General features: G+C 59.8%; 41 protein-coding genes and 2 tRNA genes (1 of these 43 running past the window's edge). 8 read left to right on the top strand and 35 right to left on the bottom strand.

The features are described 5' to 3' along the window. The 4 genes from DWX25_RS03955 to kdpA form a co-directional block, all read right to left on the bottom strand. On the bottom strand, positions 1-1,496 hold the 5' portion of the coding sequence (locus DWX25_RS03955; protein ID WP_117798992.1) for an NAD(P)/FAD-dependent oxidoreductase. It extends 454 nt beyond the left edge of the window; only the first 1,496 of its 1,950 coding nucleotides appear in the window; its start codon is at positions 1,494-1,496; the stop codon falls past the left edge of the window. A 248-nt stretch (positions 1,497-1,744) separates the two neighbouring features. Further along, the gene (kdpC, locus tag DWX25_RS03950; RefSeq protein ID WP_117763597.1) at positions 1,745-2,335 is read right to left on the bottom strand and encodes a potassium-transporting ATPase subunit KdpC; all 591 of its coding nucleotides are present in this window, start codon (positions 2,333-2,335) and stop codon (positions 1,745-1,747) included. 12 nt (positions 2,336-2,347) lie between these two features. Then, positions 2,348-4,408 (bottom strand): potassium-transporting ATPase subunit KdpB, encoded by a 2,061-nt coding sequence (gene kdpB / locus DWX25_RS03945; protein ID WP_117798993.1) that lies wholly within the window; start codon positions 4,406-4,408, stop codon positions 2,348-2,350. Between the two features lie 15 nt (positions 4,409-4,423). Further along, on the bottom strand, positions 4,424-6,247 hold the full coding sequence (kdpA, locus tag DWX25_RS03940; RefSeq protein ID WP_117763595.1) for a potassium-transporting ATPase subunit KdpA: 1,824 nt from the start codon (positions 6,245-6,247) through the stop codon (positions 4,424-4,426). 333 nt (positions 6,248-6,580) lie between these two features. On the opposite strand from kdpA, the gene DWX25_RS03935 reads away from it, so the two are divergent. Both DWX25_RS03935 and DWX25_RS03930 read left to right on the top strand, forming a co-directional pair. After that, on the top strand, positions 6,581-9,316 hold the full coding sequence (locus DWX25_RS03935; RefSeq protein WP_117734670.1) for a sensor histidine kinase KdpD: 2,736 nt from the start codon (positions 6,581-6,583) through the stop codon (positions 9,314-9,316). Beyond that, a complete protein-coding gene (locus DWX25_RS03930; RefSeq protein WP_117583373.1) occupies positions 9,309-10,013 on the top strand; it encodes a response regulator in 705 nt (234 codons plus the stop codon). Before DWX25_RS03935 ends, DWX25_RS03930 begins: the two co-directional genes overlap by 8 nt. Before the next feature lie 298 nt (positions 10,014-10,311). Here DWX25_RS03930 and DWX25_RS03925 read toward each other — a convergent pair whose 3' ends face one another. The 8 genes from DWX25_RS03925 to DWX25_RS03890 all read right to left on the bottom strand — a co-directional run bounded on the left by DWX25_RS03925 (position 10,312) and on the right by DWX25_RS03890 (position 19,643). Further along, positions 10,312-10,512: a hypothetical protein gene (locus DWX25_RS03925; protein WP_117637971.1), complete on the bottom strand. Its 201-nt coding sequence runs from the start codon at positions 10,510-10,512 to the stop codon at positions 10,312-10,314. Positions 10,513-10,717: 205 nt separating this feature from the next. Then, positions 10,718-13,048: a ferrous iron transporter B gene (locus DWX25_RS03920; RefSeq protein WP_117798994.1), complete on the bottom strand. Its 2,331-nt coding sequence runs from the start codon at positions 13,046-13,048 to the stop codon at positions 10,718-10,720. A 123-nt stretch (positions 13,049-13,171) separates the two neighbouring features. Continuing rightward, positions 13,172-13,393, bottom strand: coding sequence for a FeoA family protein (locus DWX25_RS03915; RefSeq protein WP_006234774.1), 222 nt, complete (start codon positions 13,391-13,393; stop codon positions 13,172-13,174). A 39-nt stretch (positions 13,394-13,432) separates the two neighbouring features. Next, positions 13,433-13,675: a FeoA family protein gene (locus tag DWX25_RS03910; RefSeq protein ID WP_040358815.1), complete on the bottom strand. Its 243-nt coding sequence runs from the start codon at positions 13,673-13,675 to the stop codon at positions 13,433-13,435. A 213-nt stretch (positions 13,676-13,888) separates the two neighbouring features. After that, positions 13,889-14,137, bottom strand: coding sequence for an HPr family phosphocarrier protein (locus tag DWX25_RS03905; RefSeq protein WP_035136856.1), 249 nt, complete (start codon positions 14,135-14,137; stop codon positions 13,889-13,891). Between the two features lie 421 nt (positions 14,138-14,558). Further along, positions 14,559-16,022, bottom strand: coding sequence for an amino acid permease (locus tag DWX25_RS03900; RefSeq protein ID WP_117743185.1), 1,464 nt, complete (start codon positions 16,020-16,022; stop codon positions 14,559-14,561). A 153-nt stretch (positions 16,023-16,175) separates the two neighbouring features. Beyond that, on the bottom strand, positions 16,176-16,631 hold the full coding sequence (locus DWX25_RS03895; protein ID WP_117743184.1) for a hypothetical protein: 456 nt from the start codon (positions 16,629-16,631) through the stop codon (positions 16,176-16,178). Between the two features lie 3 nt (positions 16,632-16,634). Further along, positions 16,635-19,643, bottom strand: coding sequence for a glycoside hydrolase family 2 TIM barrel-domain containing protein (locus DWX25_RS03890; protein WP_117763593.1), 3,009 nt, complete (start codon positions 19,641-19,643; stop codon positions 16,635-16,637). 375 nt (positions 19,644-20,018) lie between these two features. On the opposite strand from DWX25_RS03890, the gene DWX25_RS03885 reads away from it, so the two are divergent. Beyond that, the gene (locus tag DWX25_RS03885; RefSeq protein ID WP_117743182.1) at positions 20,019-21,035 is read left to right on the top strand and encodes a LacI family DNA-binding transcriptional regulator; all 1,017 of its coding nucleotides are present in this window, start codon (positions 20,019-20,021) and stop codon (positions 21,033-21,035) included. Positions 21,036-21,154: 119 nt separating this feature from the next. Here DWX25_RS03885 and aspS read toward each other — a convergent pair whose 3' ends face one another. Next, positions 21,155-22,942 (bottom strand): aspartate--tRNA ligase, encoded by a 1,788-nt coding sequence (aspS, locus tag DWX25_RS03880; RefSeq protein WP_117798995.1) that lies wholly within the window; start codon positions 22,940-22,942, stop codon positions 21,155-21,157. Between the two features lie 256 nt (positions 22,943-23,198). Here aspS and serB point away from each other — a divergent pair, with 256 nt between their 5' ends. The 4 genes from serB to DWX25_RS03860 all read left to right on the top strand — a co-directional run bounded on the left by serB (position 23,199) and on the right by DWX25_RS03860 (position 26,197). After that, positions 23,199-23,834 (top strand): phosphoserine phosphatase SerB, encoded by a 636-nt coding sequence (serB, locus tag DWX25_RS03875; protein ID WP_117763591.1) that lies wholly within the window; start codon positions 23,199-23,201, stop codon positions 23,832-23,834. A 116-nt stretch (positions 23,835-23,950) separates the two neighbouring features. Then, positions 23,951-24,733 (top strand): nickel pincer cofactor biosynthesis protein LarB, encoded by a 783-nt coding sequence (larB, locus tag DWX25_RS03870; RefSeq protein WP_117734675.1) that lies wholly within the window; start codon positions 23,951-23,953, stop codon positions 24,731-24,733. Between the two features lie 10 nt (positions 24,734-24,743). Continuing rightward, positions 24,744-25,655 (top strand): LarC family nickel insertion protein, encoded by a 912-nt coding sequence (locus tag DWX25_RS03865; RefSeq protein ID WP_117734676.1) that lies wholly within the window; start codon positions 24,744-24,746, stop codon positions 25,653-25,655. A 2-nt stretch (positions 25,656-25,657) separates the two neighbouring features. Next, a complete protein-coding gene (locus DWX25_RS03860; protein ID WP_117798996.1) occupies positions 25,658-26,197 on the top strand; it encodes a TetR/AcrR family transcriptional regulator in 540 nt (179 codons plus the stop codon). A 307-nt stretch (positions 26,198-26,504) separates the two neighbouring features. Here DWX25_RS03860 and larD read toward each other — a convergent pair whose 3' ends face one another. From larD to DWX25_RS03765, 19 genes are all read right to left on the bottom strand, one after another. Further along, complete coding sequence (gene larD / locus DWX25_RS03855; RefSeq protein WP_117765423.1) at positions 26,505-27,236, bottom strand: D/L-lactic acid transporter LarD; 732 nt, start codon at positions 27,234-27,236, stop codon at positions 26,505-26,507. A 49-nt stretch (positions 27,237-27,285) separates the two neighbouring features. After that, positions 27,286-28,563 (bottom strand): nickel-dependent lactate racemase, encoded by a 1,278-nt coding sequence (gene larA / locus DWX25_RS03850; RefSeq protein ID WP_117734679.1) that lies wholly within the window; start codon positions 28,561-28,563, stop codon positions 27,286-27,288. Positions 28,564-29,137: 574 nt separating this feature from the next. Further along, complete coding sequence (locus DWX25_RS03845) at positions 29,138-31,951, bottom strand: phosphoenolpyruvate carboxylase (protein ID WP_369832054.1); 2,814 nt, start codon at positions 31,949-31,951, stop codon at positions 29,138-29,140. Between the two features lie 257 nt (positions 31,952-32,208). Further along, positions 32,209-33,522, bottom strand: coding sequence for a histidine--tRNA ligase (gene hisS / locus DWX25_RS03840; RefSeq protein WP_117798998.1), 1,314 nt, complete (start codon positions 33,520-33,522; stop codon positions 32,209-32,211). A 304-nt stretch (positions 33,523-33,826) separates the two neighbouring features. Next, on the bottom strand, positions 33,827-34,276 hold the full coding sequence (locus tag DWX25_RS03835) for a hypothetical protein (RefSeq protein ID WP_199412314.1): 450 nt from the start codon (positions 34,274-34,276) through the stop codon (positions 33,827-33,829). A 121-nt stretch (positions 34,277-34,397) separates the two neighbouring features. Next, complete coding sequence (locus DWX25_RS03830; protein WP_117799378.1) at positions 34,398-35,696, bottom strand: M20 family metallopeptidase; 1,299 nt, start codon at positions 35,694-35,696, stop codon at positions 34,398-34,400. A 118-nt stretch (positions 35,697-35,814) separates the two neighbouring features. Further along, entirely contained in the window at positions 35,815-36,798 is a 984-nt protein-coding gene (locus DWX25_RS03825; protein ID WP_117734685.1) for a DMT family transporter, read from the bottom strand. Between the two features lie 339 nt (positions 36,799-37,137). After that, positions 37,138-39,327 (bottom strand): YhgE/Pip domain-containing protein, encoded by a 2,190-nt coding sequence (locus DWX25_RS03820; protein ID WP_117799380.1) that lies wholly within the window; start codon positions 39,325-39,327, stop codon positions 37,138-37,140. After that, positions 39,328-42,102 carry a YhgE/Pip domain-containing protein gene (locus DWX25_RS03815; RefSeq protein WP_233514230.1) on the bottom strand — a complete coding sequence of 925 codons (2,775 nt, stop codon included), beginning with the start codon at positions 42,100-42,102 and terminating at the stop codon, positions 39,328-39,330. A 443-nt stretch (positions 42,103-42,545) separates the two neighbouring features. Continuing rightward, a complete protein-coding gene (gene htpG / locus DWX25_RS03810; RefSeq protein ID WP_117734688.1) occupies positions 42,546-44,570 on the bottom strand; it encodes a molecular chaperone HtpG in 2,025 nt (674 codons plus the stop codon). Positions 44,571-44,772: 202 nt separating this feature from the next. Beyond that, positions 44,773-45,276, bottom strand: coding sequence for a GNAT family N-acetyltransferase (locus DWX25_RS03805; protein ID WP_117734689.1), 504 nt, complete (start codon positions 45,274-45,276; stop codon positions 44,773-44,775). Between the two features lie 40 nt (positions 45,277-45,316). Beyond that, positions 45,317-45,967, bottom strand: a complete 651-nt coding sequence (locus DWX25_RS03800; protein WP_022094060.1) for a tyrosine-protein phosphatase — start codon at positions 45,965-45,967, stop codon at positions 45,317-45,319. A 17-nt stretch (positions 45,968-45,984) separates the two neighbouring features. Beyond that, a complete protein-coding gene (locus tag DWX25_RS03795) occupies positions 45,985-46,722 on the bottom strand; it encodes a CpsD/CapB family tyrosine-protein kinase (RefSeq protein ID WP_035136836.1) in 738 nt (245 codons plus the stop codon). Positions 46,723-46,724: 2 nt separating this feature from the next. Further along, a complete protein-coding gene (locus DWX25_RS03790; RefSeq protein WP_117734691.1) occupies positions 46,725-47,381 on the bottom strand; it encodes a YveK family protein in 657 nt (218 codons plus the stop codon). Between the two features lie 195 nt (positions 47,382-47,576). Further along, on the bottom strand, positions 47,577-49,001 hold the full coding sequence (locus DWX25_RS03785; protein ID WP_117799384.1) for a cell wall metabolism sensor histidine kinase WalK: 1,425 nt from the start codon (positions 48,999-49,001) through the stop codon (positions 47,577-47,579). 3 nt (positions 49,002-49,004) lie between these two features. Continuing rightward, positions 49,005-49,733, bottom strand: a complete 729-nt coding sequence (locus DWX25_RS03780) for a response regulator transcription factor (RefSeq protein ID WP_089572665.1) — start codon at positions 49,731-49,733, stop codon at positions 49,005-49,007. A 64-nt stretch (positions 49,734-49,797) separates the two neighbouring features. After that, positions 49,798-50,673, bottom strand: coding sequence for a phosphate ABC transporter ATP-binding protein PstB (gene pstB, locus DWX25_RS03775; protein ID WP_117734741.1), 876 nt, complete (start codon positions 50,671-50,673; stop codon positions 49,798-49,800). A 103-nt stretch (positions 50,674-50,776) separates the two neighbouring features. Further along, positions 50,777-52,015, bottom strand: coding sequence for a sensor histidine kinase KdpD (locus tag DWX25_RS03770; protein ID WP_117799386.1), 1,239 nt, complete (start codon positions 52,013-52,015; stop codon positions 50,777-50,779). Positions 52,016-52,040: 25 nt separating this feature from the next. Continuing rightward, complete coding sequence (locus DWX25_RS03765) at positions 52,041-52,736, bottom strand: response regulator transcription factor (RefSeq protein WP_117743173.1); 696 nt, start codon at positions 52,734-52,736, stop codon at positions 52,041-52,043. Positions 52,737-52,933: 197 nt separating this feature from the next. Here DWX25_RS03765 and DWX25_RS03760 point away from each other — a divergent pair, with 197 nt between their 5' ends. Further along, entirely contained in the window at positions 52,934-54,274 is a 1,341-nt protein-coding gene (locus tag DWX25_RS03760; RefSeq protein WP_117763578.1) for a D-alanyl-D-alanine carboxypeptidase family protein, read from the top strand. 132 nt (positions 54,275-54,406) lie between these two features. Here DWX25_RS03760 and DWX25_RS03755 read toward each other — a convergent pair. The 3 genes from DWX25_RS03755 to DWX25_RS03745 form a co-directional block, all read right to left on the bottom strand. After that, a tRNA-Ser gene (locus DWX25_RS03755) sits at positions 54,407-54,497 on the bottom strand. A 92-nt stretch (positions 54,498-54,589) separates the two neighbouring features. Further along, positions 54,590-57,031 (bottom strand): lipopolysaccharide assembly protein LapB, encoded by a 2,442-nt coding sequence (locus DWX25_RS03750; protein WP_117799388.1) that lies wholly within the window; start codon positions 57,029-57,031, stop codon positions 54,590-54,592. A gap of 352 nt (positions 57,032-57,383) precedes the next feature. Next, positions 57,384-57,460: transfer RNA gene (locus DWX25_RS03745), tRNA-Arg, on the bottom strand. Positions 57,461-57,671: the final 211 nt, after the last annotated feature.

Here is a 57,671-nt window from a genome sequence, read left to right as displayed (position 1 = left end):
CCGCCCAGCAGGTCGTCAGCCGTCATAACCTGCTTAAAGCCCTGCATAAAGGCCGGAGCGATGGGCTCGGCGCCATAAGCCAGGACAACCTCGTAGCCCGCGTAATCGCGCTGAATGTCCTCGGCCGAAAGCTCGGTACCAAAGACGCACGTGACGCCGGCCTCGGCCAGGCGACGGTACTGATACTTGATCACGCGGGTGAGTTCCTGCTTTGCCGGCGGAACGGCTGCGATGCGCATTTCGCCGCCCGGCTCATCCTGCTTGTCCACGAGCACCACGTTGTGGCCGCGCTTGGCGGCAATGTAGGCCGCCTCCATACCCGCGGGGCCGGCGCCCACGACGAGCACGTTCTTGGCCTCGGCGGCAGGCTCGTAGCCGGCCTCGTCGCGCTCCACGTCCGGGTTGACGGTGCAGGAGATGCGCTTGCCGAACATGATGCCGTTCAGGCAGCGCAGGCAGCCGATGCAGGGACGAATCTCGTCGGCGTTGCCGGCAGCCGCCTTGTTGCAGAACTCGGCATCGCACAGATTGGCGCGGCCCATCATGCAGATGTCGGCAGCGCCGTCCTCGATCAGCTCCTCGGCAATCCATGCCTCGTTGATGCGGCCCACGGTGGCAACGGGAATGTTCACATGCTTTTTGATCTCGCGCGAGCAAGCGGCGTGCGAAGCCTGCTGCGTGCCAGCGGCGGGAATTGCAGAGCCGCGCTTGATGGTGGTACCGCCCGACACGTGAATCATGTCGACGCCGGCCTTCTCCAGGCGCCGCGAGACGTAGATCATGTCGTTGAGGGTCAGGCCGCCATCGGTGTACTCGTCGCCCGAGATACGGACGTCGATGATGAAGTCCTTGCCGCAACGCTCGCGAATCTCGGCGATGACCTCGAGCAAGAAGCGCATGCGGGCGTCGAGCGAGCCACCGTACTCGTCGGTACGCTTGTTATAGAGCGGGGTCAAAAAGCCGCCGAGCATGCCATGGGCGTGCGCCGCATGGACCTCGACGCCATCAACGCCGGCCTTCTGCATACGCACGGCGGCGTCGCCGAACTGATGCGTGAGCTCGTGGATCTCATCGACCGTGATGGGGCGCGGCGCCTCGCGGGCATAGGAGGGGCCCACAAAGGACGGAGCAATCAGGCGCGGCGTGCCCGGAATGTTAAAGGCCATGTAGGCGGGGTGGAAGAGCTGCGGCATGATCTTGCAGCCGTACTCGTGGACGGCCGCGGCGAGCTTTTCCCAGCCGGGGATAAACGAGTCGTCGTAGCAGCACATGTCACCCGGCAGATAGGTATAGGTGGGCTCGACCGTCACGACCTCGGTGATGATCAGGCCCACGCCGCCCTTGGCGCGGGCACGGTAGTGGTCGACCAGGTCTTCGGTCACGTAGCCATGGTCGGCCAGGTTGGTGGACACCGGCGGCATAAAGACGCGGTTCTTAACCTCGGTCGTACCGACCTTGATCGGGCTGAAGAGCATCGGGTAGGCGGAGGACTCCATACAGGGTTCCTTTCGTTTGAGCCGCTCGGCGGCGGTTGCTGATGTACCTATCGTATCAGCAACCGCCGTATCTGCACTCGCTCGCACTCCTCACCTTCAATCCCGACCCTCACAAAAAAGTTGCGGTGGAATACGGAGTAGATAAGGCCTTTGGCAGCAAAAACAGTCCGTATTCCACCGCAACTGATGGGCGGGGTGGAATTGAGGGCTCAGATAGTCAGTCATGCCCTCATCCGCCACCCCCTCACCTACAGCGCGCCGTCCAGCATAAGATTCACCTTGAGCACGTTGACCGTGGGCTCGCCGAACATGCCGAGGAAACGGCCCTTGGTGCACGCGGCGATGATGTCGCGCACCTCGTCCTCACTTTTGCCCGTGGCCTTGGCAAGGCGCGGAACCTGGTACTCGGCGGCATCCGGAGAGATCTCCGGGTCGAGGCCGGACCCCGAACACGTCACCAGATCGACGGGCACAGCGTCCATATCGGCATCGGGGTTGGCGGCGCGGATCTTCTTCACGCGCGCATCTATCAGCTGCCGATACTCCTCACTCGCCGGGGACAGGTTGGACGGGGCACCATACGCCATGAGCTCGCCGTCTTCGCCTTCGACAATTGATACGTTCTGGATACGACCCCACATGTGGGCTTCGTCATCGAAGTTCTGGCCGATGAGCTCGGAACCCACAACCTTGCCGTCGACCGTAATGAGCGATCCGTTCGCCTGGTACGGAAACGCAAGCTGCGCGACGCCGGTCACCACGAGCGTGTATCCCAGGCCGCAGACGATGGTAAACAGCGCGAACACGCCAAGTGCGCGCGATGCGATACCTTTGAACATACAAACCTCCGTCTACATCATGCCAATGCCGAACAAGGCCAGCAGTATGTCGATAATTTTGATGAATACGAACGGCGCCACGATACCGCCCAGACCCCACACCAGCAGGTTGTGGGTCAGCAGCTGGCCGGACGAAAGCTCGCGGTACTTCACGCCTTTCAGGGCGGCAGGAATCAGCGCGACGATGACCAACGCGTTGTAGATAATGGCGGACAGCACGGCAGACAACGGGCTGGTGAGCCCCAGGATGTTGAGGGCGTCCAACCCGGGGTAGATCGGCGAGAACAGCGCCGGGATGATGGCGAAATACTTGGCGACGTCGTTGGCGACCGAGAAGGTCGTGAGCGAGCCGCGGGTCATGAGCAGTTGCTTGCCGATACGCACGACCTCGATGAGCTTGGTGGGGCTGGAGTCGAGGTCGACCATGTTGCCGGCCTCCTTGGCGGCCTGAGTGCCGGTGTTCATGGCCACGGCGACGTCCGCCTGGGCGAGCGCCGGCGCATCGTTGGTGCCATCGCCGGTCATGGCGACCAGGTGGCCCTCACGCTGGAACTCGCGGATCTTCTCGAGCTTGCCTTCAGGGGTGGCCTCGGCCAGGAAGTCGTCCACGCCCGCCTCGGCGGCGATGGCGGCCGCCGTGAGCGGGTTATCGCCCGTCACCATGATGGTCTTGATACCCATGCGGCGCAGGTCGGCGAACTTCTCCTTCACGCCGGACTTGATGATGTCCTTAAGGTAGACGACACCCAGCACACGTCGGTCCTTTGCCACGACCAACGGGGTGCCGCCCACCTTCGCAATGCGTTCGACGGCCTCGTCGCACTCCTTCGAGAACACTCCTCCGGCAGCCTCCACATAAGCGCGAACGGAATCGGCCGCACCCTTGCGAATCTCGCTGCCGGCGTAGTTCACACCGGACATGCGGGTCGCCGCGGTGAAGGGGATGAACTCCATGCCCTTATCCTCGAGCGTGCGGCCGCGCAGCCCAAACTGCTCCTTGGCGAGCACGACGATGGAGCGGCCCTCGGGGGTCTCATCCGCCAGAGAGGACAGCTGCGCGGCATCGGCGAGTTCTGCCGGATCGACACCGTCGACCGGAATGAACTCAGCGGCCTGTCGGTTGCCCAAGGTGATGGTACCGGTCTTATCGAGCATGAGGATGTCGACGTCGCCGGCGGCCTCGATGGCGCGGCCGGACATGGTCAGCACGTTGGCCTCGTTCAGTCGGCTCATGCCGGCGATGCCAATGGCGGACAGCAGCGCACCAATGGTGGTGGGCGCCAGACAGACGAGCAAGGCAACGAGCGTGGTCACAGCGGTGGGGTTCGCCATACCGTTGAGCCCTGCAGAGAAACTCGAGTAGCAGTACAGTGCGAGCGTCACGAGGATGAAGATGACGGACAGAGCAACCAGAAAGATCTCGAGCGCGACCTCGTTGGGGGTCTTCTTGCGGGCGGCGCCCTCGACCATGGCGATCATCTTATCCAGGAAGCTCTGGCCAGGCTCGCTGGTGATTTTCACCACAATCCAATCGGAAAGCACGGTAGTGCCGCCAGTGACGGCAGAACGGTCGCCGCCAGCCTCGCGAACCACGGGTGCAGACTCGCCGGTGATGGCCGACTCATCAACCGAGGCGGCACCCTCGATGACATCGCCGTCTCCCGGAATCTGCTCGCCGGCGCGCACGACCACCAGATCCCCGCGTGAGAGCTCGGTACCGGGAACGACCGTGAAGCGGTCCTTATCCTCGACGGACTCGATGCGATGGGCCTCGACGTCCTTTTTCGCCGCGCGCAGGGAGTCTGCCTGCGCCTTACCGCGGCCCTCGGCAAGTGCCTCGGCAAAATTTGAAAAGAGGTCGGTCAGCCAGAGAATGACGGCAATGGCGATCACATAGTACGTGGGGACGCCGGCGTCCTGTACCCCAAAAATAGAGGCGATGGCCAGAATGGAGGTCATGGCGGCCGAAAGCCACACCAGGAACATAACCGGGTTTTGGACCTGGACACGGGGGTCAAGCTTGGCAAATGAATCGCGCACCGCGCGGCTCATCATGTCTTTTTGCATAACCATAAATCTGCGACTCCTTTACGCAACCATCTGGAAGAATTCGGCAACGGGACCAAGCGCCAACGCCGGGAAGAAGCTCAGGGCGCCAATCAGCAGAACGACGAATACCAGCAGAAACACGAACATGGCATTGGTGGTGGAAAGCGTGCCGGCGCTCTCGGCGACCTTGCCCTTCCCGGCCAGCGAGCCCGCAATGGCGAGCGTGCCCACAATCGGCAGGAACCGCGCGAACAGCATCTCGATACCCAGCAGCACATTGATCCACGGGGTGTTGCAGTTCATGCCTGCAAACGCCGAGCCGTTGTTGCCGCCGCATGAGGTGAAGGCATACAGCACCTCGGAGAAGCCATGCGCCCCGCCGTTGTTGAGTTGGTCGACAAGACCGGGCACCATGCAGGCGATAGCGGAGCTCACCAGAATGGCGAACGGAGTGGCGAGACACAGAACCACCGCCCAGCGCATCTCGGTCGGCTCGATCTTCTTGCCCAGGAACTCGGGCGTGCGGCCGACCATAAGGCCGGCGATAAACACCGTGAGGATGGCGAAGCCGATCATGCCGTACAGGCCGCAGCCCACGCCGCCGAACACCACCTCGCCCAGCGCTATCTGGAGCATCTGGACAAACCCGCCGAGCGGGGTGTAGGAGTCGTGCATGGAGTTGACCGAGCCGTTGGAAGCAGCCGTCGTGAAAGCGGACCAGGTGGAAGAGGAGGCGATGCCAAAGCGGCTCTCCTTGCCCTCCATGTTGCCGCCGGCCTGGCCGTCGGTCATCTCGATATTGACCGCTCCGCCATCGGCCAGCTGCGGGGTGCCCGCATGTTCGTTGACGGCGATGATGCCGGTGAAGATCACCAGCAGGATGAACATGGCGGCAAAGATAGCCTTGCCCTGCTTGGTGTTCTTGACGCCGATACCGAAGGTGAAGCAGCAGGCGGCCGGGATCAGCAGCAGGATGGTCATCTCGATGATGTTGGTGAAGGCACTGGGGTTCTCATACGGATGGGCGGAGTTCACGCCGAAGAAGCCGCCGCCGTTGGTGCCGGACTGCTTGATGGCGACCTGAGGAGCCGCGGGACCCTGGGGCAGGAACTGCTCGGTGACCACGCGCGCGCCCTCGACAACCTTGCCGTCGACCTTGACCGTGTCGCCCTCGATCTGGGCGCCGTCGATGACGCTCCAGCCGCCGTCTGCATTAGGCTGGACAGCGACGGGCTCTACGAGCTCAGCCTTCTGAGCCGGCTGGAAGTTGGAGATGACGCCACCGGCAGCCAGGCAGATGCCGAACACGAGGTTCAGCGGGATGAGCACATACAGGACGGTGCGGGTGAGGTCGACCCAGAAGGAACCCAGACCCTGCTCCTTGACCTGACGGAAGCCGCGGATCAGCGCGAACATGACCGCGATACCGGTGCCAGCGGAAACGAAGTTCTGCACGGTGAGGCCCATGAACTGCACAAAGTAGGACAGGGTGGTCTCACCGGAATAGGATTGCCAATTGGTGTTGGTTATGAAGGAAGCGGCCGTATTGAACGACAGATCCCACGGCACACCCGGCAGGTGCTGGGGATTGCCTGGCAAGAAGGACTGAAGCGCCTGGAGTGCCACAAGAGCCACGAGGCCGATCCCCGAAAAGACCAGCACGCTCGCCAGATAGCGCCTACACCCCATCTGCTCTGCCGCGTCGATGCGAAGCAGACGATAGACGCCACGCTCCACAGGAGCAATCACAGGCGACAGGAACGTATGCTCACCATCCATGATATGGGCCATGAATCGACCGAGCGGAACGGCCAGGACGACGAGCACGGCAAAGTACAAGATGTACTGAATCGCAGCGTCCATAGTTTACGAATCACTCCTCATCAGAATGTAGATGTCATAGATAAAGAGTCCAATGCAGACGACTCCGATAATGGGAATGAGGATGTCCATTACCGCCCCTTTCACGCGCGGTCCGATGTCTCGGACGCCTGCTCTCGCAAGCGTCTGGGGACAGTAAACGCTTCTAGGGATTAAAGAGGCGTGAGGGCTGGGGCTCACGACCTTAAGATGCCGTAAAGATGCAGGTAGAAAGCACTATTGCGGCTGCAGTGCGCCTATACTCGACCTCGCGAGCATACAGTGGCGCCCTCGCCGCGTATGCACGCATGGACAACGCTTCAGAAAGGCTACGCTATGCAGCGCGACGCATCGGACACTCGCGTCAATCCAGACCTCATCCTAAAGGCAATTGAGAAAGACGAGGTCGCCGATGACGCTCGAACCAGCCGGGGACACCTCAAGATTTTCTTTGGCTACGCTGCTGGCGCAGGCAAAACCTATGCGATGCTTCAAGCCGCCCACGCCGCCAAGCGGCGAGGTGTCGACGTCGTCGCGGGATACATCGAGCCGCACGAACGTCCGGCAACTGCCCATCTTGCACAAGGGCTTGAGAACGTGCCCTGTAAACTCATCGAGCACAACGGCATTGCGCTCAGCGAGTTCGACCTAGATGCGGCTATCGAACGCGCCCCTCAGCTCATCCTTGTCGACGAGCTCGCCCATACGGATGCACCGGGGTCTCGCCACGACAAACGCTATCAAGACGTCGAGGAACTTCTACATGCGGGCATCGACGTCTATACGACCGTGAACGTTCAGCATATCGAGAGCCTAAACGACATGGTTGCATCCATCACCGGCGTTGTCGTGAGCGAACGAATCCCCGACCGTATCTTCGATGATGCCGACCAGGTCGAGCTCGTCGACATAGAGCCCGAAGATCTACTTGAGCGCCTTCGCGCCGGCCTCGTCTACCGTCCCGCACAAGCCGACCGAGCGCAACAGCATTTTTTTACCGTCGAGAACCTCACCGCACTCCGAGAAATCGCGCTGCGCCGCTGCGCCGATCGCACCGGCTACCTCACAGACGCCGCACGCGTACTGGGAAACCGTGACTACTACACCAGGGAGCGTATCTTAGTCTGTGTCTCCCCGGCGCCGACCAATCCCCGCATCGTCCGTGCCGCCGCACGCATGGCGAAAGCGTTTCGCAGCGAGCTCGTCGCCCTGTTCGTAGAGAGCCCGCGCGCGCAGGCCATGAGCGATAATGAGCGCGCCAAGCTTGCAGCCAATATCGCCCTGGCCGAACAGCTCGGAGCACATATGGAAACCGTCTATGGCGACGACATCGCGTTTCAGATCTCCGAGTTCGCGCGCCTGTCGGGTATTTCGAAGATCGTCATGGGGCGCACGGGCGAGCGTAGCAGCGTCCGTCAGGCCCTCTTCGGCCGCAAATCTCTCGTAGAACAGCTCATAACATTCGCCCCGAACCTCGACATTTACATCATTCCAGACCAGTCGACTCCGCCCTCCCGGCCCGAAGAACGCCGCCGTGCGCTCGCCCTGCAGCCGCCCAGCAGCCGTGACGTGCTTCGCACGCTGGCCCTCTCTCTTGTCGCCACGGCGATCGGCACGGCTTTCCGCCATCTGGGTTTTGCCGATTCCAGCATCATATCCCTCTATATCCTCACGGCCCTGCTGACCGCCGTCACCACGACGGGGCGCATCTGCACGATCGTATCGAGCGTGCTCTCTGTAGTGCTTTACAACTTCTGCTTCGTCACGCCTCTGTTTTCGCTCGCCAGCTACGACCGAAGCTATCTGGTCACGTTCGGCATCATGTTCGCTACCGCTATGGTCGCCGGCGAGTTAACTGCGCGCATCGCCGACAACGCCCGGACCTCCGCCGAGAACGCATTCAAAACGCGCGTACTCCTCGAAACGAACCAGCTCTTGCAGCAAGCCCATAGCGCGGAGGAGTGCGCCCGCGTCGCCATGAACCAACTCATCAAACTGCTAAAACTCGACGTGGTCTTCTACACCGCCGAACACGGCACGCTCGGCAAGACGCTCTATGAGTCCGCTGGCACCGAAAACCGATCCGCGTCGCTGCTCACCGACTACGAGCGCGCCGTTGCAACCTGGACCTACACCAACAACAAGCGCGCGGGCGCAAGCACGCGGACCCTGCCTGAGGCGCGCTGTCTCTACCTCGCGGTTCGCACCGGCGACAAGGTATTCGGTGTCATCGGCATCGCCCTGGAGGGGCGCGAGATCGAAGCCTTCGAGCATTCGATCGTCCTATCTATCGTAGGTGAATGCGCCTTGGCGCTCGAAAGCGACCGAGCAGCGCAGGAGCGCGAAGAAGCTGCGGTCTTGGCGAAAAACGAGCAGCTGCGCGCCAACCTTTTGCGCTCCATCGGCCACGATTTGAGGACACCCCTCACGGCTATATCCGGATCTGCGGCAATCCTTCGGAAGAGCGACGAGAAGCTCAGCCTCGAACAACGCTGCGATCTTGCCGATGCCATCTACGACGACTCCCTCTGGCTTATCGATACCGTGGAGAACCTCCTCGCCATCACACGCGTCGAGGACGGCACCATTCGCCTCAACTTCACGTCCGAGCTCATCGACGAGGTCATCGAGGCCGCCCTCAGCCATGTCGCCCAAGCATCGCATGGACGTACCGTCACCATCGAGCACACTGACGACATCCTGCTGGTACGCATCGACGTCCATCTCATCATGCAGGTGCTTACGAATCTCATCATGAACGCCTTCAAATACACGCCCGAGGACTCGACTGTCACCATCAGCGCACGTCGCGAGGGCGCGTTCGTCGTGGTGGACGTCGCAGACGATGGGCCGGGTGTGGCAGACTGCGACAAGCCTCATATCTTTGAGCGCTTCTTCACCTCAAGCAATACGCAGCCCGTGGATTCGCGTCGAAGCATCGGCCTTGGGCTGTCGCTTTGCCGCTCCATCGTGGAGGCGCATGGCGGCGTCATCGAAGCTCGCGACAACCACCCCCATGGGGCCGTCTTCCGTTTTACCCTGCCCGCCGAGGAGATCGAGATTCATGAATAATGCCGCTAAGCCACGCATCCTCCTGGTCGAAGATGACCTGACCGTTCAAAACCTCGTTTCGACCGCGCTTGACCTCCACGGCTACGTCGTGAGCAAAGTTTGCAACGGCCAGGCCGCCATCATGGATGCGGTGTCGCACGGCCCCAGCCTCATCATGCTCGACCTCGGCCTTCCCGACATTGACGGTATCGAGGTCATCACGAAGATCCGAAGCTGGTCGGCAGTCCCCATTATCGTCATTTCGGCGCGCACCGAAGATTCCGACAAGATTGCAGCACTTGACGCAGGGGCAGACGACTACCTCACCAAGCCCTTTTCTGTGGATGAGTTGCTCGCGCGCGTCCGTGCGAATTTGAGGCGCTCCTCGATGGCGTCGAGCGAGTCGACAGAAGCGAGCACGTTCGACAACGGTCCGCTGCATATCGACTACGCCGCGGGATACGCGACGAAAGACGGACGCGAGCTCTCGCTCACCCCAACCGAGTACAAATTGCTTGTCCTTCTGGCGAAAAACGTCGACAAGGTGCTCACCCACACCTTCATCACCCGCGAGATATGGGGCACGAGCTGGGACAGCGATCTGGCGAGCCTGCGCGTGTTCATGCGCACCCTGCGCAAGAAGATCGAGGCAGACCCCTCTCACCCCAAGATGATTCAGACGCACATGGGTGTCGGGTACCGCATGCAGCGTCTCTAGCCCACCCCACAAAAAGTTGCGGTGGAATACGGAGTAGATAAGGCCTTTGACAGCAAAAACAGTCCGTATTCCACCGCAACTGATGGGCGGGATGGAGTTAGAGGCCTAGGTAGCTGGTCATGCCTTCGACGGCGAGCTTGGCGCCCGCTACGGCATGGACCACGGTGAGCGGACCGTTGACCACATAGTTAGCGATACCCCAAAATCACTCTTTAACTCACCGCGCTCGCCCCCATATGTGCAAAGCGCCCTGCGAACGGATACTCGCGAGGCGCCTGGATGCCTGGATGTCCGGGCCTTATTTGATCCCGCGGCCCAAGTCTTCGGCAATTTTGTCTACGCCCTTAAGTGCGGCGCAGGTCTTTTTGTTGGAGCAATGTCCCGTGCAAACGCCACCTTGAGCGCAGTCGGCGCAGGTGCCCTTGCGATAAATGCGCACGCACACGGCGACAAACGCAATGGCGATAACGGCCAGCACAACAATATCGATAGGTGCCATAGAAAGCCTCCTCTAGTTAACCACCACTTACTTTACCCCATTCTCCACCTGCCAAAAAGGGACAGGTTTATTTTGGTCGGTTTTATCTGCGGAAACGTCACATCTTAACTTCTGGAGCAAAGCAATCTGTCCCCCATTGCACCAAAAAGCCCGAGTGTCGCTGGGACACCCGGGCTCGTGAAAAGGGGCTAATCCTTATTCGGACTTAGGCGGAAACCGTGGCAGAAGCGGTGTTGGTCTCGTCCTCGTCGGTCCATGCATGCTTGGGCATGGGACGGAAGATCTGGAAGAGCATCGCAGCCAGCAGCACGATGGCCACAACCGTCCAGATACCAAACTGCCCAAGAACAAGCAGGTTATAGAACTGGTTGATGAACAGGCCGATGACCCAAGCAAAGGCACACTCGTAGCCGATGGCAATCGCGGTCCACTTACCGGAGTTCATCTGGTTACGGATGGTGCCGATAGCGGCAAAGCACGGAGCGCACAGCAGGTTGAAGGCACCAAAGGCGACGCAAGCGCCCATGGTCGGGAACATAGCCGCAAACGCGGTCCACAGGCTCGGGTCGGTCTCGCCGGCGTCGGCAACGGACAGCAGCGAGCCGGCGGTGGCGACAACGTTCTCCTTGGCGACGAGGCCAGAGACGGTCAGTGCGGTGGCCTGCCAGGTGCTAAAGCCGAGCGGGGCGAAGATCCAAGCGACCAGGTTGCCGAACATGGCAAGCACGGAGTAATCCATGAACTCCTCGGGGATGCCCTCCATGGAAGGCAGGTAGCCAAAGGCGCCGTTGTAGCTACCAAAGTTGGAGAGGAACCAAACGACGACGGTGGACGCAAAGATGACCGTGCCGGCCTTCTTGATAAAGGCGAAGCAGCGCTCCCACACGTGCAGCGCCCAAGAGCGGATCGCCGGGAAGTGGTAAGCGGGGAGCTCCATAACGAACGGCGTCGGGCGGCCGGCGAAGAGCTTGGTCTTCTTGAGCATGAGGCCCGAAGCGATGACGGCAAAGACGCCCAGGAAGTAGAAGAGCGGGCTGATCCACGCGGCGGTGGTGGAAGAATCGCCGATGATGGAACCCATGAGCAGGGCAATGATCGGCAGCTTGGCGCCACAGGGAATGAACGTGGTGGTCATGACCGTCATGCGGCGGTCCTTCTCGTTCTCGATGGTCTTGGTGGCCATGACGCCGGGGACGCCGCAGCCCGAGGACACGAGCATGGGGATAAAGGACTTACCGGACAGGCCAAAGCGGCGGAACACGCGGTCCATGATGAAGGCGACGCGGGCCATATAGCCGCAATCCTCCAGGAAGGACAACATCACAAAGAGCAGGAACATCTGCGGCACGAAGCCGAAGATGGCGCCCAGGCCGCCGACGATACCGTCGCAGACCAGCGAATCGACCAGGCCACCGTCCTCGGTGCCGCCCGCCACGAGGGCATCGTGCACCATGGTGGTAATACCCGGAACATACGGGCCGTACTGTGCCGGGTCGATCGAATCGGCAGCGTCCTCGCCCACGGCCTCGACGGCCGCATCGTAGGCGTCGCGGCCCTGACCGAGCACGTACCAACCGTCGGTGCCAAAGAGCTGGTCGTTGGTGAAGTCGGTCACCGTACCGCCCAGGGTGGAAACGGCGATGTAGTACACGCAGAACATAATGACTACGAAGATCGGCAGGCCCAGAATGCGGTTGGTAACCACACGGTCGATCTTCTCGGAAGTGCTCATCTTGGCCGGAGCCTTGGTGAGGCACTCATCGACGATGTGCGCGATCACACCATAGCGCTCACCGGTGATGATGGACTCGGCATCGTCATCGCAATCCTGCTCGCACCGGGCGACCAGCTGCTCCACACGAGCCGCCTTCTCCTTGGTGAGGTTGATGAGTTTGCAGGCATCCGTATCGCGCTCGAACAGCTTGACGGCGTAGTAGCGACGCTTGCTGGCGGAAACGCTCGCAGGCAGGTTATTCTCGATGTGGTCCAGAACGTCCTCGATGGAGGAATCGAACTTGTGCTCCGGCACCTGGCCCTTGGAAGCAGCGGACTTCTTGACCTGCTCGAACAGTTCCTTGATGCCCTTGTTCTTGAGGGCCGAGATCATCACGACCGGGCAACCGAGCTTCTTGGAGAGCTTGTCCGTGTCGATCTTATCGCCGTTCTTCTCGACCAAGTCGGCCATGTTGAGGGCGACGACCACGGGCAGACCGGTCTCAATGACCTGAAGTGCCAGATACAGGTTGCGCTCGAGGTTGGTGGCGTCGACGACCTGGACGACGACATCGGGCTCGCCGCTCATGAGGTAATCGCGCGAGCATTGCTCCTCGGGGCTGTAGGGGGAAAGCGAGTAGATGCCAGGGAGGTCCGTGATGGTAACGTTCTTGTCGCTTAGGAGCTTGGCTTCCTTTTTCTCAACCGTGACGCCGGGCCAGTTGCCAACGTAGCCGTTGGCGCCGGTGATCAGGTTGAAAAGCGTGGTCTTGCCGCAGTTGGGGTTACCCGCAAGCGCGACATGGATCTGAGAATCCGCCATTCAATCCTTCTTCCTTGTGTGCCCGCGCTGTCATCTCCGCGCAGGTTGGATAATGTGCTTCAAAGATGCTGCATTAAGTTAGAAAAACCTAACTTTATATGCAGAAATACACGCCGCGAGCCCTTACTGAACCTCGACGACGGCCGCTTCCTCCTTGCGGATGGAAAGCTCGTAGCCGCGCACGTTGATCTCGACCGGATCACCGAGCGGCGCAACCTTTACGACCTTGAACGAAGTGCCCTTGATGAGCCCCAGGTCCATAAGGTGGCGGCGCAGCGCGCCCTCACCGTGAAGCTTGACGATGGTAGAGCTCTCGCCTACCTTAACGTCACCCAACGTCTTCATCCTCTTGTCCCCCTTTCGGTTTTAATGAAATGCTGCGGACTAACCGACGGTCATGATGTGCATGGCAACCTTGGAATCGATGCCAAAACGTGCGCCCAGCACGGTGACGATGATATTGGCACCACTCGAGCTCACCACGTGAATCTCGCTGCCCTCGACAAAGCCAAGGTCCTTGAGGTGGTGCTTCATGTCCTCATTGCCCTTTACCCGAGACACGCGCACGGTTTCGCCCGCCTTTACCATCGAAAGCGGCATGGCCGGCATCTGCGGTCCGCAAGACATGAGTGAGCTCCTAACGTCGGTTCGTCCTCAACATCGACGCGGTAAAAGTTAACCACGTCTATGTTCGCTTTAGTAAACTAACATGTGGTTAACTTTTTTGAAAGGGTCTCTATTCAGTTTTCGAAAAAGTTTCCTATACGAAACAAAAGAGGCACCGCAAAGAGCGCCTCCTAGAGATGTGACAAAGGGACTGTCCGCAGTCCCTTGTTGCGTTTAGAGCGAGAGGTTTCTGATCGACGTGACGCACGAGGCCTCGTCTACGCCTGAAACGCGAAAGACGATGTCCTCGCCACATTCGCCGTAAAGCGCCATGAGGCCCATCACGTCACGGCCATCGGTATGGCGGTCGCCGATGCTGACCGACACGTCGCTACGATGCTTGGCGATGATGTCGTAGAGTAGCGCGACCGGGCGGGCATGCAGTCCCAACGGATCTTTAATCGTCTTTGTAAACTCGACCATGTCCCCTCCCGCGGTATCGCTCATTCGGCTGGCAAACCCAGACACGTGGTAGTTATTGTAGCGTTAGATGCTTGTCGAGAGCTCCTCTGAACACCTCGTGGGCAAAAAGTGGCAAATATGAGTACTGTCACCAATTTAGTAGCAGCAAAATCGAGAGCAAATTGCCTCCTTTGAGCGATTCGAAGAGGTTGAAAGCCGTCAAACGCCCTTTAAAGGGGGTTATATAAATTGATTTTAAGCCCGTTTTTGCTCAGAACAGGCCGAAAAATATGACACCTCTTTTGCAACAGTACTCATATTTGGCATTTTTTGACCACGGGGTCCAAAACCATGCCCCAAAACACAAAGGGAGGGGCCTCGTAAGGCCCCTCCTTAGGAAAGGGAATCGATTTATTCCACAGCCGTAGATTAATCCTAGCCGCTACTCCATCATGTCGAGGACGGAGGGGCGCAGCTCGCTCTCGGCGGCCTCGGGATCGGTCTCGCGCAGACGGTTGATATAGCGGTTGTACCACATCACGGCAAGGCCCAGGAAGACAACCACACCGCCAACGTTGTAGACCAGCGTCAGCCACAGCGGCTGATCGAGCGGGATGGTGCCGCAGACAAGCACAAAGCAGAAGACCACAAGCAGGAATGCGGCAACGACCAGACCAAAGCTGCGCGAGCCCATGCGGAAGTCACGGGGAGCGGCGTCGAAGTTCTTGCGCAGCATAAAGTAGGCAAGCAGGATCAGCAGCGGCGGGAGCAGAGCAGTGGCGGCCGTCATGTTGGTGACGATCATGAGCAGGTCGTCGAGGTTACCAGAGCCCAAGGCCGGGATGATCAGGATGGGGACGACGATGGCGAACTGCAGCCAAGCGGCGCGGGCGGGAATGCCGTGCTCGTTGAGCTCGACGATCTTGCTACCAAAGACGCCCTTGGGGATCTCGGTGAAGAAGACCTTGATGGGAGCAGAGGTCCACATCATGAGGGAGCCCAGCGTGGCAGCGAGAAGGATCAGGCCAATGACGCGCGTGGACACTTCCATGGGAATGCCAAAGTGGGCAAAGACAGCGCCGAATACGTCGAAGATACCGGTGGAGATGGCAACGCCGCCCTCGGGAATGAACAGGTTGACCAGCAGCGAAGCGCCTGCGTACAGAAGGCCGATGGTCAGGCCGGCGATAACGACGGTGCGCACGAAGGCCTTGACGCCGCCCTTAAGGTCGTTAAGGAACACGCCGACAGACTCAGCGCCGCCAACGCCCTGGATAATCCAGGCAAGCGTACCGAAGAAGCCCCACATAGTTGCGAAGTTGCTCATGTCGGGAGCCATGTTAGCGGGGGTAGGAGCCGTAGCGAACTCGACGCCGCCAAAGGCAGCAGCCAGGGACAGCAAGATGAACACGGCAGTCAGGCCGAGAGCCGCGGTCGAGCCGAAGGAGGAAATGGAGCCGATCCACTTAGCGCCCTTGGTCGAAACCCACGTGGCGATAGCAAAGACGACGATCTCGATAATGGTGATCCACAGCTGCGAGAGCTCGGCGTTGGCACCAAGGAACACGTAGCTCGCGTAGATGATGACGTTGGGCAGGACGGATGCAAAGTAGAACAGGTTAACGAACCAGTAGCTAAATGCCGTCAGGAACGCCCAGCGACCACCCATCGAAGTCTTAACCCATGCGTACACACCAGACTCGGAGTCCTTATTAAGACCGACAAACTCGGCGGTAACCAGAGTATAGGGGACAAAGTACAAAAGTGTGGCGAAGAAGAACGACGGCGCAGCCGCCAAGCCGATGGCCGCGTTGTTGTTGATGATGTTCTTGATACCGAACACGGCGGCGACCGTCATGCCCAGCAGAGCGAACGAACCAATCGTTCCTCGTTTTTCAGAGCTCATAAGCCCTCCCAATCATCCGTTATATCTCATCTAAAACCGTCCGGACTGCAAGCGCAATCGTGGACAGCACACCTGCTAGGGGGGATGGGGAAAAGGGAGTCAACAAAGCCATCCCCCTTAACGGCGCAAAGCAAACGTCCAAACGGACGAATACTACTTGTTGGGGAAGGAATAACCTTCAACCGTCACGTGCAGTACCACGACGCGGGAATCCGCGGCATCGTCCACGACACGGTAGGCCTCGTCGATCTCGACGACGGCAACGCCGCCGGCGGGAATCGTCACGGTCTCCCCCGTACCCTCAAAGCGCTCACGATCATCGATATCGCTGTAGGCGCGCGTGCAGGTGAGGCCTGCCTTGGGGGCAACCTCGACGGTCAGGTCGCCGTCGAGCGGGGCGAGCACGGCATGGTAGCGACGGTGACCGACCAGATCGGCGGTTGCGGCCTCGCGGGCATAGACCCACCAGTACACCAACGAGTCGCCGATGGAGTACGCCACGTCGTGCTGCAGGTCGGCAACACCATCGAGCGCCTGTCCGGTACGCATCCACTTCTTGACGGACTTCATCTGGGCGTCGAAGTCGGCACGCGAGTTAAATACATGCATGACTTATGCCTCCTTAATGGGTGCCAGCGCCTGAGCCAGATCGGCAGACGTCAGCGGTCGCAGGGACACCTCAAAGCTGAAGCTCTCAAAACGGGTGCGATAGGAGTCGAGCACCTCGGAACCCCAAGAGTTCGAGCCAAGGCCGAGCAGCTGGTCGTTGATGTTGACCGTGACCGTATCGCCCTTGACAAGGTCGTAGACGTGCTTGGCGCTATCGATGGCCTCGCAACTATAGGGCCATGCCGAGAACGAGAACGGGTTGGAGGCGGCATCGACCGGACGGGTCACCAGCACGCCGTCACCGTGGCTAGAGCGCAGGGCAACCCAGCGGGTGCCCTCGCGGTTGGCGCAGTCCTGAGGCATAACGTAGGGCGTGAACATGTCGTCGACCGTAGTGCGGTAATGACCGACCGGGTTGGCGCGCAGCGAGTCCGGATAGTTCTCGCCCGGGCCGTGGCCGTACCACTCAACGGCACGATCGCAACCGGGAACCTCGAAGGAGATGCCGATGCGCGGGATGATGTCCGAGTAATCGCCGTAGGGCTCGCCGGAAACCTTGAGGTCGACGCGACCGCTCGGAAGCACGGTGTAGACAAGCTCGACGCGCATGCCAAACGCACGGACGGGAGGAGCGATGCGCTGGCTCACGGTAACGACGACCGCGTTGCCATCCTGCTTCCAAGAAACCTTGCGGGTAGACGTCTGCATCACATCGATGAAGTTGTCCTTCCACAGGGAGTCGTACTCCTGGGCGTGGTTATCGACGAGCGGATGCCAAAAACCAACCTGGGGACCGGAGGCGATGACGTCGCGGCCGGATGCCTTCCACTCGCTCACGGTACCGTTAACCTTGTTGAAGGTCAGCTCGCCGTTGAGGGAGTGAATGCGAATCTCCTGCTCGGTCTCCTCGACCGTAAGCTCAGGACGAATGGGAGCCGCGATGGCCGGCGCCGGATGGTTTGCGATGGCAAACTGGCTTGCACCCAGCTGGAACATCGGCTCGCACCAGGCGTGAGCCGCCATTGTGTAGGCGTGCACGGTCAGCAGGGTCTCGCCCACTGCGGCCTCGCGAATCACCAGTGGCAGCTGGACGGACTCGCCGGGGGCAACCGCACCGGGCATGAGCGTCTTGCGGCTGACCACGTCGCCGTCCACCAGGGTCTCGGCCGACAGGCAAACATCCTCGAGGGTGGTGAACCAACGCTTGTTGGTGACGGTCAGCTCGCCCGACTCGGCATCGTAGGCCATGCGAACCGGGCAGATAACCTGGCCATACTCAGTAAGGCCCGGGCTCGGCTGCTGCCAAGGGAACACCATGCCATCGATGCAGAAGTTGCTGTTGTTGGGGTAATCGCCGTTGTCGCCGCCATACATGTCGTAGGCAACGCCGTCCTCGGTCACAGCAGCCAGACCGTGGTCGCACCATTCCCAAATAAACTGGCCCTGGATGCAATCCCAGCGATCGAAGACCTCCTGGTACTCGGACAGGCCTCCGGGACCATTACCCATAGAGTGGCCGTACTCGCAGTTGATGCGCGGCTTAGGGAACGGATGCTCGCCAAAGTCGTTCATCTGCGACACGCGGGAGTACATGGTGGAAATGACGTCGACGGTATCGGCGTTGCGGTCCTCCTCGTAGTGGACCGGACGACCGTCGAGCTCGTGAGCCTTGGCATACATCGCGCGGATGTTGCAGCCATAGCCGCTCTCGTTGCCCATCGACCACATAATGATGCAGGCGTGATTGCGCTCCTGCATCACCAGGCGCTCAACACGGTCGACGTAGGCCGGCTCCCAGGCAGGGTCGTCGGTGACCAGGGCGATGTTGCCGATATTCTCGAAGCCGTGGCTCTCCATATCGGTCTCGGCGACCAGCATGATGCCATACTCATCGCACAGCTCGTAGAAGCGCGGGTCGTTGGCGTAGTGGGATGTGCGCACCGCGTTGATGTTGTGCTGCTTCATGAGCTCCAGGTCGCGGCGCATGCGATCGAGGCCCACAGCGCGGCCCTTGTGATCGTCGTGGTCATGGCGGTTGACGCCATGCATCTTAAAGTAGGTGCCGTTGAGGTAGATATGATTGCCCTCGACCGTCACCTCGGCAAGGCCTTGGCGATGCGGAACGTACTCGCTGACCTCGTCGCCGTCGTAGACCTCAAGCGTAAGGTCATAGAGGAAGGGGTCCTCGGGGTTCCAGAAGTGGGCATCGGCAACGCTGCACTCGGCATGGCCGTCGACGCACTCGCCCGTAGCGACCACATTCTGGCCATCGCTGAGCGTATACACAACGCGGCTTGCGCCCTCGGCAACCGTATCGAGCGTGACCAGAGCGGCATCGCCCTCGCGGTGCGTGCGGAACCTAAAGTCGACCAGATGCGCGGCGGGACGCTGCATGAGGTACACATCGCGGAAGATGCCCGATGCCCACCACATGTCCTGGTCCTCGATGTAGCTACCATCGCTGTACTGCAGAACCTTGACCGCAATCAGGTTGTCGCCCTCGACGAGCGCGTCGGTTACGTCAAACTCGGCGGACAGGCGCGAACCCTTGGTCATGCCGATAAACTTGCCGTTGACATACAGCTCGCCGTAGCTCTCGATACCGTCGAAGCGAATGATCTCGCGAGCGCCGGCAGGCACGGCAGGAAGGTTGACGATGCGCTGGTAGACGCCCGTGGGGTCGTCGGAGGGAACGAACGGCTGGTCCACTGGGAACGGAAAACCCTCGTCGGTGTAGGCAAGGTTGCCATAGCCGTCTACCTGCCACAGGTGCGGAACCTCCACGTGATCCCACTCGGGCTCGTACGTGCAAAGTGCCTCGTTGGAGACGGCCGCGGGGCCCTCAAAAAGGCGGAACTGCCACGAGCCGGACAGCTGGACAAATCCGCGCGACAGCTCGCGGCTGTACGTAGCGGCGAGATCGGCGGTCTCATAACCCATAAAGTACGCATGGGGTGCCAGGCGGTTCCTGTGGGTGAGCGCTTGGTTTTCCCAATCGTTAATGGCGTCCATGGTGATGCTCCTTCGTCATCGTAGTGATTCTTGTGCAACCGGTTGTCCTTATCTTACGGACGATGCAAAAACCTGTGCAACCGGTTGTCCGCTGAACGGTCGATTTCGCCGGATTAACGGTGCAACCGGTTGTACAACCGCGGAACTTATGTCACCCTGCGTATCGAAACTCAGCGCAAAACAGCATTCCCAGGCGGCGGACAACGGCCGCGCCCATCTATGCCCCACCCTTGCAAGCCATGTTCAACAGCAGCTTGAACGTGAAATGCCACCAGTGGCCGGATATCATGAACGCTGTTCAGGCGCACTATAGTAAGCTGTATCCGCACCAGCCCGTATCAGTGACAACATCGACCGCTTTTTCCAGGAGACACCATGACCCAACCAGTTCGCACCGCACCGACGCTTGCCGAGGTTGCTGCAGCTGCCGGCGTTTCGCGCTCCACGGCATCGCGTGCCCTCAACGACTCCCCCCGCATTAGCGAGGAAACTAAAAAGCGCGTCCGCGCGGCTGCCAAGGAAGTCAATTTTGTACCCAACGCACGCGGCCGGGCGCTCGCCGTCGGACGCACGGAAATTATCGCCGTACTGGTTACCGAGCCTTTGAGCGAGCTGTTTAGCGATCCCACCTACAGTGAGTTTTTAAGCGGCATTACCGAGGAACTTTCGGAGTCGTCTTACCTACCCGTGATCCTGCAGGCATCTTCCTCGCATGAGCGCAATCGCGCACGCGAGCATTTTGAGCGTCGCTCGTTTGACGCCGTCATCGACGTCTCGCCCTACAAGGGCAGTGAGCTGCTCGAGGTGCTGCGTGAGCTGGGCGTACCCACCGTGTTGTGCGGCCAGCTCGAGGGCCACCCCTATCGCGATGTGTTCTCGACGGTCTACTCCGACGACGAAGAGGGCGGACGCTTTGCGGCGCTCGCTATGAAAGATCGCGGGCGCAAGGACATCGTTGCCGTGCTGGGGCCGCAGGATAACCCCGCCGTCGTCGACCGCCTTCGCGGCTACCGTGCAATTTTGGGCGAAAGCCTTCCAGATGAAAATGTCATCTATACCGGATGGAGCAGCGGAGACGGCTACCAAGCCACGCGGCGGCTGCTCGCGCGCGAAATACATGCCGACGGCGTGCTATGCGGATCGGACCGTATCGCAACCGGCGTTATCGCCGCATTCAACGAAGCGGGAATTAGCGTACCCAAAGACGTTTCGGTCGTGGGCTTCGATGACCACGAGGTCGCAGCTCGCAGCGTCCCCGCGTTGACGACCATTCGTCAGCCGCTTTGTGAGGAAGGCCGCAAGGCCGCAGGCATTGCGCTCGATATGATTAACGGTGCCGCGCCCACCACCACCGTCATGCACATGCAGCTCGTTCAGAGAGACTCACTGTAGGAAACTGGGCCGGGCTTTCCGCGATGCCCGGTCAACCCATACCCTCGCAACATCGGCGTATAAAAAACGAGGGAAGGCACACGTCCTTCCCTCGTTGCGGGCAATATGTAGCCGCTCGCCTACATCAGGCGCAGGCTGACGTCCTTGAGCTGGGCGCCAGAAACGGGACTCGGGGCGCCCGACATGAGGTCGGAGCCACTGGCCGTCTTGGGGAACGCCATGACGTCGCGAATGGAGTCGGAGCCGGTGAGCAGCATGCACACGCGGTCCAGGCCCAGGGCGAAGCCGCCCATCGGGGGCGCACCAAACTTGAGCGCCTCCATGAGGAAGCCAAACTGCGACTCGGCACGCTCCTCGGTAAAGCCCAGGAGCTTGAGCATGGACATCTGCATCTCGGCGTTGTGGATACGCATACCGCCGCCACCGGCCTCAAAGCCGTCCATGACAAAGTCGTAGGTGCAGGAGCCGGCTGCCAGCGGATCGGCCTCAATCTTGGCGATGTCGGTCTCGGTCGGCAGGGTAAAGGGCTGATGCTCGGCTGCATAGGCCTTGCGGTCCTCGTCCCAGTGGAACAGCGGGAAGTTGACGATCCACAGGAAGTCGTGACCCTCGCGCTTGATCTCGAGCGCGTTGGCCATGTGGGAGCGCATGCCGCCCAGGATCTCGTCGGAAAGCAGGCGCGGGCCGGCGGCGAACATCACGAGGTCGCCGGGCTCGACGTCCATGCGCTCGCGCAGAGCCGCCATCTCCTCGTCCGAGAAGAACTTGACGATGGGGCTGTTGATGGAACCGTCCTCGCGGAAGGCGATCCAGGCCAAGCCCTTGGCGCCAAACGTGGAGGCCACGCCGGCGAGTTTATCGATCTTGGCGCGGGCCCAGGCACCGGCGCCCTTGGCGTTGATGGCCTTGACGACGGAACCCTCCTCGTTTGCGGCGGTCGCAAAGACCTTGAACTTGGAGTTGGCAAAGATGTCGGTCAGGTCGACCAGGTGCATGCCATAGCGGGTATCGGGCTTGTCGGAGCCATAGGTGTCCATGGCCTCCCAGTAATCCATGCGGCGCAGCGGCGTGGGCATCTCGACACCCATGCGGCCGAAGGCATCGGACAGGACCTCTTCGAGCGCGCTCATGACATCGTTCTGGTCCACGAAAGACATCTCGATATCGACCTGGGTGAACTCGGGCTGACGGTCGGCGCGCAGGTCCTCGTCGCGGAAGCACTTGGCAACCTGGTAGTAGCGCTCGACGCCGCCGACCATGAGCAGCTGCTTCAGAAGCTGCGGGGACTGCGGCAGAGCGTAGAAGTTGCCCGGCTGGATGCGGCTGGGAACGATGAAGTCGCGGGCGCCCTCGGGCGTGGACTTAAACAGGGAGGGCGTCTCGACCTCCATGAACTCACGGTTGTGCAGTGCCTCGCGAATGGCAAAGGTGAAGTCGGAGCGCAGCTTGAGGTTGGCCATCATCTCGGGACGACGGAGGTCCAGATAGCGATAGCGCAGACGGGTGTCCTCGCTGGTCTCGATGCCATCCTCGATCTGGAACGGCGGGGTGACGGACGTATTGAGCACCTCGGCATGGTCGGTCAGGACCTCGATCTCGCCGGTGGCGAGCTTGGTGTTGGTGGTCTCGTCGCCACGGGCGCGCACGACGCCGTGAATCTTGATGGGCCACTCGGGACGCATGGTCTCGGCGATCTTAAAGGCATCGCCGTCAGAATGCTCGGGGTCGAAGGTGAGTTGCGTAATGCCCTCACGGTCGCGAAGGTCGCAGAAAATAAGGCCACCGTGGTCGCGGCGACGGCTCACCCAACCGGTGAGGGTGACCTCTTCGCCCACGTTCTCGCGGCGAAGCTCGCCGCAGGTACGGGTGTGCATGGAATGCTCGTCGATGGGACGGGTCTGGCTCATACCAGTGATCCTCCTTTATGGATCTGTGCCGCCCCGTGTCGTTCCGGGCGGCGTCGTACAGATTCGCCCGGCCTGCGTAAACCGCGCAGCCGGACATGGCGTTCTATCTTATCGCACCCGCGTCGATGTGCCGCGAAAAAGTAGCTCCTGCCCAAAGACTTGACGGAGACGAAACAATTGGCGCACCGCGACTGTCGCCGAGGCGCGCCGCGTGCGACAATGTGCCCCAATACAACTGCACCCGGAAAGGCCCAACATGTCTGCACGCCTCATCGTTATGGATATCGACTCCACCCTCATCAACCAGGAGGTCATCGACCTGTTGGGCGAGGAAGCCGGCGTGGGCGAGCAAGTGGCGCAGATTACCGAGCGCGCCATGCGCGGCGAGCTTGACTTTAAGCAAGCGCTCGAGGAGCGCGTGGGGCTGCTTGCCGGCCTGGACGAGAGCGTGTTCGAGCGCACCTTTGAGCGCGTGACGTTTACCCCCGGCGCGCTGGAGCTTGTGCGCTCGGCGCACAGCAAGGGCTGGAAGGTCGGCGTCGTGAGCGGCGGCTTCCACGAGGTTGCCGACAAGATCGTGGCTGCCGCGGGCATCGACTTTTGCCTGGCCAACCGTCTGGAGGTCGTAGACGGCAAGCTCACCGGAAGACTGGCGGCAGACATCGTGACCAAGGAGTCCAAGCTTATCCAGATGCTGGATTGGGCAGTTGAGTGCGGCGTCGATATGGCCCACACGGTCGCTATTGGCGACGGCGCCAACGACATCCCCATGATTCAGGCCGCGGGCACGGGCATCGCGTTTTGCGCCAAGCCCAAGACGCGCGAGGCCGCCCCGTTTGCCATCGACGAGCGCAACCTGATGCTCGCCATGGACATCATCCTGCGTGACTAGCCGATTCGTCTAACAATTGAATCAGTCTGTCCTATAGTTTCCGAACAATTTTATCTTAGTGTTCGGAAATATACCCTTTGAGTGCTAGACTTTGCGCCGTCGAAGGGAACATATATATGGATAAGCGAGATCTTGAGCAATTGCTGAGCGATGTTGCCGGCGGGGCAGTCACCCCTGCCGACGCCCTCACGCGCATCCAGACGGCTCCGACCGCCGATCTGGGTTTTGCGCAGCTCGATCTTTCACGCGGGGTACGCCAGGGAGCCGGCGAGGTTATCTACGGCGCCGGTAAAACCGCCGGGCAGATTGCCGCCATTATCGAAGCGCTGCGCGATGCAGGCCAGGAGCGCATCCTGGTCACGCGCTTGGACGCCAAAAAGGCCGCCCGTACCTCGGAATTTCTCGGCAACGGCATCGACCTGGGATATGTCCCGGACGCACAGCTCGCCCTCGTAGGCGGCAAGCCCTCCCCCACCGGCAACGGACGCATCGTCGTCGCCTGCGCCGGTACGAGCGACCTGCCCGTCGCCGAAGAGGCGGCACTGACGGCCGAGTTCTACGGCAATGAAGTCGATCGCCTCTACGACGTAGGTGTCGCCGGCTTGCACCGCCTGCTCGCTCATGCTGAGGAACTTGCCCAGGCGCAGGTGGTCATCGCCATCGCCGGCATGGAAGGCGCCCTGGCAAGCGTCATCGGCGGCCTGGTGAGTTGCCCGGTCATCGCCGTTCCCACCAGCGTGGGCTACGGCGCGAACTTTGGTGGCGTGGCCGCGCTGCTCGCCATGCTCAACTCCTGCGCCAGCGGCGTCTCGGTCGTCAATATCGACAACGGCTTTGGCGCCGCCTATCAGGCAAGTCTTATCAATCATCTGAGCGCCGGCACGCCCTGCGCCCGCTAAGGAGCATTCCATGTCCAACCACCAGCACACGCTTATCATCGACGGAACCTCGGGCATCAGCGGCGATATGACCGTCGCGGCTCTGCTCGACCTGGGCGCCAGCGAGGAGCACCTGCGCGAACAGCTCGCCACGCTGCCGGTCGACGGCTTTACGATCGCCGTGACGCGCGTAAACAAGCATGGCATCGACGCCTGCGATTTCGACGTCCAGCTTGCAGAGGAGCTCGAGAACCACGATCACGATATGGCCTGGCTCTACGGCAACGAAGCAGCTGTCGAGCATATGCATGAGCACCACCATCATGACCATGACGAGCACGAGCACGAACACTGCCACGAGCATGGCCATGAGGCTCACGGTCATGGCCACGAGGGCCACCATCACGCCCACCACCATCACCACCGTTCTTTGACAGACGTCACCGCCATCATCGACGGCTCGCAGCTGAGTGGCGGTGCCAAGCGCCGCGCTCTCGCCATCTTTACCGCGCTGGCTGCCGCCGAGGCCAAGGCACACGGCAAAACGCCCGAGACCGTCATGTTCCACGAGGTGGGCGCCGTCGACTCCATCGTCGATGTCTGCTCGGTCGCCATCTGCCTCGACGACCTGAGCATTGAAGACATCGTGGTTGAGTCGCTCTCCGAGGGTCACGGTACCATCCACTGCGCCCACGGCCTTATGCCCATCCCGGTGCCCGCCGTCGTCAACCTATGCCAAGCAGGCAATATCGCCCTCACGCCCGCACCGGTCGCCGGCGAGCTCGTGACGCCCACGGGCGCCGCCATCGTCGCCGCACTGCGCACGTCCGAGCACCTGCCGGCCCGCTACCGCATCGAGGCCGTCGGCTACGGCGCCGGTAAGCGCCCCTACGAGGGTTGCTCCGGCACGCTTCGCTGCCTGCTCGTTCACGCAGACGCATAGCCATGGATGCCCGCAAGGCCAAAAGCCGTGCCGCGATCGTCGCGGCGTTCTCCGAGCTCCTGTGCGAGGAAGATTACGGCAAGATCACTGTCGGCGACATCATCGCGCGCGCTCACGTAGGCCGCGCGACATTCTACGGCCTCTTTAAGAGCAAAGACGACCTACTGTCCGAGCTCGTGAGCGACATCTGTACCCACGCCCTCGACGACGATGGCACACCGCTCGACGACCCATTCGTGCAGGTCGAGCATATCCTTAGCAACCTGTGGGAACGCCGTCAGGGCGTGAGGGCCCTTGTAGCCGGCGCCGGCTCACGCGTCTTCGCCGACAGCCTCCGCAAGACCATCATGTCGCTCGCGGCCGAAACCGTCCCCATCGATCCCACAGGCCCAGCCGGCACCATGGACCGCAGCTTCCTCCTCCATCACATAGCCTCAAGCTTCGTAGGAATGGTCCAATGGTGGGCCTGGCACAACTTCCAAGCCAACAAATCCAACGTAGCCAAAGACTACCTATCGGCCATACAACCCCTGTTCACCTAAGTAAGACCCCACCCCAAAGTGCCATCCCAACAAAGCGCCCACCCCATCCCCAAGTTACGCTTTCTTGTAAGAGCACCCAAAAAACAAAGCGACCCTAACATCCAAATTCAGATATATATGTTGGGTTGCTTGTTCCAATCCAACTGGATTCCCGCAGGGTCCGGCATAGGTTAACTTTCCGCCGCATTCCGCAGGACGCAAGAAGCTCCCGCCGCACGAAGTGCGCAGCGGGAGCTTCTTGCATGTCCGAGGACGCGGCGGAAAGTTAACCTATGCCGGATCCGGACGTTATATCAATTGCCTTCGACTAGAACATACCCAAGAAGCCATGCACAAACAGCGCGGCCACAATAGCACCGACAAACGGCGCAATGCCAGGAACAAGCAGGCCATACTTCCAGTTGTTGTCAGCCTTGTTCTTGATCGGCAGCACCTGATAGGCCATGCGAGGACCAAGGTCACGTGCCTGGTTCATGGCGAAGCCGGTGATGCCGCCCATGCCCATGCCAACGGCCCAAACGATCAGGCCGACGCAGATAGCGAGCATCAGAACGTTCTCACCAGCGCGGCTAGCGGCAGCAAGGATGGCGCTGATGAACACAAAGGTGCAGATGGCCTCGCAGAAGAAGTTGCGGGCATAGTTCGTACCCTCGGTGGTGGGGTTGGTCGAGAAGATGTTGCGCTGAGCAATGGGATCGACGACGCCTTCGGAAGCCTTGAACTCATCGGCATACATAAACCAAGCGATCACAGCACCCACAAAGCCGCCGAGCATATCGGCAAGCATGAAGGGGATGCAGTTGCCCCACGGCACCAGACCGACGATGCACTGGGCAAGCACCATAGCGGGGTTCATGCACACGGCGCCGCCAAAGACAAACAGGCAGACCGAGATGCCAAAAGACCAAGTGGTGATGGCAAACATATGGCCAGAGCCCTGATACTTGGTGCCTTTGAGCACGGTATCGCAGTGCACGCCCACGCCAAAGACGATCATGAGGGCCGTCGCGCCGAATTCGCAGAGGAGTTTGGTAAGCATAAAACCTTATCTTTCTTATTGGTTACAAACGATTCGTTTAAGCCGCGCACTAGTGCTGGGCGACGACAACACCCAGGCCATCGGGGATGACGGCGACCTTGGCGTCGGCACCCTTCATCTCAAAGGCGAGCTTGAGCGCCTCCTCGAGGGTGTTAACCGGCGTCATGTGCATATCCTTGAGCATCTGGTGGTCGCACAGGTCGGTAACCATGATCACAGGGTGATGTGCCAGGATGCGAGCAAAAATCTGGCTCGTCCACTGATCGGGCAGGGTCTCGTCCTTGGGGCGATCGATGCAGGCACGCTCAAACTCCGCCGGATCGTTGTCGGCGATGTTGTGATAGAAGCCCTCGCCGCCGTGACCGTCGGCGCAGCCGGCGACATCGATGATCACGCCGCCCTCGGGAAGCGTGGCCTCGGCAGCGCACATGCCCTTCACGGCCTGGTAGATGTTCTGGTCGAGCGGGTAACCACCGTTGGTGGTGATGGCAATCTCGCACTCGACGGGCTCAACGCCGGCAAGGCTCTTCACGAACTCGCAGCCAGCCTCGTGTGCCTTGTGGATGTCACCGGCAAAGGAGCCAATGACCTCGTGCTTGCCGTTGAGCACCACGTTAAGCACAAAGGCAAGGTGAGCCATCTCGGCAGCGGCGAACATATCCTCGCTCACGTGGTTGTGGCACAGGTTGCCGGCACGCGAATGGGAGTCGTTCACAAACTGACCGTTGTGGTTGTACATGATGGTCTTATAGCTGGCGATGCCGGGCAGGACAGACTTTCGGCTGCCAGAGAAGCCGGCAAAGAAGTGCGGCTCAATGAAGCCCTCGGCAAGAAGCAGGTCGCAATCGGCAGCGATCTTGTTGATGATGCACTCGCCACCAGAAGGCAGGGTGCCGATCTTCTTCATCATGCTGTCGTCGGTTGCGACATGCATAACGATTTCCTCGTTGGCAACGATGTCCTCGCCATACTTGTTGACGAGCTCCTCGTGTGTCGACGGACGGTGCATACCCGTAGCAACCAAAATACGCACACGAGCCTCGGGCGCAGCGGCATGAATGTGATGCAGCAGAATAGGCATCGTCACACGCGAGGGAACGGGACGCGTATGGTCGGAGCTGATGATGACGATGTTCTTTTTACCAGCACAAAGCTCCTCGAGCGAAGGTGAGCCATAAGGGTTGGCAAGCGACTCCTCTACCAGTTTTTCCTGCGATTTCGTAGTCTTAAACTCGTTTTGATGACCTTCCATCACACCCGCGAAGTTCTTGTCCTCGAGCTCCAGATGCAACGTCTTGTGGTCAAACGGCAGTTCACATTCAAACATTGACGAGCGCCCTCTTCCTTTCAACTGACACACTAGTCAAACCGTTGGAAGGATACGCCGTTCACCGATAAACACCACCGTCCACCGACTCATTTACACAACGTTCATATTTGACCTACAACAAAACGGCCGCGATCCCAAAGGGAACCGCGGCCGCTACAGTCGTAAGGCGAGAAGCGCCAAATGCATCTCGATCCCATTCGATAAGACGCGAGGCGCGAAGCGCCAAACGCGCCGCCGGGACAAACCCCATCCAAAACGCGCGAAGCGCGCCATTCTCCCCTCAGCTGTAATCCCCGAAGGCCGAGGACGAAGGGACCCGACGGGTTTCCCTCTGAATGCATTCCACAGCACGAAGCCTTTTCCAAACGTGCAAAGCGCGCCATTATTCCCCAGCCAGTAATCCACCGAAGACCGGACATCGTAGGGCCCGCCATCAGCTTACTTTTAGGCACACTCCGCAGGACGCAAGAAGCCCTCGCCGCACGAAGTGCGCAGCGAGGGCTTCTTGCATGTCCGAGGACGTGCCTAAAAGTAAGCTGATGGCGGGCCCGGACGACTACAGGGCTATCGATTACCCCGTGTTTTGCAATCCTGCCGAGACTCCGGTCACAGTCGAAAGAATCAGGCTCATGTACTCGGCCTTCTTCTCCTCGGCCATCTCGTCCTGGTTCATACGCACCTCGCGAAGGGCGCGGACCTGGGCGATGGACAGGGCATCAACATAGGGGTTGCGCACGCGAACGGCGCAGCCGAGCACGCGACGACGCTGCAGCGGCCACTCGTCACCGACGATGGCAAGGACCCACTTACGGGTGAGCTGCATCTCGGTAAAGACCTTCTCGGACAGATCCTGGCGATCGCCCAGGTGCAGATACATCTTGGCGATGCGCTGGTCGGTCTTGGCGATCGACATCTCGATGTTGTCGATAAAGGTGCGGAAGAACGGCCACTCCTGGTAGGCAGCCTTAAGCTGGTCAAGGTCGCCCAGCTGCTCGCAGGCGGTGCCCAGGCCGTACCAAGCGGCCAGATTGATGCGCGCCTGGCTCCAGCTAAAGATCCACGGAATGGTACGCAGGTCGTCAAGCGACTTGGCACCCAAGCCGCGCTTGGCGGGACGCGAGCCGATCGGCAGCAGACCGACCTCGGTCAGCGGCGTCACGGTCGAGAACCACGGTGTAAAGTCCTCGGTGTTCAGCAGGTCCAGATAGCGCTCATGGCTTACTGCGTTGAGTTTCTCGGCCATATTCCAGAACTTCTGCGTGGTCTCGGTGTTGGTCTTCTCGACACTCGGGGCCGACTGCAAAAGCGTTGCGGCAGCAACGGACTCAACATGGCGCTGAGCCAGCGTGCGGTTGCCGTAACGGGCAAAGATGACTTCGCCCTGCTCGGTGAGCTTAAAGAAGCAGTTGACCGAACCCTTGGGCTGCGCCAGCACGGCCTTGTTGGCCGGGCCGCCGCCACGGCCCACGGCACCGCCGCGACCGTGCATGAGCACCAGGTCGATATCGTTCTTCTCGGCCCACTTGGCGATGCGCTCCTGCGCGGAGTGCAGCGCGAGCATGGCCGTGGTAGGACCGGCGTCCTTGGAGGAGTCGGAATAGCCCAGCATGACCTCCATGCGGCGGTTGGTCTGGGCAAGGCGCTTCTGCACCACGGGCAGCGTGAGCATCTGATCGAGCACGTCGACACAGCCCTCGAGGTCCTCGAGCTGCTCGAACAGCGGGATCACGTCGAGCTCGGGGACATCCTCCTCGTGTGCAAAGGACAGGTGGGCAAGCTCAAAGACGTCGGCCACATGCTGGGCGCTCTTGGTGAACGAGATGATGTAGCGATGCGCCATCTTCTTGCCGTAGCGCTTCTGGATGGAGCCGATAGCGCGGAAGGTATCGATGACCTCGCGCGTCATGGGTTGCAGGTCGCCATGGATACCGTTCTCGTGGATATCCTTGAGGGCGCGGGCGTGCACCACGGAGTGCTGACGGAACTCCATCTCGACCATATGGAAGCCGAAGGACTCGACCTGCCAGATGATGGTCTGGACCGGACCGTAGGCAGCACGGACGGCACCGCAGGCGGCCAGCGAGCGCTGGACGACGCGCAGGTCCTCCAGGAACTCATCGGCGCTGTGGTACATGGTGTCGGTGATGCGACGCACGGTGGCGTTCAGACGGTCGGCCATGACGAGCATGACGGCGCGATGCGGCTCGTGCTCGGAGATCAGTTCAGCACGTGCGGTGTACTGGGCGCTCATCTCGACCTGATGGTTCCACAGGTTGATGAGCTCGGCAGACGGCTTGCTGTAGGTGGCCTCGAGCGTGAGGTTGCGGCCGATGCGGCGGCACTTGTCCTCGAGCTTGAGCACCATGTGGGTGAAGTACTTGGCGGCGACCTCACGGCTCACCTTGGCGGTGACGTTGGGGTTACCGTCGCGGTCGGAACCAATCCAGCTGCCGGGATGGAAGAACGCCGGGCACAGCGGCGGCACGGTACCGGCCTTGTCGCCCAGCACCCAGTCGTCAAAGCGACGATAGATGACGGGGATGACGTCGAACAGCGTGTTATCGAAGATGTCGATGATGGTATCGGCTTCCTCGACCGGCGTGGGCTTCTTGAGCGCGATGGGGCTCGTACGCACCAGGGCGTCGATCTCCTGCAGCATATGGCGCTCGTTCTCCACCAGGTCGGAGCCGCCCAGGCGCGGACGCTCCTCCAGCAGGTTGGAGATACGGCGAATCTTGCCCTCGACGGCCTTGCGACGGGCCTCGGTGGGATGCGCGGTAAAGACGGGATGGAACTCAAGCTTGCCGAGCAGCCCGTTGGCGCCCTCGACACCCAGCTCATTCACCAGCTGGTGATAGGCGACGGTGAGCTCGTTGGCGGGATCGACCTCGGTATCGGTCGACGCACCGGCCTCGCGCTCGCGCAGCTGCGCCACACGGTAGTTCTCCTCCGACAGGTTTGCCAAGTGGAAGAAGCTCGTAAAGGCGCGAACGATGACCTGCTGCTTATCGAGCGGCAGACTGTCGATCAGATCGACGACCTCGCGAAACGCCACGGCGGTGGGCTCGTCGGCGGTGGGCACGCCCTGCTCGTCGACGGCCTCGTCGGCAGCGCGGGTACCGGGGTTGCCGGCATTGGCCACAATCTCGGCCGACAGGATTTTGTCGAACAGGTCCGCGATCTCGGGATCATACTCGCTAAGCACACGACGCTCCAGGCGTAGGAACAACGCCAAATTGTCGCGCAGCTCCTCGGGGATCTCGATCTCGGCGAGACGCTCCCTGGACTCGGCATTCGAGCCGATTCGGTTAACGAGGCGGTTGACCACGGCAGCGACGCGCGCCGCGGCTTCGGGTACAGACTGGTTGCTTAGGTTCTCAGCCACGTTTCCTCCCATTCCTCCTTCTATGCACGTAACATGCGGTATTCATTATAGGCGCTTGAGAAATACTTTCGACACTGATTGCGCTTTACCACACAAAAGTATTTTCTGCATTGCAAGGGTTTTTGCCCTAAATGGTCGTATTTCTCGGTGGACGGCATACACAAACGGGGGCATTCCGCATAAATGCGAAACACCCCCGTAACAATCGCTCGCAATGAACGGGACACTCAAGCGGGTCCGCAGCTCAAAAAGATGCGCTACAGGCGCTCACGAACCGCCTCGACGACGTTGGCCAGATCGACCAGTACCTCGTCATGGATCTCCATGTCGCGCACCTTGACCTTGCCGGCGGCAAGCTCGTCGCCGCCCAGGACCAGGATGAGCTTGGCGCCCACCTTATCGGCCTGCTTAAACTGGGCCTTGAGCGAACGGCCCTGATAGTCGGCCTCGGTCACGATGCCTGCGGCGCGAAGCTCCTGCGTAATGGCAAAGACGTTCTGGCGCAGCTCCTTGCCGGCGTTGGCGACATAAACACACGGGGCCTCATCGGCACCCAGGTCGCTGCCAAAGGCCTGCAAGGCCAGCAGGGCGCGCTCAAAACCGACGGCGAAGCCGACGCCGGCCGTAGGCTTGCCGCCCTCGAGCTCAACCAGGCCGTCGTAGCGGCCGCCGCCGCCGATGGAGCCGACGCCGGCGCCAGGGGCCTCGACCTCAAAGACGGTACGGGTGTAGTAGTCCAGGCCGCGCACCAAGGTGGGATCCTCGACATACTCGATACCGGCGGCATCCAGATAGCGCTTGACCTGCTCGTAGTGCTCGCGGCACTCGTCGCACAGGTTGTCACCCATCAGCGGGGCCTCGGCCATGATCTCGCGGCAATGGTCGTTCTTGCAGTCGAAGGCACGCAGCGGGTTGAGCTCGGCGCGCTCACGGCACTCATCGCACATCTCGTCGGCGTGATCGAGGATGAACTGCTTAACCTGCTCGCGGTAAGCCGGACGGCACTGGGCGTCACCCATCGAGTTGATGAGCAGACGAAGCTTGGAAAGATCGAAGCCCAGGCGCTTGTAGAACTCCATGAGCATGATGATGCACTCGGCGTCTGCCGCCGGATCGGGAGCGCCGAGCCACTCGATGCCCACCTGGTGGAACTGGCGCAGACGACCCTTCTGGGGACGCTCGCCACGGAACATGGCCTCGGCGTAGTACGCCTTAAACGGCGTGGAGCCCTGGGGCACCAGATTGTTCTCGACGACGGCGCGCACCACGCCGGCCGTGCCCTCGGGGCGAAGTGCCAGGCGCTGCTTGGGCTTGAGTTTGGTGTCGGTGCCCTCGGTAAAGACGCGCTCCAGGTTGGCACCGCTGAACACGCGGAACATCTCCTTGCGCACGACGTCGGTCGACTGGCCGATACCGTGGACAAACACATCCACCTGCTCGATCGCGGGCGTCTCGATGGGTTTAAAACCAAACGGCTCGAACACGCCGGCCGCAATCTGCTGCATCTTTTGCCAGGCGCGCATCTCGGCGCCGATAAGGTCGCGGGTTCCCTCCGCCTTCTGTGCCTGCATGGGCAAACACCTTTCTTTTGTATCGCGTCATAGGTAACGGTCATTATACGGCACAAACGCAAACAGCGACGGCGCGTCTGGCCGAACGAGGGTATGGGGACTCGTTCGGCCAGACGCGCCGTCGCTGATTGTGATCCCTTTTCCTCCGTCCCCTTCGGGTCACGTGATCTGTTGGGGACGGAGGAAAAGGGACCATTTCGTAGGCCCGTAGCCGCCTTGGAAAGCGAATGATGGTACGAGCTTCCATTCGGCTTCCAAGGCAGCCACGGGCAGAACGGGGCGAACAGAAAAGAACGACGGACGTCTACTCCCCCGCCACGCTTGCGCGCAGCTTGGCGGCGATAGGCTCCGAGGCCAGCAGGAATACGAGCATGACCACAGAACACACCAGGCACACGATCCAGGCGCTCGCAAAGGAGCCCGAGACGGCAAAGAGCACATAGACCTGCCAAAGCTCACCCACAAAGCTCATGCCCGCGAGCACCGCCGAGGTGGCGATAACGGTGAGCGAGCCCAATACGCGGCCACTCACCTTATCGGCAACATGGCCGATAACGAGCGAACCCACGACACTCACCACGGTGGAGATAGCGTTGGAGATGTTGTACTGCGCAAGGGAAATGCCCAGGTCGCTGACGATCAGCGGCTGGAACAGGCTCATGCAGTTGACGAAAATCGTGTAGCACGTGGCCATGATCACAAAGCCGGAGGTCACCACGAGCCAGCCGGGGAAGAATTTGCGTTGCTGGGACATACCGCTCCTTTTAAAAAACGAATAGCCTGCGCCGGGCGCCGGTAGTGCCCAAGATTGCCTTGAAAGACAAGGGCATAGGCCTTATGGCCATGCCCGCAGGCTTGAAAGGCAAGATTGGGTGCTACCGGTGGTCGGCGATATAGCCCAAAGCGACGGCGGTATAGGCCGCGGCGCCGAGCGGCAGCTCGGCATCGCTAAAGCGTGCCTTGGGATGGTGTTGGGCAAAGTGCTCCTCCGTATCGGTCACAGCTGCGCCCACGGTAAAGTACGCACTTGGGATCTCGCTCGAGATAAGCGCGAAGTCCTCACTCGCCATGGCATGGAAAAGCGGCAAGAAAGCCGCCTTGGGCAGCACTGCGCCCACGTAACCAAGCGACGCCTGAGTCATATCGCTGTCGAGTACGAGCGGGGGAACATCCGAGAGTGTCTCGATAGTCGCCGGCGTACGATAGGTCGTAGCAACACCTTTGACGACCTCCGCGATGCGGGTCTTGAGGTGCTCCATGAGCTCAACGTCGAAGCCGCGCAGCGTGCCTTCCAGCACGCAGGTATCTGGGATGACGTTGGCAGCCTGACCGCCGGCGAACTTACCCACGGTAAGTGCGACCTCCTTGGCCGCCGGCACCTCGCGGGAGATAAGCTCCTGGAGCGCCAGGTGCACATGCACGCCCGCCGTGATGGGGTCGATGCAAATCTCGGGGCTCGAGCCGTGACCACCCTTGCCCTGGAGCGTGATGCGAAAACCGTATACACCCGAAAGTGCAGGGCTGCCATAGAGCACCAGGCCAAGCGGCGACTGGCTGTTAACGTGCATGGCAAAGGCGGCCTGGGGACGCGGGTTCTGCAGCAGGCCATCGGCGATGGCAGCGCGGGCGCCCTCAAAGGTCTCCTCGCCCGGCTGGAACAGCAACTTAACCGTGGCGTTGGCATCAACAAGCTCTGCCTCGCGGGCCTTGAGCAGGCGCGCCGCACCAAGCAGCGCCGTCGCGTGCATATCGTGGCCACAAGCGTGCATGCAGCCGTTGGTGGAAGCGAAAGGCTCGCCCGATTTCTCGGCAACGGGCAGGGCATCCATGTCGCCGCGAAGCATGATAACCGTACCGGACTGCTCATCCGTGCACGCACCATTGCCCTGAGCAGCCGCGGCCGCACCGGCACCGATCAGGCCAACAACACAGGAGCCGTCGACAAGCGTGGTATAGGGAATGTCCATCTCGTCCAGACGTGCCTGGATATAGGCAGACGTCTGCGGAAGATTGTTACCGAGCTCGGGCATCTGATGGAGATCGTGGCGCCATGCGGCAAGCTCACCGGCAAATGCCTGGGCTTCTTTGACCAGGCCATCGTCGATAGCGGTCTGCGCCGCTGTGGTAGCCTGAGGAGCTGATTGCGGTTGAAGATCGGACAGAGCTGGTGCCATAGATGCCCTCCAGTAACGTTTTTGCAGCACGCACTTTGACAGCATAAAGTGCAAGGCACAACTGTAAGGGCATGACACAAAAAAAATGCCGCCCTGGAAGGGCGGCGCAACAAGTTGTTTACAATTGCGGGCGAGATTTTCGGCGCAAGAAATCGAAATGCGTCTCGCTCAAGATAATCGACAAAAAGATGAGCGCAAAGCCGGCAAGCAGGCGCGAGGTGAGCGCCTCCCCCATCAGCAGCACCGAGAACAGCACGCCCGAGGGGGACTCCATCGAAAGAAGCAGCGAGCCCGTCGAGGCGGGGACATGCGCCAGACCGACGTTTTGGACGAGCAGGGCCACGCACGTACAACCCACCGAGAGAAAGGCCACCACGCCGATAAAGCTCGGCGTCCACACGGACAGAGGCGCCTGAGTCTCGAATAGTAGCGACGTGATTAAGCTCAAAACGCCATTGCCCACAAACATCCAAAACGTGATGACGTTGATATCCATCTTGCGGCCATACTTGGCGGTCACCGCCATCTGGATAGCAAAGAAGACCGCGCCGCCCAACGTGATGACATCTCCGGCATTGAACTCGACGCTATCGAGTGCCACCAGGCCAATGCCCGCCAGGCACAGCAATGCGGCGCCCAAGTTGTAACGGGTAAGCTTTTCTCCGCCCAGGACATAGCTCGCAAACGGCACGAGGATGCAATAGGTACCCGTCAAAAATGCACTCTTGCCCGCCGTGGTCTGTGCCAGGCCAATCGTCTGCAAACCGTACGCGCCCCACATAAGTGCGCCCATACCAAGCCCGACGATAAGGTTGCGAGCATTAAAGTGCGCGATGATTCGTTTGTGGAAAATGGCAAACATAACCAGTGATGCCGGGAGAAAGCGAACGTAGACCAGCTCGAACACCGGAACGGTATCGAGCGCATCTTTCATGGTGGTAAAGGAATAGCCCCAGATGACCGCCACCGAAAACAGCAAGGCCTTCCAGAAGAACGGAGAACGCGCTCCGGCGCCACGGGAGGTGCCGCCGGCGCCCAGGTCCTCCCGTGCGACAGGGCTATCGGGCATGTTTTCGATTTCATCAACGGCATTCTGGGCCATAGGGCATCCTCGCGCTCAGTCTGGGCGTGGTGTCCGCACGCACATAGCCGCGTGCCGCCTCATGGTCAAATAAAAACAGGGCGCACCGGACCCCCGGTACGCCCCGCTACTGTAGCAACAACCAGTGCCGCATCGCAATCCAGCCCACTAAAGCGTTTTGTTCCGCCGTTCTACCGAACGGCGGACCGGCCGACGCTGCGCGAGCCGCATTCACGCCAATCTGACGTTCAATTTCAAGGGCGCGACCAGAAGGTCAGCGCCCTTTCATTTCACGTCACCTTGGCGCAAATGCGGCTCGCTCGCTGGCATTAGCGCTGCATCGGCGTTAACGTTGCTGTGCTAGATAAGCTTTGTTGATTCCAGCTTTTCGATGATCCAGTCGTTGGCTTTGATAACCGGGCGGCGGAAGACGACGCCCAGGGCCAGCGACGGAATCAGATAGCTCGCCAGAATGCCCAACTCAACCCAGTACTCCATATGGTAGGCGCCGGCCATGGCGGCGTGCATGGCGTTGATGCCGTGGGTAAACGGCAGGAACGGGTAGATCGCCTGGAACACGGGGCCGGTCATCTCGATGGGGAACGTACCGCCCGAACCGCCGACCTGCATGACCAGCAGCACGACGGCGAGGGCCTTGCCGATATCTCCAAACGAAACCGTGAGCGTGTAGACGATATTGGAGAACACGAGGCTCGCGACCCAGCCGGCAAGCACAAACTGCAGGGGGTTGTCGCACTGGATGCCAAAGAACAGAATGTCGCCCGCGCACACGAGCGTTGCCTGCAGCAAGGCCAGACCGCCAAAGAACAGATAACGGCCCAGGTAGATCTCGTGCAGGCGCACGGGGATGAGTTCGTTGATGAGCTCATCGTCAACCGAGACCTTCATCATGGCCGCCAGAACAATCGAGCCCACCCACAGCGACAAAATCGTGTAGAACGGCGCCATGGCCGAGCCGTAGTTGCGGATCGGATAGACCGGCTTGCGATCGAGCGCAACGGGGCCGGAAAGCGACACGGCGAGGCCATCGGGGTCGTTGCCGATCATCGTCTTGATCGTGGCCAGATCGTCCGACATAAGGGCACCGTCGAGCTCGTCCTTGAACGCGCTAATCTTGTCCGATGCCTCACCCAGCTGATCGGAAGCCTTGTTGACGAGCCTTGCAGCCTTGGAGAGACCCTTCGCGAGCGAACCAGAGGCGTCGGTCAGACCGCTCACGGCGCTATCTAGGTCACCCGAGATACCGTTCAGGGAATCCAGAACGCCCGAAATGGTCTTCTTGAGCTCCTTGGCCTTAACCGAGAACGTAGAATCGTAGTCGGACTTGGCACCCGAGATACCCGCCTTGGCATCGGCGATGGCCTGGTCGACCTCGGCACGCGAGCTGTTGACCTCGGCCATGCTGTTCGTGAGCGACGTCGCGATGTTCGTCAGCTCATTGGCATTGTTGCGGTACTCCGCCGCGGTTTTGTCAAGCTCAGCAGCCGCGTCCTCAAGCCCTGCCTTGAGCTTATCGTTACTCACCTGGCCAGCAAGACTACGGAGCTCATTCGCCGTGGCATCAATCTCGGCGGCACGGTTCTTGAGTGACGTTGCGCCATCGTTGAGCTGACGCACCGTAAGATTGACATGCAGGTTTGCAGCGTCGAATGCCTTTGCGAGCTCGGTAGAAACGTTATCGAACGAACCTGCGCTCCCATCAATAGCGGCATCGATCGCATCGCTGGCGGACTTGAGCGCCTGCTCGGAATCAGCAATACCGCTCTCGGCATGCTGCATGAGCTGCTTCACCGACTCCTCGGTCGATCCGGACTGCTTGAGCATACCGCTCGCCGACGTCAGCGAATCGGACGTGGAGCTCAAAATGCCCGCAAGCGACGTTGCGCTGGCCTGAATGTCCTGCAGGTCCTGGACCGAATCGCCCAGCGTCGAGGACAGGTTGGCGATAAAGTTGCTCACCTGGTCGGTGCTCATGTAATCGAGCAGGCTGGACACCGTCTTAAGGCCGATGGTCGTGATGGTCTTGGTAAAGGTCTCATTGACTTGGCTCTGGACGGCGCTCGAGCCCTTCTCGGTCACAATCTGGGCAATGGCGTTGGCCTTCTGGTTCTCGTAAAACTCGATATCGGCATGCTTCACCTCGGTCGAGAAAAGCGTCATCATGTCGGCGCTAAACGTTTTAGGGATAACGACGGCAGCGTAGTACGCGCCCGACTTAACGCCCTCGATCGCCTTATCGCGGTCGTTGAGGACAACCCAGTCGAAGTTCTCGTTGCCGCGCAGGGTGGCGGTTACGTTTTCGCCCACGTTGACCTCGACGGGGATCAGATCGCTCTCGTAGCCCTCATCGGTATTGACCACGGCAATCTTAAGGTTGCCGGTATTGCCGTAGGGATCCCAGCTGCCGGCGATGTTAAACCACGCGTACAGGCACGGCACGATAATGAGGCCCATCACGACGACCATGCCGATCACGGAGCGAGACACGTTTTGGACATCGCGCTTAAACAGGTGCAGGATGTTTTTCATTTATGCCTCACCTCCTTTAGAGTGCTTGCCAAGCGGGGTGGTGTCCCCGTCGTTTCCGTTTACGTTGTCAACGCCGTCGGCATCTTGAGCCTTACGATGCGCACCGATATGCGGCAGACGGCTCGTGGGCTGTTCGCTGTCCTTGGTGCCCCGCTCGCTGGCGTTGAGACCAAACATGCGACGGGCGGCGGGGATGGCAGCCGTGTGCTCGCGCATCTCGCGGCGCAGGTCCTCGTCCGAAAGCGCCGAGATACGCATCTGGGTATTGAGGCTCGCGCGGATGTACTCGATGTTGATGAGCCAGCCACAGATGGCGATAACCGAAATGATCCAGATAACGAGCAGGATGATCTTGCCGTTATTGTCGATATCGAGCACCGTCGAAAGCACAAAGAGCAGGACCTGCACGCCTACCACGGCGGCAAAACCGCCCTTGATGTAGTACGGGTAGCGATGCTCAAACGCCACGGCATGATCGAGCAGCTCGCGACGGTACGAATCCGAATCGAGCATGACGCGCATGGCCGTGCGCAGCGAATAGCGCTGGCGCGGCAGGTCATTGGACTCGCAGATCATGAGGCCCGTCGTGGAAAGCTGCTTATCAAAGAGCAGATTGAGGTTGAGCAGCAACGGGCGCAGCTGCAGACCGATAAAGAGCGCCACGATCAAGAACACGCCCAGAATGCACAGGTTAAACAGGTAGTTGAACGAATACATGCCGCCGACGGTCTCGCGCAGCAGATTGATGCCGTAGGTAAAGGGCAGCAGCGGGTGCAGCCACTGGAAGAAGCCGGGCATCATCTCGATGGGATACATGCCCGACGAGCCGGGGATCTGCACAATGACGAGGATGACGCCAATGGCTTTGCCGATATGCTTAAAGGTAGTGGACAGCGCATAGATGATGTTGACGTAGGTGAACGAGATAGCGATGCCGCCCAGCACAAAGAGCAGCGGATTGACGCACTGAACGCCAATGACCAGATCGCCCACCGTAACGATGATGGCCTGGAACGCGCCCAGGATCACCAGGAGCAACCAGCGACCAAAGTAGCCCTGACGCGCGGTAAAGCTGCCGATGCCTTCACGGTCAACCTCGAGCTTGTAGATGGCGATGAGCACATAGCCGCCCACCCACAGTGCCAGATTGGTGTAGAAAGGAGCAATGCCCGAGCCGAAGCTCTTGACCGGATAAATTGACTTTGAGGTCAGCTCGACCGGAGATGCCATAAAATCTGCGACGTCATTGACATCGACGCCCATCAGATCAGCCAGCTCGCCCATGGACTCGGAAGTCTGCAGGGCCGCGATGTCGTTGGCAGCGGTTGCGAGCCTGTCCTGGACCTTGGCAAGAGAGTCGTCGGTCTGGGACAGTGTGGTCTTGGCCTGTTTGAGCGTCGCATCGAGTTGGGCCAGCGTGCCACGCGCGCTCGCAATCGTGGGCGTAAGACCCGATACGATGCCGGTCAGGTCGCCCGAAACGGCGGCGAAGGAGTCCAGAGCGCTCGAAGCCTTCGGCAGCGCGTTCTGCCCCAGATCCGTCTGAGCCTGATTCATGTTGGTCGTACCGGTTTTGATCGCAATGTTGATAGCATTGCTGGCGACCGAAACAGCCGTAGCGTCATTCGCAATATATTTTAACTGAGCGGAGAGATTATTCTTGACGGCCTGAAGGCTCTCATTTTGCCCTCGAAGCATATCAATCGCAGACGCGATCAGCGCATTAACTTCTTCCGAGCCCGTCGGCGCGCTGTCGGCCAGCTTCTGCAGACTCTCGATAAGAGTCTTGTTATGGTCGATCGTCGCCTGAAGCGATTCGAGCGAGTTGTCGATGCGGGTGGTTGTGGACGTCAAAGCACCCGTCATCTTTCCGACCGCGGCGTTCGCAGAAGCCGATGTCTTGCTCAACGCGGCGCTGCCCTCCGAGAGCGCCTTGGAAAGCGAGGTGATGGACTTGCCAGCCGTGGTGCGAGCTTCGCCCAGCAGATCATTACCCTGAGCGATTGCCTGCGTCAGCGACGGTGTCTGACCCTGCAAGCCGGCAAGCGCCGCGTCTGCCGAGGCGATGGCGCCGCTCGTCTTATCGATGGCGGCATTCATGTCGCCAATCGAATCGCGCACCTCGCTCAAGGTATCGGATGCCTCGGACACCGAGGCTGCCAGCGAATCCTGCGTCTGGGTTGCCTTGTCCTTTAAGTCGATACCTGCATCTTTCGCGATGCCGGCAACGGTCTCGCCGACCGTGGACACAAATTCGGAGTTGATCTGCTCCTCGATGGTGTTGGCACCAGTATCGGTAACCTTGGGGGCGATGGCGCTCTTCTTCTCATTGACGTAGTACGTCAGCTTGGGCTGATGGTAGTTGCCGTCGAGCATCGAAACCAAATTGTTAGAGAAGTTCTTGGGAATCACGATTGCGGCGTAATACTCACCGCTCTCGACACCTTCCTTGGCATCGGCCGCCGAATCGACGAAGGTCCAGCCCAACTGATCGTTCTCCTTGAGCTGATCGACAACCTTGTCGCCCGCGTTGAGCTCGCCCACCAGGTCGTTCTGGGTGCCCTGATCGTTGTTGGCGATGGCAATCTTGATGCCCTGGGTGTTTCCGTACGGATCCCAGTTGGCCACGATGTTGTACCAGGCATATAGCGAAGGGATAACGCACACGCCCAGGGTAACCACCAAGGCGACGGGGTTCACAAGCAGTCGCTTAATGTCGCGCTTAAATATCGCAAAGGAGACCTTTGCATCGGATAGTTTGCTGCCGAGACTCACGCTTGGACCATCCATCCTGTCGTTGAATCAAATCGTACTATCGACAACCATTGTACGTAGGCGCTTTAACGTCTCAGAGCACAATGGTATTGAGTTTTGCGGGTAGCAATATACTACGAAGATAAGTTAGCGTACAGATGTACAGTATCTTTAATTTCAGCAGGTCACAAAACCACAACCCGCACAAATTAACAGTCCGAATAGTCATTGGGGACGTTCTTAAACGACTAGTCAAACAAGAACGTCCCCAACGACTACTTTGGACCATTACGGCGCCGCAGGTAGAGGACGGACAGCGAGCGGGCCGCATTTGAGGCAAGGTGACGTGAAACGAAAGGGCGCTGACCTTCTGGTCGCGCCCTTGAAGTTGAACGTCAGATTGTCCAAATGCGGCCCGCGCAGCGTCGAGCCGTTACGCCGTTCGGTAGAACGGCGTAACTAAGTTACATCAGGTCGCAGACAGCTGCGGCGAAGGCCACGGGGTCCTCGGGCAGAATGCCCTCGACCAGCAGGGCCTGATCGTAGAGCAGACCGGAGTACTGCTTGATCTTGTCGGCATCGCCTGCCTTCTGAGCAGCAACGAGCTTGGCAAAGACCGGGTGCTTGGCGTTGAGCTCGAGCACGCGCTGGCTCTTGGGCATGCCGTCGGGCGCGCCCTCGGGACCCTTCTGGAGCACCTTCTCCATCTCGAGCGAAAGCGGGCCCTCGGTGGTAATGCACGCGGGGGCATCGGTCAGGCGCGCAGAAACGGCAACCTTCTCGACCTTGTCGCCGAGTGCCTCCTTCATAGCGCCAAAGAGGTCCTCGTTCTCCTTGGTAGCGTCCTCGGCCTCCTTCTTCTCATCCTCGGTTGCCAAGTCAAGATCGCCGGTAGCGACGTTCTTGAGCTCCAGGTGACGATCCTCGACCTCGGGCTCGGCACCGTCGGCAACGGCCTTCTCGGCAGCCTCGCGAGCAGCATCGTCCTCATAGATCTTGGGCATATCGCGCGCCACGTACTCACGCATGGCCTGGAACGTGAACTCGTCCACATCCTGCGTCAGCAGCAGCACGTCATAGCCGCGGTCGAGCACGCCCTTTACCACGGGCATCTTGGCCAAGCGCTCACGCGAGTCGCCGGCGGCGTAGTAGATGGCCTTCTGATCCTCGGGCATGCCCTTGGCATACTCGGCCAGGGTAATCATCTTCTGTTCCTTGGCAGACCAGAACAGCAACAGGTCGGCGAGCTCATCGGCCTTCATGCCATAGCTCGAGTAGATGCCGTACTTAAGACCGCGGCCAAAGTTTTCGAAGAACTTCTCGTAGGCCTCGCGGTCGTTGTCGCGCATATCCTCAAGGTCGGCGGTGATCTTCTTCTCGACACGCTTGGCGATGGCCTTGAGTTGACGGTTCTGCTGCAGTGTCTCACGCGAGATGTTGAGCGACACGTCGGCAGAATCCACAACGCCACGGACAAAGTTGTAGTAGTCGGGCAGCAGGTCGTCGCACTTCTCCATAATCAGCACGTTGGAGCTGTAGAGCGCCAGGCCCTTCTCGTAGTCCTTGCTGTACAGATCGAACGGGGCGCGGCCCGGCACAAACAGCAGGGCGTCGTACTCGAGCGTACCCTCGGCATGGAAGCTGATAGTGCGTGCCGGATCGTCAAAGTCGTGGAACGTGGACTTGTAGAACTCGTTGTAATCCTTCTGCTCAACGTCGGAGCTGCGCTTTTTCCAGATCGGCGTCATGGAGTTGACGGTCTCGAGCTCCTGGTAGTCCTCGTACTCGGGCTTATAATCGTCGCCAGCATCCTCGGGCTTGGGCTTCTGGCGGCTCTTGGACACCATCATCTGGATCGGGTAACGCACATAGTTGCTGTACTGCTGAATCAGGCTCTTGAGGCCCCACTCGGTCAGGAAGCGATCGTAGGTCTCGGCCTCGCCGTCGGCGTCGAGCTTCTCGTTCTCGCGCAGCGTCAGGACGACATCGGTACCGTGCTCGGCGCGCTCGCCGTCTTCGATGGTGTAACCCTCAAGACCATCAGACTCCCACACGTGAGCGGTGTCCTCGCCATAGGCGCGGCTGACCACCTTCACATGGCTGGCAACCATAAAGGCAGAGTAGAAGCCCACGCCAAACTGACCGATGATATCGACATCCGAACCCTGCTGCTCGGCGTTCTCGGTCTTAAACTCCTCGGAGCCGGAATGGGCGATGGTGCCCAGATTGCGCTCGAGCTCCTCGGCGGTCATGCCAATGCCGTTATCCGAGATGGTAATGGTGCGGGCATCTTTATCAAAGGAGACGCGAATAGCCAAGTCGCCCTGGTCGAGCTTGACGCTCGGATCCTGCAGGCTCTTAAAGTTGAGCTTGTCAACGGCGTCGCTCGCGTTAGAGATAAGCTCGCGCAGGAAGATTTCCTTATTGGTGTAGATGGAGTTGATCATGAGGTCGAGCAGTTTTTTGCTCTCGGTCTTAAATTGACGCATGTGCAGTCCTTTCGCGCTACCCCCGTCCGCAAAAACGGCCCGGTTGCCCGAGCCGCATCGCAGACCTGCTATGTTCAGACTTAGATTTTATAACCCATTAGCGCGCATATATACACACGGTATCGAAAAACTGTATGTCCGAGCGTTCCAATGCGCCAATTGCCAAGGAGTGTCCCCAACTGCCGGCAGAAAAGGAACGTCCCTATCTGCCGCCCTCGACCCGTTTGGCCATCCAGGCATGGGGCTGGCCCTCGTCTTCGTAGTCTACCGGGGCAATTTGCGTGTAGCCCGCCTTGGCATAGAGCGGCAGCACGTATTCCTGCGCATGCAGCTTAATAAGCTTAGCGCCGGCATCGCGTGCACACGCACCACTGGCCTCAACGATCGCACTCGCCAGTCCACGACGACGCATAGCCGGCAGCACGGCCACGCGCCCCATAATGTAGGTCTCCCCCGCCGCGGCGCCTTCGTCCAAGTCGCACGTCGGCGACACCGGAGCCTCTGCGTCAGTCGCGCGCTCAAGCTCTTCGGGAAACACGCGCGAGCAACCGGCAAGCTCGCCGTCTACATAGAGCGTCACATGAATGCAGTTCGGATCCTCGTCGATAGCGTCGAACTCATTCTCGTAGCCCTGCTCGTCCATAAAAACGACACGGCGCACCAGCGCCGCGTCCTCAAAGCATCCCGTCTTAAGTTGGATATCCATGACAGCCCCCTTCATTCAGCACGAACGTTAGGGACAGATTTTAGCGAAAATGAGCTCCGCGCACGCTAAACTTCGCGCGAGCCTTCGCCAGGCAGTCGTAATGACCCACGTTATGGGCATCGCTCGCGATGAAGCTGTACAGGTTCTGATCGAACAGGCGCTGGGCCGGCTTTTTCTCGCGACCAAAGCGACCGCCGGCAATAAAGTCCGCCGAAGCCTGCAGCTTGCAGCCCATATCGACCAGACGCTCCGCCACGCTTACATCCTTTTGAACCGCACGATAGCGCTCAGGATGAGCGATGATCACCTGGTAGCCACGGCACTGCAAATCGTAAATCGTGTTCTCGTACTCTCTAAACGCATACGCATCGGCATGCGTCGAAAGCTCGAGCAGAAACTCGTTGGTCCCATCGAAATGCAAGTGCTCCGCGGCATCGATACCAAGCTCAACGAGCTTTCGATGGTTGACCTCGAAGCCCATCTGGAGCGGAAAACCGTCAGCGTTATCACGCAGCAGCTCAAAGGCATCCCACATCTTGTCGTAATCAAAATAGGGATCACGGCAGTGAGGAGTGCAAACGATTCTGGTTACACCGGCCCGCTTGGCAGCCTCGAGCATCGCCAAGCTCTCATCGAGATCGGCGGCGCCGTCGTCTACACCCGGCAAGATATGGCAATGAATGTCACGCATAGGTCAGCCTTAATCAACTAAACGTTTGCTCGGTTGGTGAAGATGCCCTTTTTGGAAGTCCCCTGATCGTCGGAGCCCTTCTTCACCTTCTTACCGTCCTTGGTGTAGTAGGAGTAGTAGTACTCGCTGGTCTCGGTCTCGCAGTAGTTCATAACGGTACCGATGAGCTTGACCTTCTCGGACTTCTTAAGCTGACCGATGGCGTTGAGCGCCTCCTCGCGCTTGGTGAAATCCTCACGCACGACAAAAAGCGCACCGTCGGTCAGACTTGCGATCTCGGCAGCATCGATGAAGGTGCCGACCGGGGGAGCATCAAAGATGACGTACTGGAACTTGGCGGACAGTGCCTTTACCAGCTTGGCAAAGCGGTGAGAGACGATGATGTCGGCAGGATTGGGAATATGCGGCTCGGCATCGAGGAAGTAGAAGTTCTTCTGACCCGTCTCGACAATCGCCTGGTCAATAGAAACCTGCTCGGAAAGGACTGCATAGAGTCCGCCGCGGGAGCGGACGCCGAGCATATCGGCAAGGGACCTGCGACGCATATCAGCCTCGACCAGCAGGACGCTCTTGCCGCTGGTGGCGATAGCCTGGGCAAGGTTGATGGAAACCGTAGACTTGCCCTCGTTGGGAATCGAGGAGGTAACGGTGATGGTGCGAATGGGGTCGTCCACGCTCGCAAAGCGGATGTTGGCCAGAAGGGTCTTGGCGGCATTCTGTACAACGAGCTTATCGGTGTTCTTTGCCTTAGCCATGCCTATTTACCACCTTTCATAGCCGGAATTCGGCCAACAACGGGAATGCCCAGGAGCTCTTCTGCCTCTTCGGCGCCGCGGATGCGGGTATTGAGCATGTCTGCCAAAACGACATAGGCAACTGCGATAAAGATGCCCGCGAGGAACGCGACGGCAATATACAGCGCGCGCTTGGGGCCACTGGGGGCTTCGGGGGTCTTAGCCTCGTCGATAACGTTGATGCTCTGGGCAGCGCCGACGTTCTGAGCGACCGTACTCACCGAGCTGGCCATGGCCTTTGCGACCTCAGCCGTCTCCTTGGCATCGGTGCCGGTAACCGAAAGCGTAATGACACGCGTGGTGGTCTCGGAGGAAACAGACACCTTGTAGTCATCCAGATCGGTGAGGCCCAGTTCTTTGGCGGCGCCGCTCTTAACGCTATCGCTATCCAGCAGCGTGGCGATATCGTTGGAAAGCATCTGGCTCGCCGAGAGATCGTTGTAGCTCATCTGACCGCTATCGTCGGTCTTGGCGAGAATGTACATGCTCGTCGTCGCGGTGTAGGTGTTGTCCATCGCAGCGAAGGACACGATGCCCATGGCGATCGCGCAGACCACCGGAAGGGTGATGACCAGCTTGAGGTGCTTCTTCAGCAGCTGGAACAGTTCGAGAAGGGTCATGCAGCTTGCCTTTCATTTCCCCAGTTCGGATTGACAAAACTGTCCGTATGTTATCGCATCTTTTTACCGAGACCAAACTCTATACATAAGAAACAGGCTCTCCTGTAAAAATGACGGAAACAATCGTAAAATTGCACAACAACGCCGCACCCGAAAGTCCGATGCGGCGTCTACATCATTATCTATGTTGTATCGCTATGCGAATGGCTCGTCCTGCTGTATGGGAAACATCACCGTAATGGTGGTTCCCACGCCCAACTCGCTCGATAGATCGATCGTGGCGTGATGATACAGGGCCGCATGCTTGACAATGGCAAGCCCCAGACCGGTTCCGCCGCGTGCCTTGGACCTACTCTTGTCCACGCGATAGAACCGCTCAAATACCTTGCCCTGTTCTTCAGGCGCGATACCGATTCCCGTGTCGGCGACCGCGAGGAACGGATGGCCTTCGTCGTTGGTGCCGCACTGCAGCGTAACCGTACCGCCGGGTCGATTGTAGCGGATGGCGTTGCTTGCCAGATTGTAGATGAGCTCGTCAATCAAGCGCGACACGCCTTCGATGACCACAGGCTTGGTCTCATGACTTATCGTCACATTCGCCTGACGGGCGACCTGTTCAAGACGCTGCTCAACCGTGTAGATGGCACGCGAGAGCTCAATAGGCTCCGTGGACCCAATGGGCACCGCCTCGCCCTCAGTTGCACGCTCGGCCTCGTCCAAGTTAGACAGCGTAAGGATATCGTTGACAAGCGCTGCCAAGCGGCCCGCCTCACGATAGATGCGACCGCCAAAGTTGCGCAGGTCATCCTCGCCCTCAACCATGCCGTTTGCGATGAGCTCGGCATAGCCCGAAATCGCCGTAAGCGGCGTCTTGAGCTCATGGGTGATATTCGCCGTGAATTCGCGGCGCATACGGTCGTTGTCCGCTAGCACCGCCATTTGGCGCTTGAGTTCCTGGCGCTGCGACTCGATACGCTCAAGCATGGGGACCATCTCGGCATAGGCGTGCTCATAGCTACGGCGCGGGTGGTCCAAATCCACCTCTTGCAACGGCGCGATGATGGCACGGGACTCGCGGCGCGCCATGAAAAATGAGAGTACCGCACCCGCTGCTGCGATAAGCAGCATCGGCGCCACCATCGACAGCAAAATCGCCGCAACGCCAGGCTGGGCCTGCGCCAAGCGGACAACCTGGCCGTTATCAAGGGCGACGGCGCGATACAGCATAATCTCGTCGAGCGTAGAGCTTGCGCGCTCCGCGGAACCCAAACCACTCTCAAAGGCCTCGATGACCTCGGGGCGATCGCCATGGTTGGGCAGTGTGGAAGGCGATGCCTCGTTGTCGTAGGCAACCGATCCATCCTTGTTAATCAGCGTGATGCGCAAGTCCTCGCGATCGAGGCTACGCAAGAACGGGATGGGCTCCTGCTGCTCGTCGAGGGCGGCAGCAATGAGCTCGGTTTCCTGCGCTAGATTGGCACTCGTGGCATCCGCCAAGGTGTTTTGCAAAAAAAACGCACCCAGCACCGTAAACGCCACGATAACCGCCATGGCGCAGACAAAGATCGTCACAAAAACGCGGTGCGACAGCGTTTGTTTTCCCTGGGGGGCGAAGACCACGGGTTACTCCTCCGATGCGGTGGCCGCGGTGTCGTCACCTTCGGCACCATCACCGGCAGAAGGCTCGGCCAAGCGGTAGCCCACGCCGCGCACGGTCTCGATGGCGCTGGCATGCTCGCCCAGTTTTTGGCGAAGCGTCTGCACGTGCACGTCAACGGTGCGCGAACCGCCGTCGAAGTCCCAGCCCCACACGCTCTGCAGCAACGACTCGCGGGTAAAGACCACGCCAGGCTTGCGCATGAGATACTCAAGCAGGTCGAACTCGCGCAGGGTAAGCTTAAGCGGCTCGCCGGCAACGGTCACCTCGCGATGGCTGGGCGAGAGCACGATGTCGCCCACACTGAGCACATCGCTCGCCTGCTTGACCATGCCGCCGCGACGCAGCAGTGCGCGGCAACGGCTCGCAAGCTCCATGAGCGAAAACGGCTTAGTCAGGTAATCGTCGGCACCGCCATCGAGCGCCATCACCTTGTCGAGCTCGGTGTCCTTGGCGGTAAGCATCATGATGGGCACCGTCGCCGTCAGGCGGTCGGCACGCAGGCGACGCATAATTGCCAGGCCATCGGTATCGGGCAGCATGATGTCGAGCAGGACAGCATCGGGCACCCGTCGCGCCACAGCAGCCTTAAACTCGCCATCGCACGAAAAGCCCTCGGCCTCGATCCCCTGCTTGCGCAGCGCATAGACCGTCAAATCCCTGATGTTGTCATCGTCCTCGACGTAATAGATCATGTTGAACCCCTTTGCGGCCGACATGACCGCATCTTAACCCTAAAGGTACCTTTACGAGATGGTATCAGCCAAAACGTCCCGTCAAATAATCCGCTGTGCGCGGGTCGGTCGGATTTTTGAAGAGCTGAGCGGTGGGCGCGTGCTCCACCAGCTCGCCCAGCAAGAAAAACGCGACCGAGTCGGAGATGCGCGCCGCCTGCTGCATATTGTGCGTAACGACCACCAACGTGCAGGTCTCCTTGAGCTCGCAGGCAAGCTGCTCCACCACCAGCGTCGATACGGGGTCGAGCGCCGAGGTCGGCTCGTCCATCAGCAGAATGTCGGGCTGCACGGCCAGTGCACGGGCGATGCACAAACGCTGCTGCTGGCCGCCCGAAAGACCCAGGCCCGACTCCTTCAGTTTGTCCTTGACCTCATCCCACAGAGCGGCTCGACGAAGAGAATCCTCGACCAGCTCATCCAGCACGGCGCGATCGCGCACGCCCATGCCACGGGGGCCGTACGCGACGTTGTCGTAAATACTCATGGGAAACGGGTTAGGGCGCTGGAACACCATGCCCACGCGCTGGCGCAGGCGGCAGATGTCGTAGTCGCCCAGGATATCCTGGCCATCGAGCGCGATCTTGCCCTCGATGCGACAGTCCTTGATGCCGTCGTTCATGCGGTTAAAGCAACGTAGCAGCGTCGACTTGCCGCAGCCCGAAGGACCGATAAACGAGGTGATCTGCTTGTCGCGGATCTTGATGGACACGTCCTTGAGTGCGCGGTGGTCGCCATAGAACAAATCGAGGCCCTCGACGTCGATGCGCGTCGGCGAGGCGGCAAGGTCCTGCGCCGTGGGGCGCGTCGCGTCTCCGACTTCGCGCTCGTGCGCAGCCTCGGCTCGCGCTTCCATGAGTTCTTCAAGCTCCGTGGGCTCCACAGCCGCAGCAGCCGTCATACCGCATACCTCCATATCGATATCAATCCAGCAGTATCGATAGTAGGAATCGCGGCTCATACGCACGTGAGCGCATTGTCAAGTGTTTGTAAGGGCGCCTACGCTACGCGGCGGGCAGCTCGATGGTAAAAACGGTATGCTCGGGCGTCGATTCGCACGCGATGGTACCGCCATGCGCGCATACAATCTCCTTGGCGATGGCGAGACCCAGCCCAGCGCCGCCGCGATTGGTCGCACGCGCCGCATCCAGGCGATAGAACTTCTCAAAGATCACCTTGAGCTTTGGCTCAGGGATCGGATCGCCCTGGTTTATAAATCGTACGCGCACGCCGCCGTTACCCAAACGCCTGGCCTCAATCGTGATCATCGAGCCTTCATAGCTATAGGCAACAGCGTTTTTCATGATGTTGTTGAATACGCGAGCCATCTTGTCGCCGTCCACGAGCACCGTCAGATCCTCGCAGATATCAACCTGGGCTTCTTTATGCTGTTCGCTGAGAATGGGATAGAACTCGTCGGCCACCTGCGCCAGTAAGAGCCCCAAATCGACGTAGCTGCGGGTGAGCACGATATCGTGGAAATCAAAGCGCGTGATGTCGAAGAACTCCTCGATGAGCGCATCGAGCCGGTGGGCCTTGTCGATTGCCACGCCCGTAAAACGCGCGCGCTGCTCAAGCGGCAAATCGGGGGCCTCCTGCAAGAGCGAAAGGTAGCCCACCACGCTGGCGAGCGGCGTGCGCAGGTCGTGCGCCAGGTACGTCACCAGGTCATCTTTGCGGTGGGATTCGTCACGCAGGGCTTGTTGAACCCTGCGCTCGCAATCGCGCGCCCGGTTGAGCGCACCCTCGGCCTCGAGGAAGTCGCCGTCAATGTTGTCCCATGTGTCGGGGTTATCGATCAGACGGTCCTGAATGCGGGCGGCAATCACGCGGTCTGCGTGCAGCTCGCCCTGCTCGTAACCCTGGTAGTACAGGGCGCGTCCGCAGAAGAACAGGACGCACACGGCAAGCGCCAGCACAAATCCAAGCATGTTGAACACAAAGCCGGCGTCAAAGAATACGGGGTCGCCAATACCGCCAAGCGCCATGGACCCGATCGCCAACGTAATTGTCCACGCGGCGCCGCCGATCACCACACAGCGACGAACGATTTCGAATCGATCAATCAGCAAAATGCCAATGAGTAGAACTGCCAGGATGCCAACGATATTGTCAATGCCGATGAGCAGCAGACTCAGCAAAAAGAGCAGCACCGTCGCTAACGCACGGTTGTCAACGACCGCCCTTACGTATTCAAAGAGTCGATCGGGCACCTCGAATGCCCGCCTATCGTCTTTTGTCATATCTACTCCCCCACCATCAAAGGCGTTATTCGATTATGTAGCCGACGCCCCAGACGTTTTTTATAAAGCGCGGCTTCTGGGCATCGTCGCCAATCTTTTCGCGCAGATGGCGAATGTGCACCATAACCGTATTGTTGGAGCCGGGCATAAAGTCCTCGTTCCACACCGCGCGGAACAGGTCCTCAACGGGCACCACGCTACCACGATGCTCGACCAGATACAGCAAGATGGAATACTCGATGGGCGTAAGGCGCACCGACGCACCGTCCACCGTCACAGAGCGGGCGTCGCGGTTGATCTCGAGGCCGTCGAGCTGGATGATCGGCGACTCGGCCACCTGTGCGCGGCTGCCGTAGCTGGTATAACGACGAAGCTGAGCATGAACGCGTGCAATGAGCTCCAGCGGACGGAACGGCTTGACCACATAATCGTCTGCGCCAAGCGAGAGCCCCTCGATCTTGTCTTGCTGGGCATCGCGCGCCGTCAGCATAATCACGGGATAGGTATGGCTGGAACGAATCGTACGCAACAGCTCAAAGCCATCGATATCGGGCAGCATGACATCCAGCAGCGCCAAATCAAACTCCTGCTCCAGAATCGCCTTGGCCGCACCGGCCCCGCTGTAGGCAATCTGGACATCAAAGCCTTCTTTTGTAAGGTAGATGCCAACTAGGTCGGCGATGGCCTTCTCGTCATCAACTACCAAAATGCGCTCGTTCATGCGTGCTCCTCTCGCGCTCCATTATGCCCGAGGGGGCGCCCGTCACACACAACAAGCGTGGGTGATTAAGTCGGCCTTAAGCACCCTTGTGCCCGTTCGGGCGCGGATGTGGGCCACGCACGCACGCAACGATCGTCGTCGCCGGCAAACGATATACTCTAGTGCCAGAAGAGACCATCCCGTCGAAAGCGAAATCTGTGAAGTCCCTCACCTCTTTTGCAAAACGCTCCGCCCAGCTTGCCGCCGGCTTTGCCTGCGCCATCGCCCTTACCGCTGGCGTGCCCACCGTCGCCGGCGCCCAAGTGCTCACGACCGACGACGTCTGCGGCAAGACCGCCGACGTCCGCGGCATCACGACAGAAAACCTGCCCGATATCGAGGCAACTAATGCCCTTGTTATGGGCAAGGACGGCACCGTCTACTATGGACGCGGCGCCGATGAGCAGGTCAAGATTGCCTCGATCACCAAGGTCATGACCGCAATCCTGACCGTCGAAAACTGCAAGATGGACGAGAAGGTCACGGTGAGCAACGCTGCCGCCACCGTAGGCAACTCGACTGCCGGCCTGCTCGAAGGCGACGAGCTTACCGTGGAGCAGGCGCTGCGCGGCCTGATGATTCCCTCGGGCAACGACGCCGCCATCGTGCTCGCCGAATATGTGGGCAAGAAGATCGACCCTAAGACCAAAGACGCCGAGGCCACATTTGTGAAGGCCATGAACGAGCGCGCTAAGAAGCTCGGCTGCACCGGTACGCTTTTTGAAAACCCGCATGGTCTGGACTTTGATGAGTGGGCTGGCGATATGCACTCAACCGCACACGACGTAGCGCTGATGATGCAGGAGGCCATGAAAAACGACACGATCCGCGAGGTCGTAGCGAGCGAGGATTCCTGGATCGAGGTCACGGGCGCCGACGGCACCGACCATTCGCATTCCATGGACACGCATAACTATTTGCTGGGCCAAGATGGCAACATCGGTGGCAAGACCGGCACTACCGACGATGCAGGCTATTGCTTTACGGGTGCCTACAACCGCGATGGCGACGAGATCTACACCGTCGTTTTGAACTCCACCACCACCGACCAGCGCTTTACCGATACCGCAACCCTTGCCAATTGGTACTACGGTCACAAGGTGACGGTCGCGATCGCCAACACGCAGGAAAAGACCGCCAACGGCAACCCGCTTATGGCGCGCATTGGTCAAACCGACTGGACTGATAAGACGATCGACGCCACACTCGCCGATCCTACGGCGCAAGCGACCGTGTTTTCCCTTGCCGGCGAGGTGACCGAAAAGGTTAGCTACGACGATCTTTCGGGCACGGTGCATGTGGGCGACAAGGTGGGCAGCATTACGCTCAAGCAGGACGGTACCAAGATCGCCGTCATGGATTTGGTTGCCGACGAGGAAGGCTCGGGGCCGAATCCCATTGAGTGGCTACTCGTGAAGCTCGACCGCCTGGGCCGTCGCATCGACAACCGCCCACTCACGGCAGAAAGCGAGACCGTCGCCAAGGCGCCCGAGGTGTAGGACGCAATAATAATAAGCTCATTAAAAGGAGGCATCCGAAAGGATGCCTCCTTTTTTGAGGGTTCGAATCCCCAGCCGCCATTCTTGATAATAAAAAAGGGCCCCAAATGGGACCCTTCTTTCAATTCATACTGGCGGAGAGCTGGGGATTCGAACCCCAGATGCCCTTTTGGGGCATACTCGCTTAGCAGGCGAGCACCTTCGGCCTCTCGGTCAGCTCTCCGTAACAGCCGTTCTATAGTAACCAAACAGCCGAAGTTGGGCAAGAGGAAATTTTCTAATTGCCTAGCAGCCTTTCCTCCTTGAAAGCTTCGCCTACCCCAGCGAGCGGTTGAGGGAGCCGAGCTCGTCGTTGCCCATGGTGCGCCACATTTGGAAGATACAACCGCGTGCCAGGAAAAAGAAACCGTTGTCGACCAGTTGCACAGCGGCATCTGCAAGCTGATTCGTCACGGCGGACACTGGCGGCAGCTCGAGTCCAGCCTTGCGGATGGTCTCGACCGCTTCCTCGAACGTCGGAGGCTCGCTGACGCCCATCTCGTTCATAAGGCCCTGCATTTCTTCCAGCGCGCTGCTGCCCGACTCCTCGCCGCGCGGCACCAGGCGGTAGCACGCCAACGCGAGCTCGAGCTGGTCGCAGTTCCAATAGGCAAACGCCAGGCGATAAAACAGGTAACCGATTGAAGTACGGTCGCTTGCAATGCGCAGGCCATGGCGCGCTACCTCGATAATCTCGTCAAAGCGCTCCAGACGTGCCAACACGTTGATGAGCGCGAAGTGAGACTGCATGGACGAGCGCGCCAGATCGTAAAGATGGCGCACCTCGGGCAGTGCTCGTTCAAAGTCCTCTTGCTCGGCGTAAAAGCTGCAGATCTCGTGCTGGGCAAAGTACAGCGCATCGGGCGCACGAAGGATTCGCACAGAGCGGTCTTCTTCCAACACCGGTAGCACCATGCGCACCAGCTGGTTATCACAAAACTGCGTTTGAACCGGACCCGTCGCCAAAAGCTCGGCGACGGCGCACTTAGCCTCCAACTCCTCGACAAGACGGGAAAAACCTTCAAAAGCACCTGTACGGTCGACTTTTGCCTGCTCGCGCAATTCAACAACACGGGCCACGTATGGGTCATCGTCCTCTTCCATGACCTCCAACTCGTCAGCCTTATCGGCAAGCAGCAGATCGCGCAGCGCCGGCGGCAGCGTGCGATGGTCATCACGCGGACGAGCATGAACCTCCGCAGGTTCAATCGTCTCCGGAGCAGTTGACTCATAGGCCTCAAGCACACGCTTGCACGGCATATCGTCCATGTCCATGCTCTCAAGATCCTTGGCGACAGGCACGCAATCGGCCAGATAGGCCGCGCGCCCAAAGAAATACGTTGCGACAACGCGCTCGCCCTGCTCACTGTCGGGAGCAGCAATCTGCACATAGCAGCGCGTGATGCAGGTGCCCGCGGCAAAACACGCCGCCGCAAGCGTGAGCGCCACGCGCGCATCGTGCTCCGCAGCCCAGATCGCACGCGTGTCCTCTTCCAGCTCGCGCCAGGCGTCATCTTGAGCGTCGTATTCACGTTGCGGCATGGCATCCACGACAGAGCGCCCAAACCGAACGAGCATAATCCCCTCGGCAACATTTACTCGATAGGTATAGTCGAGCCGTGTGACCACGTTGAGCGCTTCTACGATACGTGCAAAGCGGGTGCGAACGTCCCACTCACCGCCCGGCTGGCAAGCCACCGTACCCGGTTTGCCCCACGGGTTATCGCTTGAGGCCGTATCGAGCAGACGGGGGACATCGTTGGTCGTCTTGGCGATATGCCACGAATCAAAAAGCGCACAGCCCTCAAAGCTCGGCGAGGACGCGACGGGGCCTAATCCGGCCCCGATGCGCTCAAGGATGCCAGAGAGGCGGTTGAGACGGCACTCGATGGCAAGCAGGGCATCGATCTCGGCCTGATCGAGAAGACTGCGATCAAAATTGAGATAGAAAAGCTTTGAGCGGTCGATGCGCGCTAGGCTCATTTCAGTTTTTGCCGCGATGGTGCGCAGACGTGGCAGATTGACCTCGCTCATCAAGGCCGCGGCATAACGCTCGATACCACTCGGATTCTCGGTATGGTCAACGCGGTAGAGCAGCGTCTCGATAGCATCGGGGAGCGGTGCCGTGTTAAAGCCCAAAAACACCTCGACCGGCTCGGGTAACTTTACGAGCTTGATCTTGTCGACAACGTTTTGCATGTCATCATCGAGACCGTCGACGCCCGCCGTGTTCGCAATAGCGCTTTCGGAGTTGGCAAATATCACGTAGCGCAAGAACATCGAGGCCATGAACTCGCCGTAAGGAAGAGCGCGGGTCGAATTCCACGTCTCGCGGTCGGACTGCTCGCGCATGGGGCCTTCGGGAGATCCGGCAGTTCGCGCGCACGCGCGCATGGCGCCGTTGGCCGCCCTCACCATAATCTCGCCAATACTGGAATCGGACTCGTCAAGGACCAGTTCCATGTCGGGATCGTTGGGCAGCGGAGCCTCGCTAACGGGGCGGTCCACCTTGTACACCTCACCCGAAACGCTTACGTAGCCCAAAAGCGACACATGACTTTTGCCAACGAATTCGACGACATAACAAGATTCATGTTGATCCTCGCCAAAGAGTTTCCAGACCACGCCATATGAGCGTCCCGCAGGCTGCTCGGGCATCGCCGGAAAGCGCTTCTTGGGATCGAGAAACCTGAGCTTGTATGTCGGACGCTCTGCCACGAAATATCACCCTGATCGGTCGCTTGAGAAGGAGTGGTCGCGAATAAGTCGCGACATCTACTCGGAATCTTACACGAGTCGACAGGAAATCGTCCCTTTGGACGAAAGCACTCAAGCTGGCGCAAAAGAAAAGCCCCCGTTGCCGGGAGCTTTAATCTCAAATGGTGCGGCGTATAGGATTCCGCGCATCCGCTGCGCGGATCCGCACCGGCTTCGCCCGCCCGCCGGCGTGCTCGCCCGCGGGCTAAAAACGCTCCGCGTTTTCTTTACGCCCGAGCCTCGACCGAGGTTCGAATCCATGCGGTGTTTACGTAAAAGAAAAGCCCCCGTTGCCGGGAGCTTTAATCTCAAATGGTGCGGCGTATAGGATTCGAACCTATGACGTTCTGATTCGTAGTCAGACCCTCTATCCAGCTGAGGTAACGCCGCGACTTGTTAATTATTATGCACATGGACTGAATAATCGTCAAGCGTTTTTCAAAAAAAGTTATTGAATTTGATTTTTACTCATTTTGACCCCTTGATGCGATCTTCGACGCATCGCGATATAAGAAAAGCTCCCGTTGCCGGGAGCTTTAAAGTCAATTGGTGCGGCGTATAGGATTCCGCGCATCCGCTGCGCGGATCCGCACCGGCTTCG

It is taken from the genome of Collinsella sp. AF18-8LB (genome assembly GCF_003459795.1).
GTDB lineage: Bacteria > Actinomycetota > Coriobacteriia > Coriobacteriales > Coriobacteriaceae > Collinsella.
The sequence above is the reverse complement of the archived record's forward strand: the minus strand, read 5'-3'. Positions and strand labels throughout refer to the sequence as shown.

Bases quoted from the DNA above. Each gene is read 5' to 3' on its own strand.
- kdpC (WP_117763597.1), bottom strand. From the start codon at position 2,335: ATGTTCAAAGGTATCGCATCGCGCGCACTTGGCGTGTTCGCGCTGTTT.
- kdpB (WP_117798993.1), bottom strand. From the start codon at position 4,408: ATGGTTATGCAAAAAGACATGATGAGCCGCGCGGTGCGCGATTCATTT.
- kdpA (WP_117763595.1), bottom strand. From the start codon at position 6,247: ATGGACGCTGCGATTCAGTACATCTTGTACTTTGCCGTGCTCGTCGTC.
- DWX25_RS03935 (WP_117734670.1), top strand. From the start codon at position 6,581: ATGCAGCGCGACGCATCGGACACTCGCGTCAATCCAGACCTCATCCTA.
- DWX25_RS03930 (WP_117583373.1), top strand. From the start codon at position 9,309: ATGAATAATGCCGCTAAGCCACGCATCCTCCTGGTCGAAGATGACCTG.
- DWX25_RS03925 (WP_117637971.1), bottom strand. From the start codon at position 10,512: ATGGCACCTATCGATATTGTTGTGCTGGCCGTTATCGCCATTGCGTTT.
- DWX25_RS03920 (WP_117798994.1), bottom strand. From the start codon at position 13,048: ATGGCGGATTCTCAGATCCATGTCGCGCTTGCGGGTAACCCCAACTGC.
- DWX25_RS03915 (WP_006234774.1), bottom strand. From the start codon at position 13,393: ATGAAGACGTTGGGTGACGTTAAGGTAGGCGAGAGCTCTACCATCGTC.
- DWX25_RS03910 (WP_040358815.1), bottom strand. From the start codon at position 13,675: ATGTCTTGCGGACCGCAGATGCCGGCCATGCCGCTTTCGATGGTAAAG.
- DWX25_RS03905 (WP_035136856.1), bottom strand. From the start codon at position 14,137: ATGGTCGAGTTTACAAAGACGATTAAAGATCCGTTGGGACTGCATGCC.
- DWX25_RS03900 (WP_117743185.1), bottom strand. From the start codon at position 16,022: ATGAGCTCTGAAAAACGAGGAACGATTGGTTCGTTCGCTCTGCTGGGC.
- DWX25_RS03895 (WP_117743184.1), bottom strand. From the start codon at position 16,631: ATGCATGTATTTAACTCGCGTGCCGACTTCGACGCCCAGATGAAGTCC.
- DWX25_RS03890 (WP_117763593.1), bottom strand. From the start codon at position 19,643: ATGGACGCCATTAACGATTGGGAAAACCAAGCGCTCACCCACAGGAAC.
- DWX25_RS03885 (WP_117743182.1), top strand. From the start codon at position 20,019: ATGACCCAACCAGTTCGCACCGCACCGACGCTTGCCGAGGTTGCTGCA.
- aspS (WP_117798995.1), bottom strand. From the start codon at position 22,942: ATGAGCCAGACCCGTCCCATCGACGAGCATTCCATGCACACCCGTACC.
- serB (WP_117763591.1), top strand. From the start codon at position 23,199: ATGTCTGCACGCCTCATCGTTATGGATATCGACTCCACCCTCATCAAC.
- larB (WP_117734675.1), top strand. From the start codon at position 23,951: ATGGATAAGCGAGATCTTGAGCAATTGCTGAGCGATGTTGCCGGCGGG.
- DWX25_RS03865 (WP_117734676.1), top strand. From the start codon at position 24,744: ATGTCCAACCACCAGCACACGCTTATCATCGACGGAACCTCGGGCATC.
- DWX25_RS03860 (WP_117798996.1), top strand. From the start codon at position 25,658: ATGGATGCCCGCAAGGCCAAAAGCCGTGCCGCGATCGTCGCGGCGTTC.
- larD (WP_117765423.1), bottom strand. From the start codon at position 27,236: ATGCTTACCAAACTCCTCTGCGAATTCGGCGCGACGGCCCTCATGATC.
- larA (WP_117734679.1), bottom strand. From the start codon at position 28,563: ATGTTTGAATGTGAACTGCCGTTTGACCACAAGACGTTGCATCTGGAG.
- hisS (WP_117798998.1), bottom strand. From the start codon at position 33,522: ATGCAGGCACAGAAGGCGGAGGGAACCCGCGACCTTATCGGCGCCGAG.
- DWX25_RS03835 (WP_199412314.1), bottom strand. From the start codon at position 34,276: ATGTCCCAGCAACGCAAATTCTTCCCCGGCTGGCTCGTGGTGACCTCC.
- DWX25_RS03830 (WP_117799378.1), bottom strand. From the start codon at position 35,696: ATGGCACCAGCTCTGTCCGATCTTCAACCGCAATCAGCTCCTCAGGCT.
- DWX25_RS03825 (WP_117734685.1), bottom strand. From the start codon at position 36,798: ATGGCCCAGAATGCCGTTGATGAAATCGAAAACATGCCCGATAGCCCT.
- DWX25_RS03820 (WP_117799380.1), bottom strand. From the start codon at position 39,327: ATGAAAAACATCCTGCACCTGTTTAAGCGCGATGTCCAAAACGTGTCT.
- htpG (WP_117734688.1), bottom strand. From the start codon at position 44,570: ATGCGTCAATTTAAGACCGAGAGCAAAAAACTGCTCGACCTCATGATC.
- DWX25_RS03805 (WP_117734689.1), bottom strand. From the start codon at position 45,276: ATGGATATCCAACTTAAGACGGGATGCTTTGAGGACGCGGCGCTGGTG.
- DWX25_RS03800 (WP_022094060.1), bottom strand. From the start codon at position 45,967: ATGCGTGACATTCATTGCCATATCTTGCCGGGTGTAGACGACGGCGCC.
- DWX25_RS03795 (WP_035136836.1), bottom strand. From the start codon at position 46,722: ATGGCTAAGGCAAAGAACACCGATAAGCTCGTTGTACAGAATGCCGCC.
- DWX25_RS03790 (WP_117734691.1), bottom strand. From the start codon at position 47,381: ATGACCCTTCTCGAACTGTTCCAGCTGCTGAAGAAGCACCTCAAGCTG.
- DWX25_RS03780 (WP_089572665.1), bottom strand. From the start codon at position 49,733: ATGATCTATTACGTCGAGGACGATGACAACATCAGGGATTTGACGGTC.
- pstB (WP_117734741.1), bottom strand. From the start codon at position 50,673: ATGACGGCTGCTGCGGCTGTGGAGCCCACGGAGCTTGAAGAACTCATG.
- DWX25_RS03770 (WP_117799386.1), bottom strand. From the start codon at position 52,015: ATGACAAAAGACGATAGGCGGGCATTCGAGGTGCCCGATCGACTCTTT.
- DWX25_RS03765 (WP_117743173.1), bottom strand. From the start codon at position 52,736: ATGAACGAGCGCATTTTGGTAGTTGATGACGAGAAGGCCATCGCCGAC.